Here is a 54,226-nt window from a genome sequence, read left to right as displayed (position 1 = left end):
ATCAAAAATGACGCGGGATTCAAACCGTAGCTGCGTTCGCCAGAACGCGGTCCACCGTTAGGCAACACTCCCGACATCAAAATCAAAAATGACGTGGGATTCAAACCGTAGCTGCGTTCGCCAGAACGCGGTCCACCGTCGGGCGAAACCCCCGACATCAAAATCAAAAATGACGCGGGATTCAAACCGTAGCTGCGTTCGCCAGAACGCGGTCCACCGTCGGGCGACACTCCCGACATCAAAATCAAAAATGACATGGGATTCAAACCGTAGCTGCGTTCGCAAGAACGCGGTCCACCCTCGGCCGAAACCCCCGACATCAAAATCAAAAATGACGCGGGATTCAAACCGTAGCTGCGTTCGCAAGAACGCGGTCCACCGCTAGACGACACTCCCGACATCAAAATCAAAAATGGACATGGGATTCAAACCGTAGCTGCGTTCGCAAGAACGCGGTCCACCGCTAGGCGAAACTCCCGACATCGAAACCAAAAATGACGCGGGATTCAAACCGTAGCTGCGTTCGCCAGAACGCGGTCCACCGCTAGGGCGAAACTCCCGACATCCCCATCAATTTTTAGTACGCGATAAGTGCTCTCATTCGCCGTCTTGCTTGAGCTTGCGATAGATCGTCTTGCGATCCAAACCAAGAATGCGAGCCGCCTGAGTTTGGTTGCCGCCGACCGCATCCATAACATGTTTGATGTAGCGTCGCTGGACCTCTTCCATCGAAACCAATTCCGCGGGATCGAAGCCACCAAAAATCAGCGTACCGCCTTGGAAGTTACGAACTTTTTCGGGTAAGTCTTCCAGGGTGATCTTGTCATAACGTGTCAACGCGATCGCGCGTTCCATCACATTCCGCAGTTCACGCACGTTGCCCGGCCACGAATAGCTAAGCAGTTTTTCCGCAACGCCTTCTGCAAATCCTGCCACCGGCTTGTTCTCACTGGCCGCAAACCGATCCCGAAAATGCTCCGCCAATCGTAGGATGTCGGCGCCACGCGAGCGAAGTGGCGGCAACTCGATCCCAATCACATTGATGCGGTAATACAAATCTTCTCGAAACCGCCCTTCGGTAACCGCGGTTTCGAGATCGCGGTTGGTCGCCGTCAACACCCGCACATCAAAACGCATTTCCTTGTCACTACCGACCGGACGTACTTTCCGCTCCTCGAGCGCGCGTAACAGTTTCACTTGCATCGTCATCGGCATTTCGCCCATCTCGTCCAACAATAGCGTTCCGCCATCGGCTTCCAAGAACAAACCACGTCGCTCTCCGCGTGCGTCCGTGAACGCTCCTTTGACATGACCAAACAATTCGCTTTCCAATAGAGGTTCAGTCAGCGCGGCGCAGTTGACCGCGACAAAAGGTTTCTCCGACCGACGACCGCTGGCGTGAATCGAACGCGCGACCAATTCCTTTCCTGTCCCACTTTCGCCCGTGATCAACACCGCCGCGTCCGAATGGGCCACCTGTTCTAATTGGTCGTACAAGCCCTGCATCGCGGGGCTTTGCCCGAGCACTTCCCCGAACGAAGTCGCTTGCTGCTGTGACGATTCCAATAAACGCACCTGCTCGGTCAACCGTCGATGCTCCATCGCACGCTTCAATGTGATCGACAGCAAGTCCATCTCGATCGGTTTGGTGATGAAGTCATAAGCCCCCGAACGCATCGCTAAGATCGCGGTTTCGAGTGTCCCAAACGCGGTCATCACAATCACCGGAATATCCGGGCGAACTTGTGAAAGTTGTTGGCACAATTGCAGGCCCGTCGTCCCTGGCATCCGCACATCGGTCAACACGACGTCGTAATCTTGGTGGTGAATTGCTTCGATCGCTTCCTGGGCCGATGTGAACCACTCGCTCGGGATACCGCGCAGTCGCAAATCGGTTTCAATCAACTCACACATGTTCCGTTCATCGTCGACGATCAGGACACGCGATTCATGGGGGGCAACAGTCATGATGTACTTTGAATTCGAAGGGCAAAAACGCGAGTGAAATTTGCGGATAACGTGAAAAACGCAGGAGTGCAACGCGAAGCGGAAACCAGGACAAGTTGGCCGATCGGAAATTGCGCCCCCAAACCGCCGCTTGCCGCCGAGAGCATCTCCGCCGCAGGCGAACTACCTGAGCATCGGAAAGCGGATACGAAACGTGGTCCCGCACCCCGGTTCGCTGTCGACCTTGATTTCCCCCGCGTGTTCTCGCACGATCCCATAGGCAATCGACAACCCCAGCCCCGTCCCCTCACCGACATCCTTGGTCGTATAGAACGGTTCAAACACATGGTTTAGCTGTTCCGAAGGGATGCCGACCCCGGTATCGCGGACTTCGATCCAGACCATCTCGGTTGGCTCATCGACATCGATCGAGACGGTAACCGTACCGCCATCAGGCATCGCGCCGATCGCATTGCTGATCAGATTCGTCAACACTTGTTGCACCTGGGCCGCGTCGCCAGCGATTGTGGTGGGGCGGTCGGTCGCGTGTAATGCGATTTCGACGTCCGATTTTCTCGCTAACGGACGCATCAGATCACACGTCCGAGTCAGAATCTCAGTCAGATCGATCGAGTCGTGAGGAGAGGGCGTTTGCCGAGCGAAATCCAACAATTGCCGAATAATCGCTGTCATGCGCTCCGATTCGCTTTTGATGGTTCGGGCACTCGAGGCAATTTCTTGTTCGGAAAGTTTGCCACTCGCGATCAATCCAGCACGACCGGAGACGACATTCAGCGGCGTACCGAGTTCATGAGCAACCCCCGCCGCCAAAGTTCCAATCGTCCCCAACCGATCGGTGTGGCGAATCGTGTCGCGCTGGTCGCTCAAGCGATGACTCATCTGGCTGATCGCCACGGCGAGTCGGCCGAGTTCATCTTTGCCGCTCAACACCGGCGATTGGTCCAATTTGCCCTCCCCGATCAAGTTGACTTGCTCGATTAACTTGCCTAGGGGCTTGCCAACTAATTCAATGCCGCCGTAATAAATCACGACCGCCGACAACCCAGCGACCCCGATTAACGACAAAATCGACGCATACACCGAATCTCGCACGAAGGAATCTTGTTCGGACATCGACTGCGAGACTTCGACCGTCCCTAGGTTTTCGCCATCGACGTTCAGCGGCACGTAGGAGTAGGCGGTGCGAGTACCATGTTCGTCGGTGACCGAAACGCGTGACATCGACCGCGCGATCGCTTTGGGCGGCGGTGAGGCGACTTCACGCCCGTCGATCCAACGGATGCGAGGACCATTGAGCTGCTCGGTTGAAATCTCCACCGCTTGCTGGATCGTCACACGCCCACCGTTGCGATAAGCCGACTGTAACGCCGGTTGCAATGTCTCGACCAATTCATGCGCGTGGGCTTCACGCCGCTGCTGCTCCCATGCATGTTGACGCTGAATCGTCTGCCAAGCAAACAGCGACACGACGGCGAACACCCCCACTAGAAAAATCAGAATCAATTTAGCCGCGAGTCTCATGAAATCACTCCGTCGGAGGACGGCAGAAAAGGTTCAATTGCCAACCATGTTCGCAAAAAAATGCGACCAACGTTGATTGTAAGTCAGACGTTGGCCGCAGTCATTCCCGCCCCGTTGCACGCCGCGGCGAGACTAGTTTGCCACCACGACGAATCGCGATCCCTGTTCGCTGCGGACCAACAACAAAACCGAACCGTCCGAGTCCTCCGCCACCCGTTTCTCAAACTCTGCGGCACTGGAAACGTCTTGACGATTCACTTGGACGATCACCATCCCCGGCTGTAATCCCGCCTCGGCGGCGGGGCTGCCGTCTTGGACGCGGGTCACGACGACGCCCGTTTCGGACTCCATTCCCAATTGTTTCGCGACGTCGGCCGATAACGCATTGATCTCCAACCCGAGCGACTTCAACTTCACGCCTTCGCTCTTGGTAATCGGGGTGCTGCTGATGCCAAAATCGCTCGGCGCCGCCTCCGGTTTGTACGTCAACTCAATCGAGTTGCCATCGCGAATCACCTCCATCGTCAGCGATTGGCCGATCGGGGATCGCTCGACCGCCAATTGTAACTGCTGAGGCGTGGTGACATGAATGCCACCGAAGTGCACAATCACATCTCCCGTCTTCAACCCCGATTTGGCCGCCGGCGTATCGGCAAACACATTCGTCACCGCCACGCCACTTTTCGGAGCCACCCCAAGCTGCGTGCTCAATTCGTAGTTCACCGGTTGAATGCTAACGCCGAGGTACGAGCGGACGACTTGGCCGTGAGTCAGTAATTGATCGCTGACCCAATTCGCCAAATTCGAGGGCACTGCGAAACCGACCCCATTGTTACCACCGCCACGTGACGAAATCGCCGTGTTGATCCCGATCACTTCGCCGCGCAAGTTAACGAGCGGTCCACCGCTATTGCCAGGATTGATCGCAGCATCGGTTTGAATGAAATTCTCGCGATCGGTGATCCCAATCCCGCGGTTCTTCGCACTGACAATGCCCGCGGTCACGGTGCTTTCGAGTCCAAAGGGTTGACCGAGTGCGACGACCCAATCCCCAACTTCCATCGCGTCACTGTCACCCACCGGGGCGGCGACGAGCGAGGAGTCGCCTTCGAATTTGACCACCGCGATGTCGGTTTGCGGGTCAGTCAACACTTCGGTCGCGACAAACTCGCGTCCATCCTGTGTTTTGATGATCACCTTACCGCCTCCCTCGACGACGTGATTATTCGTCATCACGATTCCAGCAGCATCGATAATCACGCCCGATCCGATACCGCTCTGCGTTCGCGGGGCTTGCCGCGGCATCATTTGTCCTGGATTCATGCCGGGAGCCCCTCGAAACATGTCTTCAAATGGCGTTCCCTTAAACGGGTTTTCCTGGCCCATCGATCGGCCCTTACCCGGTATCGGTTGCTTAGCCGATTGCCATGCGGTGTCCGGACGATTTTCAATTGCCACGACCGCGGGCAACACGTGCGTCGCGACGCTGCGAAACGCACCGGACAATGCGTTAGCAACGCCGAGTGATTCATTGCTGATCACGGCCGCCGCGGCCGGCTTCGCTTCGGTTTTCGTCGATGTCGCCGGAGCCGCGGCAATCACCAATCCCGTTGCGGCGACCGTCAACGGAGCCGCCAACAAGGCCGCACGCAATTTAGAGCGTTTTGAGTAAAAACGTTTCATCTTTCAAGTCCTTTTACAGGTGCTGATGTATCAAAGATTCAGGGCGGGAAACGGCCAAGCGATCACGAGGAACCTCGTGACGACTCAAACAGAGGAACGGCAGCCGTGAGCCCCAGCGGAAACGATCGCCTCGCGGCAATCTTCCGGCCTCGCAAAACAAAAGCACGTGCCGTGCCATCGTGCCTTCTGATTCTCTCCGAACGCCGAAACCGCCTAAAACACGCTGTCGCGTTGCATTCGGCGGGAATCAAATGGGGCGTGAACCGGGACACAAAGTCGCGTCGGGGCAGAATGCCCCAGGGCTTACCTGACCACCGATAAGAATCACGCCGCGTGCGAGCTTCGCGGCGGTTGCCTTGGGGTGCGTTCGCGCCATACGCCTCGTCGCCCGTCGGAACTTGCGTAAAAAAACACCCTGATGGGTCCAAAGTAAATTGGCATTCAGCGTCAGACCCCAGAAACATACTGCCCCGATCCGAAGTCGCGATAGCGACGACAGCAGTCAGATCCGACCTTCGCAAAACCTTACCCTAGACTTGGTTGGTCAGCGCCGTTGGCGTCTAGGGAAACGAGCCCAATGGAAACGAAGCAGTTAGGCAGGAATGAATGGGTAAAATTCCATTAGCCGCTTGGCCGTTAGCCACGGTTGAACTGCTAGAACCGTGGCTAACGCCAAAACGGCTAATCTACTGAAAGACGCCTGCCTACCGGCTTAGCCCCATGAAAACGAGCCCGTGCAGTGAAAGCTGGCAAACCGATCCGGCATCAATGCCGATTCTTTAGCAGCCTAGAGCATTTCGATTTTTCGATGTAGCTGTCGGCGCCCGTCGGCGGGCCACGTTCTTGCGAACGCCGCTACGGTACCAAGGCCACATCAATTTCAAGATTGCTCTAGGCTGAACCCAAAAGCAAGGATTGACAAAGCATCGAGACAGAAATCAATCGCAGTCATTGGAGTTAGCGGGGGAGCGGCCCCCGAACCGTTGAGCCAAAAAACATATCCACCCCGACTTAGAACTTGTACAACAGCAATAGTGAGTAGTAGACGTCGTTCTTTTTGGCACCCTGAGGAACACTGTCGTAGCGATCGGTTGCCGACAGTTTCAAGCTGAGGTTCTCGCTGCCGTCGAGCAGCATTTCCCAAGCGATGTCGCTGACCAAGCGAAAATTGCTGAAATCTTCCCAGGCCGGGAAGTAGTCGATTTTCGCAGTGAACTTTTGACGTTTGGTGAGCTGGCGTTCTCCCTCGGCACCGAACACTCCTTCCGGCGTCCATTCATCAACCGGAGCCCCGAACTTTCGCGATGCACCAGCACCGACGCGCGTGACAAAGCTGGCGTCATCTTGACGGATCCAGTGGTACCCGAGACCACCGTTCATGTTGATTCGCAAATCGAATGCTTTGAATTTATCCCATTCCATTCCGTACTTGGCAAACATCGACCAATCCGATTCGCCCAGCAATCGGTCCGCATCGACGTTAAATCGCCCGTTGTCTTCGGTCGTCACATTGCGGCTGCTCGCGACTCGATAGTCAATGTCGATCCCGAGGGTGTAGAGTTTTGATTTGCGTTTCAGTTCGAGCCCGGTTTGCAACGCCAACGTGTCGGCGTTACCGCTGCTGCCGTTGATCCCGAATTCCGCGTTATTGTCCCAGCCCTTCATCCAACGAATGGGGTATTGGTACCAACGCGTGACCTCCTCTTCGAGCGGCGGCTGTTCCAATGTGATCGGCTCGGGATCTTTAGGCTTGAATGCCGAACCCACGACGGGTTCCTGATCGCCAAGGTCCAACACGCTCATCGCATGATCGGTCGCGGGCGGAGTCCAATTGGGCATCTCAGTGCTTTGGAATCCGCTTGGGTTGGCGTTGGAACTCAATTGTCCGGGAGGCGTTAACGACGGCGGTTGCGATACGGGTGCGGCCACGGCGTTTGAGCTCAGCTGGACCGGGATTGGCATCCCCAGGGGTCCCGAGGCAAACGTCGTAGGGATTCCACCGACCGGTGCCGAGTCACGCTTGGGAAACGACGACATTGAGCTCGGGATCGAAGGATCGACCGGCATCGTGTAGGGCGTCGTGTAGGGCGTCGCTGACCCGCGATCGTCTTGAGCTGCGATGGGCTGTTGCGGCGGCGAGGAGGATGCTGGTTTGCCCGTCGCTACGGCTGGATTGGAATTGCTGGATGGCATGCGGTAACCGTCGCCGCTCCAGCTCGAAACGCCTTGTTGCCAGAGTGGGATTTCGGACGATTTTTTTTCCTCCGCACCAACGGGGGCTGCCTGCACACCGAATGAGGTAGTAAAACAGAGGATCCCGGCGACCAGGGGAGCGAAGAGCTTGTGCGAAGCGTTCCCGACGTGGTGGCCCAGCCCCGCACTTCGGTGCGATTGAGCAAGACGCGATTCCACCGAGTTTTGGCCAGAAATTTGGCCAGAAATTTGCCCAGAAATTTGCCCAGAGCGGAGCGACGAGTGGTGCGTGTTGGGGCTCAAATCGTTGTTTTTCTGCATCGAGAGAGTCATGGTTCACACTAACGGAGTGTTTGCGAGTCAGCTTGCGAAGTTCTTGATTGCCAGGGATGGTCCCCCTGTAGCAAAACGGTCCATGAGTGTCAGCATGAGTTTGTCGGAGAACAAGAAAGTCAAAACTTATCAAAAGGCTTTTTCAAAACACTAAAGAGTGGCAGGGCAGAGTCCGATAGGATTGGTATCACCGACCGCGGCAACACGATTGTCGCAGTCAGAGCATCTTGACTATCCGGCAGCAATCTCCTATTTTGCTGGAAATCAACCAAGGCGACGTGGCCAAGTGGCTAAGGCGAAGGATTGCAAATCCTTTATTCGTGGGTTCGAATCCCACCGTCGCCTCTTTTGCAAAACAAGCGTGATTAACGGGTAAAACCGCGACCTGTCGAACGTCGGCAGAGCACACTTTCAGAACTTACCAAACGGGAACATTCCCGTTTGGACTGAAAATGGATGTGCTCCAATGCCCAAACTAACAAACGCTTATCCCAAGTACCGCAAGCACTCTAGCGGTAACGCTCGCGTCACGATCAACCGTCGCGACTATCTTCTTGGACCGCATGGCACCCAAGCCAGCAGGCGGAAGTACGATCAAATCATTGCCGAGTATCTGGCAAGCGGCCGAAGCTCATGCTTTGGGGTTGCAGCAGACGAATACACGGTCGCCATGATGATGGTCGAGTATCTAGCGTACAGCAAAGTCTACTACGGCAACGCTGCAGGATCGGAATGGCACAAGGCGAAGTGTGCCGCAAAGCCACTGAAGAAGCTCTACGCCAACCTTCAGGCGTCCGAATTCGGCCCAGCCCAGTTCAAAGTGGTCCGGGACCAAATGCTAGTTGGTGGGCTATCGAGAACCTACGTCAACTCTCAGATGAAACGAATCCTGAGGATGGTCAAATGGGCGGCAGCAGAAGGAAAGGTGTCAGCTAGCGTATTTGATACGCTGCGACTTATTCCAGGTCTGAAGAAAGGACGGACGACCGCGAGGGAAACCGCCCCCATCATGCCTGTTCCCATTGAGGATGTGGACGCGACGTTGCTTCACCTGCCGTCCGTCGTCGCCGATATGGTCCGATTCCAGTTGCTTGCCGGATGTCGTCCTGGTGAAGTCTGCAAACTGACCCCAGCGATGATTGGTCGAAGCGGTGAAACGTGGGTTGCTGAACTCAATGAACACAAAACCGCCCATCACGGTCATACACGCAAAATCTTTATCGGTCCAAACGCTCAGAAGATCCTGACGCCCTACCTGTTTCGTGATGCCGACGATTGTCTGTTTCGCCCGTTGGACACCGATCGAATGCAGCGTGAGATCAGAACGGCGAATCGCACAACGCCTCCATCGTGTGGCAACAAAGTGGGAACCAATCGCAAACGTAAGCCGAAACAGAAGCCGGGCACCGCCTATACAACGGGAACATATGGGCAGGCAATCAAACGAGCCGCTACGACGGCCGGTGTCAATCATTGGTCGCCCAACCAACTTAGGCATGCAAGAGCAACATACATCCGGAAGCACTTCGGTCTTGAAGCTGCCCAAGTGATTTTGGGTCACCAATCGGCGGATATCACGCAGACCTATGCCGAGCGTGATGAGGAACTTGCCAAGTCGGTTGTCGCGAAGATCGGCTGATGCTTCCCCGATGAGCGTGGGTAAACAGTCGGGGCCACTTGTCGGCGCTCGCTAGCGTCGAATCTGGAAGCCCGCACAATCGCACCCCCAACGAAAACAGGCCGGACAACCCGCAAAGGTCATCCGGCCCGTTACTGATGGCTATTCAGGTGGCTCTGTCTACTCAGCGGCAATAAAGCCTAAAATGCGGACAAGGAAAGAGTCAGCGGCGATGGTGGCAGCATCGCGAACGTCCGACGACACTGCACCCGATGCCGCAAAGGTCACTCGTTTGGCCCGCTCTGGCAATGATCGGAACGCAGCACGGAACACGCTAGCGGTGATGCCTTTGGTTGCTCGCGTGACCGTGCTCCCGATGAGATTGCCCCTTGCATCTTCGGCGACTGCGACAAGGCAATCGGGGCAGGCCAACATCATTGCGGTTGCGATTGCTCGAACGCCGTTGCGTACTGGCTCAGTATCCGGCACATCATCGACGATCGTATTGGCATTGCTTGACCGCTCGCTCATCGGGATCGACGTTGGATCGTCCAGCACGCCAGCATCAAAGTCGCGGTCGACGGCACGCAGTTCCCCATCGGGAAAGCGAACAAAGCGGGAACGAGTCTTGGCTTGGCCGATCCAAAGTCCATCAGTGTCAATGGTTGGTTTGGGTGGTTCGGCGAATAGTCGCGTAGTTGCGATCTTGCGTAAGGTCATCGAGGGTTCCTCAAGTGTGTCGCGACGTGTGATCGCAACGAGGGACGAAAGTTAGTTAACGGCGAAGTGCCGTCGTTCAAGTATTTCATCGACAAAACGCAAGAGTCAAACCGAATCCGTCTGGAAAGATTCAATTGCACCACCCGGCCATTGCCTACGCGGTACACGTCCACGGACATTTTGCGGCGTCAACGTCACTTCGACTACTTTTACGATGATGCAGAAACGCGACTCATCAAAGTCATCGCGTATCGAACCGATCAGTCCAGCCAAACCGGGCTCGCTCTTGCTTTGCCGGGGCTGGCATACTACGTCAATCATCTTCACCGATGAGATTAGAGCCCCAACGCTGGGCAGTCGTTCGGAAGCCCAACGACGAAGGTCAACCGGCAAGTCTGGTGAAGCAGGCACGACAACACGAAGCACGCGACCGCTTTCGTTGAGGTTGGATAGTTGCCTCTGACTTAGTTCGTAACGCATCTACAAGGCCTATGGTTGGGCGGCGGTTGCCACGCTAGGACAAGGGTGAGCAGCGATACGCTGCAACGTGCCTATGATGACTTGTCTATGATCGCCAACGCAACCGCAGACCCGAGTATGGGACCCAATTGCGCCAGCTTTTTTAACCCGGACCCCCGCCCGTTCGTTTGCCCACGTACCTAGTTATCCTCCGACCCTACCTCTCAAAAAAAAACACGAAAAAAATCTCACAACTCATCCAACAACATTCGATGTGTTTCAACCCCTGGCTTTTTCGGTACGAATCGGCCTCGATGCCATCTGCATGGCACCAAGAGGTTTTGATGTGGCTCTACGCTTTGGTAGTCTTTCCCAAATCGCGTCCGTCGTCCCTGAGCCTATGCCTACCGGATGACCTGTGTAGATCCCGGAACAAATCATTCTGATCCAGCGTCCACAATTGGCGTCGATTTCCGATGCCTCGCATTGTCGTATACGAATCAACCATTCAATAAGGTAAACAAGATGGCTTTCGCTCTAAGTTCGTTGTTCGGCGGTGGCGGTTCGTCCGACCTGATGTCGGCACTAGCCGCTCAACTATTCGGTTCACCTGCAAAATTCACCAATAAACGCAGACTTCCAGCGAATCCAACACGTTTGACGCGAGCCAGATCCCGCTATTCAACCAGCAATTGGCGGGTGCCGATCAAGCCTCGCAAAAGTTACGTGATCAGATTTCGCAATTGTCTGCTCAACGAATGGCATCGTTGCAGTCTAATCTGAATCATCAATTCCAAGCTGCTCAGGGTTTTGGCAACCAAGAGTTTTCCGACACCAACCGTCGATACGATTCGCGTCAGGGAAATGTTGGTCAATCGCTTGCTAACCGCGGGCTCTACATTCAACAGTATCGCCGGGGATGTCTGCGCTGGTCGAGCGGGAACGTAACGCAGCTCTCGGTCAAGCCAATGCTTGACAACAACAGTACCTTGGCGGATTGTTTGGTCAACAGACTCAGATGCTTGACGCGGCCAACGCCCAGAGTCAGAACGCACTGAATCAGTTGGGTGGTCAAGATTACCAGTTGCGAACGCTGCTACCGCAGAGCATCGCCCGGTCGACCGTTGGTACTTCAACGTCCAACAAGGCAGACAGGGAAGGTGGTTTTCTATCGAGTCTTTTCGGGTAACGGCCAACTACCAAGGCGCACTCTGCGGCGATGTGTTCACCGTGTTGTTGATCGTTGTCGGTGCTGGTTTCGAAGCATAGGCTGCTGTGACCTGCCCCTGTCGAGCAATCTGAGCCGACCTGACAACCGTTCTCGAATCTACCTCAGACCGCCAGACTTCATACTCTTGTGGTGTGGCAGTGCCAGCCAATACCTTGTCTCGCAGATTGTTCTCAAGGTTGGTTGGTGTTCCTGCGTTCCGAGCAACGGTTTCGGAATATTGTTCCCATTCCGTTGCGGTGCAACCGAGTGACAGGCAAAGGGACGCGACACCCAACACGGCGAGTTTCCAGTTCATGTCCTTGACTCTCATTCACGGCATCTGGATTACGGTTCCCTCTTCTGGGGAACCCTACCTACCCATGTCGTCATTTGCGAGCTGGTTCTTTATGGATATGTGGCTTCCATTTGTTCCGATGAGCTAGCAAATAAGCCTCGCAAGACATCCAATGCCAGCTTGAATAACGCGATTTACGTGACGAAACAGCCTGGATGCCATCGCTCAATTACAAAAACTGTAGACTCGCGACTTGCTCTCCATCTGAAAAAGTGCATTATTTAGCTTCATGTGGCACATCGCCGCAAATACATTTCCCAAGGCAGCAACCCGCTGCTAACTCCAAAGGAATAGCCTCATGGCTCGGTCGAATCTTTACGTATTGGCCGAATCGGGTCACCCAGAACCCGCAACACTTGATGCGTTCAACTCCTGGGAAGACTCAATTCCCGATGAGCAGAAGTGTGCTCTCGGCAAGCGGCTAGCTGTTGATCATGTTGGCGGTGTCACGGTCGTTAGCGTTTTCATTTTGACGGCTATTGGTTGGCACAATCGCAAGCCACAAGTTTTCTTGACTCAAGCTGTCGGCGATGGAGTCTGGACCGAGCGTCGGTACACATCGCTGCGTGCGTGTCTCAACGGGCATAGGGACGAACTGCGAGAGCAACGCAAGTTGCAGTCGAACATCTTGTCGCCGCTCATTTAGCGTCCCCATCAAGTCTCAATTATCGCCCACGCGGTCGCCCTACAGGTTGCCGCGTTTTTCGTTGACGGTCCAGGGTGTTGAATCGAAACGTGACTCTATGTTACATTCTGTTCTCGCACGAATCGCAAGCCACCAACTCAAGAGACTGAGCTGCAATTCATGACGGTGCTAACGATCACGGCAACGATTAGCCGAAGCACGCCTGAAGGAATAGGCCGACACACATAGCAAGCCGCCATAAGTAGGTTACCCAGGCAAACGGGCCTCGCAACATCGCGAAGGGGTAGTCCGCGTATCTTGCATGGGACGTGTCAACCATTCGTTTTCTTACGATAGGGTTGCGCACGTCGAATCTTTCCATCTTAGCGATGGCGTGACCCTGACACTCACTCAGGTTTCAACATGCCTCCCAAGAATCTAATTCCTTTCACTTCGTTGGATCGCGAAGTGAAACAACTCATCGGGCGATCCTGGTCTACGATGACCTATCGACGATGGATCAAAGACGGCGTTCGTGGTCGTGTCTTACCTTCCCGGCTCGTCGCTGGCTCTCGCTACATCCTGGATAGCGATCTTGCGACGTTCCTGCAGGTTGATGATGCTCGCGTACCGAAAGGCAAACGACGTAAAGCAAGGGGGGGGAACCGTGGTTAATTCACCCCAGCAAGTCCGCTCCGATGAGTCGACTAATCTACTGCCACTCGTTGATGCTGTTCGTGAAGCAACTAGCATGAGACCCGCACTGTCAACGGTCCTGCGATGGTCCCAGAAACCGAACCAGCACGGTGTTCGGCTGCAAACGTGGAAGGTGGGAGGACGCCGACTAACGAGTGTCGAGGCAGTTCGTGCCTACATTGATGCGACGACTCAAGCAGCTGATACCGGCCAACTGCCAACAGCAACCAATCGCCAGCGTAATGACGCTCATCAAAAGGCGATGGCGGAATTGGAAAGGCAGGGTATCTGATATGAGACAGCCAACGAAAAAAGGGCTGCCAGCGCAGCAACGCCAACAGCCCGAATCAAGTTCGCACCCTGATTGTACCACCGGCCGATCATCACGGCTATCTATCGCCGCGATGACAATGGCCGAGCAGCAAAAGCTTGTCGACGATCTTCTTGACTCTAAAGGGTGTTTTGGGGAAGTGCCTGCTGTTAATGCATTCTTCTTGAGGTTCGCCCCTGATGAGCTTCGTCAATTCGTGCGGAACCATGTCCCGGATTGCCTCGAGTGTTTTGAGGCGGTGTGGCAATGAATTTCTCCGCAATTAAAGAAGCCGCGGCTGGACGTTGCGCTGAGATCATAGGGGCGTTAACTCCATTGCCTATGGATGTTGTCATCAAGCAGGCTACCGATCACCCCTGCCCGCGATGCAAGGGTAGCTCAGTCATTTGGCCCGATAGTCGTGACGGTGGTGCAAATCAGCACGGAAGAATCGCGTGTCGAAACTGCACTGATAATCGGCCTAAGGGGGATATAATCTCGACGGTCGCTGAGTTTGCCGGCCTGTCGCAGGGCAACTCGGCGAGAGCAATTGCAGATTACTTAGGCCTGCCGATGGACCAGCTTTCCGATGAGCCTGCCAAACGACTCAGTATCACGGAACAAGTTTGCAAAGCAAAGCGGATGCCTGTTGATGCGTTCGAAAAATACGGTGTTAAAGAAGAGGAACGAGCAGGCGAGTCAGTTGCGCGTGTCAACGTGTACGATCATCATGGCGAGATTCATTCACACTTTGACCTATCGCCAAGCGGTAAAGGCCGGTTCAAGAGCGGAGCGGGATCGTCTGGATTGTTCTTACCTGGACGCCTGCCAGTTTCCGGCGAAACTTGGTTGATGGTCGAAGGCGTCAAAGATGCGGCTGCGCTGACCGGACTTGGATACAACGCCGTTGGCCTTCCTGGATCGTCATTGGCTGACAAGTATGCGAACCTGTTCGATGGCGTTTCGGTCGTGGTGGTTCCGGACTTGGATGGGGCCGGGATGAACGGAGCTCAGCAGACTGCTGGTAATCTGTTCGGAATCGCTGCCAGCGTTTCGATTGCGAGGCTTCCCGGCCAAGTGAAAGCCAAGGGCGGTGACGATGTTCGTGATGTGCTTCGTCGCGAACAGGGTGAATGGATTGTGCGTGATTCTATCGAACGGGCCAAGCTCTGGGCTCCCGCGGTCGATAGTTTGCTAGATGTCACAGAGTCCACGGAGAATACAGAAGTTTTATACTCTACGGACTCAGTTCACTCTGTTAGCTCTGTGGACTCAGTTCACTCTGTGACACCTGATCAGTTCGACGCTCTGTCGGCCGCAATCCAGGACACTGCAAGCAGCGGTGCCAGCAAGCAAAACTCCGGTGTGTTTCGTTTTGCTCGAAAGTTTGTAGCGATCGTTGGAACAACCCCAAGTCCTAGTGTGGTCGAGAAATATGGGTTGTTTTGGTTTAATGCCGCCCGAAAGTTCTCGAGCGATCTTGACCCGGGCATTGTCGTCGCCGAATTGCATGCTGCAATCGATAGCGTGCGTTTTCCGGATGACGGTACTGATATGGTGACGCGTGCATGGGCAAGGTCTCAGGAAAATCCGAAGCCAGACTTTGTTGCGAACTATCCCGACGACTCCACTGCGGTTCGATTTGCCAAATTCATTGTCGAACTAGATCGCCTACACGACGGAGCGACGTTTTTTCTTAGTTGCCGCAAAGCCGGAACGCTGACTGGTCTGAACTACCGCCAAGCGAATCGGCTATTGGGCCACTGGGTAAAGAATGGCACGCTCGATCTAGTCGAGAAAGGAAAGCCAGGTCCACCAGGATCTAGGGCAAACAGATTTCGACTAGGCAGTCGGTTTTCAGCCTCGTCGAATCAAAATTCGGGCGATGTGAGATCCGAAGCGGACGATCTCCAATCCATGGGCAAGACCACTGAAGAACCTGCAACGATAATCGATCCAACGAACGTCGAATTGCTCGTTCCATTATCTGGTGAACAAAAAACGTCTCTGCGTGGGTGTGAGGTCGAGCTGTGAGCGCTGCCGGGATCATCGCGGAACTGGCGACAATGGGCGTTACGGTCATATCACCGGGACCAGGACGGGTTTTGCTACGCTCCGATGAGCCTTCAATCCCACAAGGCGCGTTCGAGTTAGCGAGTCCAAACAAGACGAAATTGGCAGACTACCTATCCGCACAATCAACGTGGATCAGATGCCACGCCTGCGGATCAGTGAATCTGTCCGACAACGATGAGGGGATAGGTTGCGATGACTGTCATGAGACAGTTTGGATCGATCAGGGGCTTTCATTGGTCAGATCAGACTGGGCAGCCAACAATTGCTCGTTTATCGACGATTTGCCATAAACACCGATGAATCGATCTAGCACGTGCCTCCTAACAACAGGGAGTAAACACCAAACAGTTGCTTTACATTCTGGCCATATTTCACGTTGATAGGCGTTCCCCGTGGCACGAAGTACGAAAGGAAAGCCAGGTATGATCGAATTTCCAACGCTCGAAGAAACGCGGATAAATGAGGTGGTTGCCGCCATCGAGAAGATGCACTACGGTGCGCCGGTGTCGGCCAAGCGGATCGGCGCGGCTGCTGGGTTGTCTGGGCACCAGACATTAATCTATCTACACATGGTGGACGCCGTGGGGCGGGCCAAGCCGGTTCGGACAAAGAGCAGCGACGTCACTCGCGGTTGGGTTCCCGCTCAGGTCGACGCGTCGATGTCGCTGGCGGACGAACGGGCAACGTTGGCGGCCGATACGTTGGCGGCCGATACGTTGGCCAAGCTGCGCAACGGCGATCCGCTCAGCGAACAGCAGGTCGCCGAAGCAATGGAACAACCGATAGGCACCGTCGGACGCTGGCTCACCGATGCCGAAACAATGGGCTTAAATATTGGGACCGAAACGCATCGCGGATGGATGCCCATTTCCTCTTAGCTGCATAACGGCAGGGAAGCATGAACGAAGACACGGACGTTTATCTTGAGCTTACCGACAACGAACATCCCGACGCCGAGGCTGCGGCCGAAGACACCGCGCGGCTACTTATCGAGGTTCGTGAACAACGGGCAACGCGGCAAAATGACGTTTCCAGCGATACGCAGTAGATGATGGTATTACCCGAAAACAGCCTCATCGAAATCATCTCCTGAAAGTGCATGTCCACGTTCAATTGATAGGAGTAAAAGATCGACCAACAATAGAAAAGAGTGGTCCACCGCTTGTCCAAGTTTTTCATCCGTCAGCTTTTCCCCGTGCACTGCCTTGCTACGTAGTCCGTAAAGCTTCTTCACTTCATGAAACTTTTGCTTGCGATCTTCACCACGTGGAGTAAGCAATGAAGCAGACAGCAATGAAATTCGATAAACCAGTTCAGAGCTTATTCCCAAAACAGCTTCTATCCCGCTCCACAATCGAGCAACTGCAGAACGTGGATCTTTCGCGTAACGCCAGTCAATGCATGATTCGAGAGCAAATCGGAATGACTCGCTTTCGCTCGCGAGTCTATTAAAGCTTTCGAAACGGTCACGAATCCACTGGGCATCTTCCTCAGCGAAACTGGCAACTCTCGAACCCCGATCCACGACCAAATGAAGGTGATAGTCGAGAAGGTTTCCGTGAAATCTCGGCAATGCTCGCTTCGAGTTATTTACCGCCTCTTCAGGTCCGTCTTCAATTATCTGTTTTTGGAAAATGGAAGAGGTTCGCTTTTGATGTCCAGCGATCTCATTCCAAGAGTATGCAGAGCATGCAACAGGAAAATGACGACTGAATCCTCGTAGAACCATAAGTGATGATGCCAACCACGCACGATTTAGTGTGTCGTAGCCGGGAGTAAGGTCAGAGTCCTTTGCTGACTCAATTTCGCAGTTACAGAATGCAGCAATGGGTTCTAAGACCGTCCAACTGCCAAAGCCAACTGATCCCGCAGCGGCTAAGTCAAAAATGGAAAGTTTATCAGCAATCGGCTGCAGAGTGATCCCAGGAGCGAGTGTCATAGGCGAGGAAATCGATGGCATTCCTGCAAGCAGGATGTGCCAATTGCCGTCGTGATGATTCTCGATGATGTTTTTCGATTCCATGTCCGACTCTTTAAACGTTTAATGCAATCTGCGAATTCTTGGCCAGAAGTGTACTACATAGAAATCCAATGCGAAGTGCTGCAAGGTCTTGATTGCGAGTGGAGCCGACAGGGAGTTGCCTCAAAGTAATGTCGAGTAGCAAATCGCAACCGACTTGCACCGCTCTGGCCCACCGTTGGCGGTTCACAACCAGCAAACCCATCCAGTATTGAACGCAACCGCAACCCGAGCCAACCGGCAAAATACTTCCGCCCGTGCACGCACACACCTCCTAGTGCCCCCTGGGTGCGTGCATGAGCCACGCCCCAGGGCTTTGGCTTTGAGTGCGGGCGCAGGGCGAACGAACGAGAACGTAAGCAACCAATTTAAGCGCGACACGGCCGAACGAATGCGATTCAGGACGAAAGTGTGTCAAGGATTGCTCGCAATAAATCGTGCGGTCGATTTTCGTATTGCAAAGGGTCAATTTCGATCGCTATTCGACTCGAGTTTGCACGTACATTACGACGAATCGCCCCCAAATTCTCGATTTCGTTCTGGTCTGCTTTGCCGGGGTTGACTCTATTTCGACATCCAACTCTTTGCATGTACTGAACTTCGTCTTGTGGAATCAACGCAACAACTCGCCATTCGCTCCAAGGAAAATGTTTTGGTGGATATAGCTCCGCTGCACCAACAAAGAGCGGGCCATAGCTATTCCAACTAAATATCTCGCCAACCGCTTTGCACCGAAGGGAGCGGGGAATGTTTTCTAGGTCGACAACGTTCGCTCGAATTACACGTTCGTCAACGAGTGACGTAACGCTCCGAAGCAATGTTGACTTGCCAACAGCTGAGGGGCCGTAGAACAGAATTCTTGGATTGAATGTCACGAAAATCTCCAAGACAGAATGAGATAGGTACTCCGGCGAAAATCGGTTCTCCCGTCACGCCTACGGGAACCGCCGCCCTACTTATTGCAGTTTATTGCAATTTCCCGAACGAACTCCAGCCCACAAAACACATAAAAACTCGTTTCGGCGAGCCCATTCTCCCGCAAGGATGCACCCATGGACATGGAACGAGTCATTTCGGACGCCAGAGACCTCTGCTACCGCGTTGCGCCCGCTGAGCTATCCGGATCGCCGCTTTGGGTGATCCCGCAAACGAGTCTACCTCCGCTGTTCGGGGCCAACACGATTTGTTAAGGCTACACGTCGTCCAGCGTCCATATGCATCAGCACCATACGTTTCCCGATTGGGACGGACGGCGCGGGCCAGTGAATGTTCTGGGCGATCTCAATATCCAGCCAGACTTCCCCGAGCGAACGTACAACAAGCTGCTCGGAACGTCGCTGCGCGAACTGTCCCCCACTGTCTGGAACGCCCGTCGCTCTTTAAACCGCGTCCGTACAACCAGCAACCCATCCGCGCCGAAGCGCCGAGGCCGTTTCGCAAGACGAAGACGGCGACGAACGACGCCACAGTGGACCACGCCCGAAGTCCGGTTCATGCGGATCGCCTACCACCTGTACGCCCGCGCTCGCCGCCTGAGCTACGATGTGCGGTCGGTCGAATTCTACAGCCCCGAACGGTTCGGTATGCCTCCGGCCGCCGACTACGCGGCAACTTTGGCCACGGATGCCGGAACGCTGGTCGCCACATCGTTCCGACAAATTTGTGACCAGTCAACCCCGTTCGATTTCAAGCAGATTTACGAACGTGACCAACGGACCTGGATCAGCGCCCAGCAACCGTCCAAGCGAAACGCATGGCCGGCCGTCGAAAGGCGGCCGGTCTTTCTTATTGCCTTACCACTAATTGACAACAACTGATAGCTAGGGAGACAATCCCCCTTCTGAACGATCAAACGTGTCACAGGGGCAAACTACGCTCACCAAAACATTGGCAACGCCATGCAAGCCAAACACGACGAAGTGCTAACGATCGACGAACTGGCGACCTACTTAAAAGTCTCCAAATCGACGCTCTACAAGCTCGTTCAAGAAGGAAAGGTCCCTGGCCAGAAGGTCGGCAAGCACTGGCGATTCAAACGAGACGTCATTGATCGCTGGCTGGACACGAGCGACGAGACCGAGACGAAACATCCCGCAGGTAAGAAGCCGCGATGAATATTGAGCAACTTGAAGAAATCATTCGTGAACTGACTGACGGATTTGACGCTGAAAATTTCATCTACGACTTGTTGCTCGCCTACGAACTGCCCAAAGCCTCGATTACTCGCTTGCGAAAGGGAACATCGAACCTAGGAAAAGGCGACTGCGATTTGCTCTGGAAGAATCGTGTTTGCTATGCCCATCACGATTCTGCGGACTTGCATGGATTGGTGGATCAACTGAAATCAAATTCTCGTGTGAAGTCTGCGAAGCCACGATTTGTGGTTGTGACGGATGGCGAGACGCTGCTCGCGTCCGACACGAAGACTGATGATTCACTTGAGACTCCGCTAAGTGACCTCGCCAAACACTTTGATTTCTTCTTGCCCTGGGCTGGCATGGAGAAATCGCAACTGCGGAGCGAGAGCGTTGCGGACATTCGAGCGGCCGAGAAGATGGGCCGGCTTTACGATCTGATACTCGAATCCAATCCGCCCAAGACTGATACAGAACGGCATTCACTGAATATCTTTCTTGCACGTTTGCTATTCTGCTTCTTCGCTGAAGACACTCGCATATTCGCGGAAGATCAATTCACGAAAGCGATAGATTCACACACCGCACCCGATGGAAGCGATCTGCAGCAGTACCTTACACGACTCTTTAAAGTGCTGGCAGTTGAAGACCGCAGAGACCTGCCGAAGTACTTGGCTGATTTCCCTTACGTTAATGGAGGGTTGTTCTGCGACGAGCACCCGGTACCAAAGTTCGATGTGCAGTCACGTAAGATCATTCTGGATTGCGGCAGTTTGAATTGGCGAGACATAAATCCAGATATCTTCGGATCGATGATTCAAGCCGTCGTGCACAGCAGCGAACGCGGGAATCTCGGAATCCACTACACGTCGGTTCTAAATATCATGAAAGTGATCGAGCCGTTGTTCTTGGAATCGCTTCGGGCCGAACTCGACAAGGCGGGATCGAACCGCAAGAAACTCGAATCTTTACTTGAAAGGCTTTACCGAATTCGCGTTTTCGATCCGGCTTGCGGCAGCGGTAACTTTCTCATCATCGCGTATAAAGAGCTTTCTAAACTCGAAATCGAGATCTTTCAGAGAATTTACGGCGATCAGCAGTCGTTTCAATTCGAGAGCAAAATTCAACTGACTCAGTTCTACGGCATCGAGATTGACGGCTTCGCGGCTGAGACAGCGAAGCTTTCACTCTGGCTGGCCGAACACCAAATGAATCTGGCGTTTGAATCTGTCTTTGGAAGTGCGAGGCCGACGCTACCGCTTCACGATGGAGGCCATGTCGCGCACGAAAATGCAACACGTATCGATTGGGAAGAGGTGTGCCCATCTGACAGCGAAAATGAAGTCTACATATTGGGGAACCCTCCATACCTTGGGGGCAAGTCACAGTCGGCTGAACAAAAGTCAGACATGGATTTGGTGTTTGAGAATGCCAAAAACTGTGGGCAGCTTGATTACATTGCTTCTTGGTTCATGAAAGCAGCAAGGTATGTGTCCGAGAACGCTAACGCTCGAAGCGCCTTCGTGACGACAAGCTCGATATGCCAGGGGTCGCAGGTTCCGCAACTTTGGCCATTAGTCTTTCGCCTGGGTGTGCAAATCCATTTCGCACACAAGCCTTTCAAATGGTCCAACAACGCAAAGGGCAATGCTCAGATCACGTGCTCGATCATCGGGCTTGCGAATCAACCAGACGCAGTGGTGATCTACGATGACCATGGAAAACGAAACGTACGGTTTATCAACGCATATCTGGCTCCTGGAGTGGATGTAATTGTCGCTCCTACAGCGAAGTCACTTAGTGCCTTGCCAACGATGATAACTGGCAACAACCCTTACGACGGAAAGAATTTGTTGCTGACATCTCCCGAACGTGAAAGTTTGCTTGCCAAGCATCCGGAAATGGAGAAATGGATCAGACCGACCTTTGGATCGTCAAATTTTTTGAGTGGAATTGACCGTTGGTGTATCTGGCTTGAGGACGAAGACGTCGAGGCGGCGATGAAGATTCCGGAAATTGCTAAACGCATCGACAAGACGCGACAGTTTCGCGCTTCTGGAGGTGAAGTCGCTCGGGGGCTCGTAAGCCGTTCGCATCAGTTCCGATATACGCATACAGCAAAGTCCAACTCGATCATTGTTCCGGCTGTATCCTCTGAAAAGCGAGAATACATTCCAATTGGATTTCTCGATAACCGAGCAATTATCCTGCATTCCGCTATGGCCATATACGATCCACCGCCTTGGGTATTCGGGGTTGTCTCTTCTCGACTTCACGTGACCTGGGTTCGAACGGTTGCCGGACGCTTGAAGACAGACCTGCGATACGCTTCTGCTCTTTGCTACAACACTTTCCCATTTCCTGACCTCGCAGAATCACAAAAACAGGAAATTGAATCGTGTGTCTTTGGCGTTATTGATTCGCGTGAAGAACACCCCGAGAAAACACTCTCCGATTTGTATGCGCCCTCAAAAATGCCAGGGTCTCTTCGAGAAATGCACCAGCGGTTGGATGAGACCGTCGAACGTTGCTATCGAAGCAAGCCGTTCAAAGATGACGATGAGAGGATTGAAGTGTTGCTGCAACGATATAGTGAACTAATTATACGTGGGTCCAAAGCTGATGCCTAACCTTGTAAACGTTTCCTACGCACAAACCGGACGCAGCTTGTCCACGAATTCAATGGGCATGAGAGATATGCAAGCACGCGCATTTGAGGCACGCGCTTCGCAATACCTACTCCTGAAAGCGCCTCCAGCGTCTGGGAAATCACGTGCCTTGATGTTTCTTGGATTGGACAAATTGTTCAACCAAGGAATTAAGAAAGTGATCGTCGCCGTTCCCGAACGTTCGATCGGCGGCTCGTTTGATCAGACAGATTTGACGGACCATGGATTCTTCGCTGACTGGCGATTCAATCCGGACTACAACCTTTGCACGCCGGGTGGTGACAAAAGCAAAGTTAAGGCGGTTCAGAAATTCTTGGCCGATCCCAATGAAGCCATTTGCATTTGCACTCACGCGACGCTGAGATTTGCGTTCGATGCTGTGGAAACTACGGACTTCAACGATGTGCTATTGGCGATTGACGAGTTCCATCACGTTTCCGCCGACGCCGACAATCGGCTTGGCGAAGTGTTGCGTTCGATCATGTCGAATACATCGGCGCACATCATTGCGATGACAGGATCGTATTTCCGTGGCGACACCTTGCCCGTTCTCTCACCAGAAGATGAAGCGAAGTTTAGCAAGGTCACCTACAACTACTACGAGCAACTCAACGGCTACACGCATTTGAAGACTCTTGGGATCGGCTACCATTTCTACCAAGGCCGATATCTCAGCGCCATCGATGAAGTGCTCGACACCGACAAGAAAACGATTCTGCACATCCCAAACGTGAACGCGGGCGAATCGACGAAGGACAAGCATAAGGAAGTCGATTCGATTCTGGACATCATCGGCGATGTCGCTCGCGTTGATCCTGACTCCGGAGTGATATTCGTCAAGCGAAAGACCGACGGAAAATTGATCAAGGTCGCTGACTTGGTGAACGACACTCCGAGTGACCGAGATAAGGTCGTCTCGTATCTTCGACAAATGAAGGACGTCGACGACATGGATTTGATCATCGCTCTCGGGATGGCGAAGGAAGGATTCGACTGGCCGTATTGCGAGCACGCTTTGACAGTCGGCTATCGCGGTTCTCTCACCGAAATCATCCAAATCATTGGACGAGCAACACGCGACAGCGACAACAAAACGCATGCTCAATTCACGAATCTGATCGCTCAGCCGGACGCAGCAGACGACCAAGTGAAGCTGTCGGTGAACAATATGCTCAAGGCGATCACAGCCTCGTTGTTGATGGAGCAAGTACTCGCACCGAACTTCAAATTCAAGACAAAGAAATTTGGCGATGAAACCGAGGAAGCCGGCACACTGAAGATTCGAGGATTCAAAGAGCCGAGTACCGCTCGTGTCAAAGAAATCGTCGAATCCGACTTGAACGATTTGAAAGCGACGATCCTTCAGGACAGCAAGATGCTGCAGGTATTGCCTGGTGAGTTCATCGATCCCGAAGTTATTAACAAAGTGATGATTCCCAAGGTCATCATGAAGAAATACCCAGAACTTAGCGACGCCGAGATCGAAGAACTTCGTCAACACGTCGTCGTCGACTCGGTTATTAAGAACGGAGAGATCAAAGAAGTTGGCGGTAAGAAGTTCGTTTTGATGGCAAACAAGTTCGTGAACATCGACGAGTTGAATATCGATTTGATTGATCGTGTGAATCCGTTCCAAAAGGCTTTCGAGATTCTTTCCAAGTCGGTAACAGCCGGTTTGCTAAAGGTGATCCAGCAGTCGATCGATGCTGGGCGAATCGCGATGACAGACGAAGAAGCGGTTCTGCTGTATCGTGATAAAATGAAACCGTTCATCGAAAGCCATGGTCGCCAGCCAGACATTAAGTCTGCCGAACCACTTGAGAAGCGGCTAGCTGAAGCAATTGTCTACCTCACGAACAAGCGCCGACAACTGGCTGCTCAGCAAGCGGCGACTGCAGTTTCAGAAGGTGTCGAATGATGGATTTCGAGAAGGAACTGGCCGACATTCTTGCCAATGATCCTCTTGGGCTGCTCGTTCACCGACCGAAGGTGTCTTTGGCGATCACGGCGGACGAACGCTTGGTGGCATCGTTCGAGGAGATCAACACCTTCATCGATGCAAAGGGAAGCGTTCCAACCAAGGGCCGCGACATTGGCGAGCGGAAGCTTGCCAGCAGGCTTGAGGGTCTTCGTGCCGATCCGGATAAGGCAGCTTCGTTGTTGCAGTATGACCGGCATGATCTGCTGGCGGATGTGGTGTTGAATTCAGAGAATGCGAGATCGTCGATTGAAATCAACTCCGTTGAAGATATTTTGGCGGATGACGTTTTGGGGCTGCTGGATCCGAACAATGTGGAAGCAATCGCCGCCGACATATTCACTTTGAAGAACGTGTCGAAGCAGGCAGCGAAGCAGGACCACGTTGCGAAGCGAAAACCCTGCAACGAGTTTGACCAGTTTGAGCCGCTCTTTAAGCAAGCGAATTCTGACTTGAAGTCTGGCGTCAAGAAAACTGTTCCGTTCAAGAGCGAACGTCAAATACGACCGGAAACTATTTTCATTCTGCAAGGCATGATGGTTTACGTCGCTGGTCGCGGCAAATGGGAAAAGAAAGGGTTCGGGAATTTCAATGCGCGTCTGTATTGTGTATTCGACAACGGCACCGAATCAAACATGCTGCTGCGTTCGCTGGCAGCTGCATTCTGGAAAGACGAAAACAGTCGTCAGATCGTCGCTCACGATCAGCCCGACCTGCTGGACGAAAAACTAAAGGTCAATTCGGAGGACGAACCGACCGGCTACGTGTACGTGCTTCGTTCACTGAGCGAAGACCCGAACATTCAGGAAATCGATAACTTGTTCAAAATTGGTTTCTCGACTCAGCCAGTCAAAACGCGAATTCAGAATGCGGCACAGGAACCGACCTACCTCATGGCGGACGTTCAGGTGGCGATGGAGTGCGAAGTCTACAACGCAAACCCGCAGAAGCTAGAAAAACTGCTTCACCGCTTTTTCGGAAATGCCTGTTTGAACCTCGACGTTTTCGGTATCACAAGCAAACGCTACACGCCTCGCGAATGGTTCGTTATCCCACTTCATACGATCGAGGCGGCAATCGAGATGCTAGTTAACGGCGAAATCGTAAAGTATCGCTACGATGCTGAGAGCGAAGAAATTGTTCCAAGGTAGGCTTTAGTGAATTGGGCCAACATAAATAGGCTGCATCAGAGTACGGTTGAGATCGGAAGGGTTCAGTGAGGGTACGCAAGAAAAGCATTGCTTCATCCACGCTTCAGTATCTATGGACAAGTCCGATTTTGGATCGTGCTGGAGAGTTACGTCGTAACGTCGATTTGGTGATTTCGCCTGAGTTTTTAGCGAGCGATCTTGTCGACAGCCATTTAAGCAATTTGCCATATCAAAACGCTCACAAATTGGAGCACCGAAACCCAGACGATATAACTGGTGTGTGGGGGATTTCGCACTGGCGAAGCGAGCGGATGTTCGGCAATGTCACACGTAGGCTTCACCCCACAGGCACACCTTATGCTCAAGTCTCGGGTACAGTCTGGAAAGAAGCTCGATGGTTCCGATTGCTTTCCTACCACCGCGTTCAATCCCCAACAGAGGCAATCCAGCGAATTCAACGAGGCAGGGAAGTTCGATTTGCCTGCGAGATTAACGAAGATTGGTACGATCCGCCGCAAGGCAATATTCCGATCCTTGGTGACGACCCGCAATTCAAAACGTCTCATGCATTTCCATTACTTGGGTATGACCCGAGTCAGAGTCGGTTTCTGTTTCCGAATTCATGGGGACAAGAATGGGGTGATGATAGTTTCGGAACGTTCCCGATTGAGAACTGGGATAGGTCGATCGTGTCTGCGTGGAATATCACGCCCCATGCATTGTCTGTACCAACGAATGGCGAAACTGGGATTATCTCACGCGGATGGAAACTAGGGGACAGATACGGAGACGGAGTTCATTGCGTTGAGATTTTCGACATCGATAACGACGAGTACTTAGCTTGGGCGTTTTGCATCCGAAGAGACGGGTTTCTCGACGTCGATGAGTTTTTCGTTCGGCCAGAGGAACGAGGCAAAGGGTACGCCAAGGTGCTAACTCGTCTCGTCGCGCGATTGGGTGCCCTGACTAAACTACCAATCCGGCTGGTCGTTGGCTTTGCGGACACGGAGGATTATTCAATTGATGGTGCGCGTGCTGTTGCTGACATGTTCGGTGTCAATCTGGTTGAAGCCGACGAACGTTGGGCAGCGATGTTTGGGATCGCCAACGCCACGCCTCGTCCATCGCGAAACTGGAAGCCTGTTCGTCCCGAGTCGATCTGGGAGAAACTTCGCCCTCGAACGGAGGAGCCCGTCTGCGAACCGAAGCAATACACTGTTTTTTATGGAACAAATCGCGAACCAGTTGATGCGAGCGATCTAAGCAAGGGGTATTCAAATCGTCGTGGCTACGAATTGCGGCGAGGGTCGTGCCTGGTTGAACTTCCTAAGACCCACAAGTTTGGAGGAGTAGGGAAAGCATTTCTTGCGTTGCTCAAATCAGCAAAGAGCGATCAAAGACGTGTCGTCGGAACGCAGGGTATGGGAACTGAAGAGTTCTTCGCGTTTGCTCGATCATGGATGCAGCGTTCCGAGGGGAATCACTGCAATCTCCTGTTTATTCATGGGTTCCAGAATTCGTTTAACGATGCCGCGATTCGCGCCGGACAACTCGGTGTCGATTTGAAGATCCCAGGTTCAACATTTTTCTATAGCTGGCCGTCGGCCGAATCTCCAATGGGGTACTCGGCGGACGAAGCAACGATCGAAACTAGCGTGAGCTATTGCCACGATTTCGTGTTCGAGATTTTGAGCAAGTTTCCAGACGTCCCTTTGCACGTTGTCGCCCACAGCATGGGAAACCGGCTCGCGGTCAATCTCTTTGAGAAGCTCGCAACTGCAGCAGAGCTTCCTGGTGAGCTTGGGCAATTGATTTTCGCTGCAGCAGATATCGATGTGGATCGCTTCAAGCAAGCAACGCCGACATTCCGTGGGATCCCAAAACGAATGACTTCTTACGTTTCGCGAGGTGACTTGGCTGTCCATTTGTCCGAGCGACTACACGATTTCCCTCGGCTTGGCTTGGCTCCACCTGTAACGCGAGTAGAGGGCGTGGACACGATTTTGGTTGAGGGCTTTCCGGTTTCCGAACTTCTCGGACATGGCTATTTCGCCGATTCCGCACCAGTCCTTTACGACATGTTCAATCTCATTCGTCATGGAAGCGATCCGGATAACCGCCCGTTGATAAAGCGGGAGACGGACTCGCACGCAGCGATACCATTCTGGTCGTTACCGTTGTCTTAGCGTTCTTCCCGGCTATTGGGCCGTTCGGCTAACCAACCGACCAATCTTCTCAAAGAGTCCGCGACGTCGCTTTTCCACGGCCTTATCGCGGGCGTTTCTATAGGTCGCCCGCGCACGTTTGCCCAACGTTTTCCCCGGCGAAAAACAATTCTCGAAATAACTCCGGAACATCGTTGGATGTGTTTTCGAGGCAAAGGTGACTGTGTGGTCCCATCCGCCCCTGTGGCCAAAGCGGCACATCGAATCCATAACAACGGGAACACAAACACGGCTACGCTGTGACCACCACCGCTACCAAGACTGCTGCCGCTGAGGAAAAGATCAGCTAGATCGAAACGGCTTTGACTGTATTGAAAAATAGCCGCAAACGGCATCTGTTTTAAGAAATGGCTAAACGATGGCTTAAGCAAGGCTTTCAGAGTGCACTGGGAGGCAATGGGGGCGGAAAGAGATCTATTCCGATGAAACCAGAAATACCCGTAGCACAGCAGAGAGCGATACTGCCGTTGGAGGTAGCAAACGGGCTGAGAAGTTTCTGGTTGGGAAAGCAGTCTGACGTTTGCAACCACTCAGCCTCCCCCCCAACAGGACTGTTCTCGCTGTTGGTGTGTCTGTTCCGACGTCAAATCGATAGTGCAAAACTGGTAGTTCTTCCATTTACCAAACAGCGGTTTCGCCCGGCAATTTGCAGTGTTTCCACCCCGGTAAATGAGGGTAATTAAAATCAATTAACTTCAATTCCCTTTTAATGATGTTTTTAGCCACTAATTAGAACGGTCCGTTTGGTCGGCTCAGTCTGTTAGAGTCCCGGCTTGGCAGCATCGCCAATCATAGACCTCACCGTAATGAGAATACCGGTCCGTCCTTGGTGAGTCCCGCCACCCAAACTAGACACAATCTATCGACGAACCGCACGTCATCTTGGCTTAGATGCAGTGCCGGGATTATTCCCGCTTACGGGTCATGACGATTGTCCTGTTTCCTGATTTACTTGCTTTTAATCAACCGGGATTGCTCACGATTGCAACTTGATTTTGCGAGAACAAAAGGCGATAGCCTTTATAGAAGAAAGTGTGATTTACAAGCGGTTTTCCGAGATTTTGCAAATCCTTTATTCGTGGGTTCGAATCCCACCGTCGCCTCTTTTGCAGTAATGCAATCCTCTCGATAGCCGAAACGCCTCTAAGCGTTACCACCGAATTGGTGTGCGGCCCCGTTAAGTCCCAGGCTTGTACCGAAAAACGGTCTAAGCGGTCGGGTACAGCTCTCAAACGAGAGTTTCCCCCATGGCAAAGCTCAAAGCCAAAACCCCCGTTCGCCGCTACCACCTCAGCGGCCAATCGTGTGGTCACCCTTGCAGGGCGTGACTTTTATCTCGGCCCCCAAGATTCGCCCCGCTTCACCTAGCCGGGCGCGCCCTGCCAGATGAAGCTCGCTTTTTTTCACTGTCGTTGGTACAGAAAAGGGGAGCAGATCAGCCTGACCGCCAACCGTGAGTAAGAACGCTTAGGTAGAATTTCGACGCTAGGCCCCCTTCGCCAGCAGCAAATCGAAGATCACTCGCTGGAATCTGGCGGCTAGTTCTGGGTTGTTGAGGTACTGGGCCATTTGGTTTTGGTGTACCTCGCTACTGCTCATCACCGCGTCGTCGAGTGCTTCGGCGAAGTCACCCAGCAAGGCTTGTTCGGGTGAATTGTTCTCGATCTGATTCATGACCCGCTCATTCTCTCGCACCTTGTCGCGGATTGTGTACGCGTAGTTGATCAGGTCTTGGTCCGTCAGCCCGTCCGTGATGAACAGCTCGTTCAAGCGTGCGATCAACTGGGAGAGGAAAATCTCCTGCTTCGACTTCGGTTTACCGGTGCCGATATCCGTGCCGACGCTTAGGCCCTCGGCTCCTTCCTTGACCAGCTGCAGGTCCTGCTGTTTGATCTTCGAAAGGCGGTAGTGCGTCAGATCGATCGACGACAGGTCTATCGGATCCTCCTTGGGAGCTTCCTCGCGAAGCAACGGTGCGAGATGGAGAGCGAAAAGGTTCAGTTTCTCGAGGTCGGTGCTGTCGTAGTCGACGATCTGCGACATGAACTCGTAGTATCGGCTGAACGAGATCAAATCGGATTTGAAAACGCCGAGTGCGTCCATTTCCTTCTTCGCCTCGTTCATGTCGCCTTCGGAGTTGGCAATGAACGTCGCGTCGCCCAGCTTTTTGGCGTGTTGATACAGCTTTTTGTGGCACTCGAATTTCTCCCTGGCTTCCTTGTATCGAATTTGCCAGCGATCACGTGCCGGTCGGCAAACGTTGCTGAGTGCCGCGTTGCTCTTGCTCTTCGTGTAGAAGACCTCGCTGAACTGGTTCACCTCCGTCCACAGGAAGATGCCGGCTGCACGCAGCTTGTCGAACAGGTCCCAGATCTTATTGGGGTCGGAGACATCGAGCAGCGTTGCCGTCTCGTAGTACTCCTGAAACGCAGCCAGCACGTCCTCGGGATCGTTGAAGAAATCCAGGACGTAGGTCTCCTTCTTTCCAGGGTAGGTTCGATTGAGACGCGAGAGAGTTTGCACGCACTCCAGACCGCCGAGCTTCTTGTCGACGTACATTGCGCAGAGTTTGGGCTGATCGAACCCCGTTTGGAACTTCTTGGCGACGATCATCACGTGGAACTCTTTCGTGTCGAAAGCCTTCCGCATGTCGCGGCCTTTCAAGTCGGGGTTCATGCCGCCTTCGGTGAACTTCTCGCCCAGCAGTGATTCGCAATTGGGATCGTCCTTGCTGAATTCCACTTCTCCCGAAAAAGCAACCATCGCTGCGAGTTGGCCGTACTTCTTCTTTTTCAGGTATTTGTCGAACTCCAGTTTGTAGCGAACCGCCTCCTTGCGTGAGCCCGTCACGACCATCGCCTTGGCGTGCCCATTGAGCAGCCCCATCACGGTTTGACGGTAGTGCTCCACGATCACCTTCACCTTTTGAGCGATGTTGTAATCGTGCAATCGGACCCACTGGCCGACGCGGACCTTGGCCTTCTTGGCGTCCACTTCGTAATCAGGCTTGGCGACCTTCTGAGCGAGGTTGTACGCGACCTTGTAGCTCGTGTAGTTCTGCAGCACATCGAGGATGTAACCCTCTTCGATCGCTTGACGCATGCTGTAGACGTGGAACGCCTTTGGCTTGTTATCGCGTTTATTGGGTGGCTGGTCCGGCTTGGGGAGTCTGCCGAATAGCTCCAGGGTTTTGCTCTTTGGTGTTGCGGTGAAGGCGTAGTAGCTGAGGTTGGTGGATGGTTTGCGAGCCACCACGCTGGCGTTGATTTTGTCTTCGAAGTCACTCTCGTCGTCGCCGTCGTCCTCACCTTCTTTCAGCAAAACCTCTTTCAGCTTGCCCGCGGTACGTCCTGACTGTGAACTGTGGGCTTCGTCGGCGATGATCGCGTAACTGCGTTCCTTCAGGCTGACGTTGTCTTCGATCGCTTTCAGAACATGCGGAAACGTTTGGATGGTCACGATCACGATCGGTTGGCTGCTTTCGAGTGCGGCCGCCAGCTTCTCTGATTTGGAACCTTGGCCTTCATCCCGGTTAATTCGTCCGACCACGCCATCGGCATGCTCGAATTGGTAGATCGTGTCCTGCAGTTGATCGTCGAGCACCGTACGGTCGGTGACGACGATGACGCTGTGGAAAACTTTGTTCCCGTACGAATCGTGGAGAGACGACAGCTGGTGAGCTGTCCAAGCGATGCTGTTGGACTTGCCGCTGCCCGCGCTGTGTTGAGCCAGGTATTTGTGGCCGGGGCCCTCTTCGCGGCTCGTCTGGACCAATTTGCGGACCAGATCCCATTGTTGATAGCGAGGGAAGATCAGCGTCTCCTTTTTCGCCTTGCGACCGTCCCACGCCTCTTCGGTTTTGATCTCCAGATGGATGAAGCGTCCAATGATCTGGAGAAGATTCTCGGGAGCCAGCACTTCATTCCACAGATAGCCGGTCGCGTATTCATGGATATCCTCTGGAACGTCGTTGCCGGCACCACCGCCGTTGGCTCCACGATTGAATGGGAGGAATTTCGTGTCGGCACCGTCCAGACGCGTCGTCATCGCGGCCTCGTATTGACTGACGGCGAAGTGAACCAGGGCACCGCGTTTGAAGGTCAGCAGCGGTTCAGGCTTGTTCGTTTCGGGATCTTTCGGCAGTCGAGTTTTCTTGTACTGACGAATCGCATTCTCGACGATCTGTTTGAACTCGCTCTTCAGTTCCATCGTCGCAACGGGGATGCCGTTGACGAAAAGCACCAGGTCGATCCGCCATGCTTTGGCGCGTTTACCGGTTTCCGCCAGTTCGGCAGCCGTGGCGTAGGGGCTATAAACGAGTTCAGGGACGACTCGCAGGATGTTGCCCTGGTACATCATCTGCGTGTCGGGGTTCAGCCCGTGTTCCGGCTTGAACTGGCACATCTTGAACGAAGCCGACTTGTCACGCAGTTCGTGCCGCAACACGCCCAAAGTGCCGTAGGTACGCAGAGATTTGTCACTGGCCTGTGGATCGGCTTTGGAGAGCTGCGAAGCGAGCTTTTCGATAAACGCTTGCTCGGCATTGGCCGGGTAAAGCGTCACGTACTTTTCCCAGGTCTTGGGCTGAGTCGTTTTGACGTACTCCAGGCAGTCGTCGGTGTAGAGAGCCAGTTTGCGGTCGTACTTTGCCGGATCGCCCAGCTTCCAACCGCCCGCGACCATCTGGTCGATGATGTCCTGCTGGAAAGCGGCTTCTTTGGAGTCAGAGTTCATGTTGATTTCTCGCGTAACTTGTTGCCATCCCCATTCGGCGGCGGGATTTCTGGCCCCCGAATCTCAGGTCTCGCTTGACTTTCTGTGGTTTCTAGTCGATCATTTGAAAAGACCCTGTCGCTCTCGAAGGCTCAAGTTCCACTTGGGGCACGTCGCAAGACATAGTGAGCACGGGGTTTTTTTGTGCACTGACGGTGATCATGGTTTGGTGCGTGTCATGTCACGGTCGTGGTTTCGCGGCACCAACTTCCAGTGTCGATAGGGGTGTCGCCAGCGGTTCGCCAGGTCACCCTGGATTCCGGTCGATTCTCCGATGTTGAAATGCGAATAGATCAGCCGGACCCTCGCTGAGATATGTTTGTAAAGCTTCTCTTTGGCGATGGTGCGTTTGCCTCGCCGACTCTGCCCTTCGGGTTTCACCTGGTGCAAGTTATTCAACCGGAAAGTCATCGCCCCTAGGACAACGTCCAGGCATTGCAGAAGATCGTGATCCTTGGAATTCACCTCTGCGATCTGTTGCCGGTCAAAGTCGACGTTCGCTCGGCGCATTTCAGGGTTACGCGACAGTGCCTCGATGAAGGATTTGAACTTGGCGGTTTCTTCGCGACTGGTGGGCATCTGATCCATGTTCAACCGAACTCGCTTCGGTCCATCGTGCTCCTCATTTGAGAACGCGAGTCCAAAGCCGTGCTTGATGAATTGGTAGTACAGTCGGTGATACTCGGACTGCCGCTGTTCCGACGTCAGCCCCTGCGGAATGTAGGTGTTGTTGGTGAACATGATCCGCACCTTCGCCAAGTCCGCCGCGATCAGATCGAAGAAGGCATCCATCACCGACGCGTACTTATCGAGGTAATTCTCGGTCACCTTGGTCCACTTCAACTCGCCGTGAAGGTTCTGCTCTGCTTTGCATGCGGCGAGTCGGCCGGACACGCTCAACAGATCATGAGACCTGACCAGCACGCCGCCGTAGAAATTGGAGAAGTACGCTCCGTCCTTCACCGATTCATCGGTGTAGATCACAAACTCAGTCGCCATCGTGAGCAGCCACCTTCCGGTCGGGCATAAGGCCCAGCTTCCAACCGCCAGCGACCATTGGGTCAATCATGTCCTGCTGGAAAGCGGCTTCTTTGGAGTCAGCGTTCATCTCGAGTCTCCAAAATCCCCCAGTTACCTACGATCAACGGTTCAATGATGCCCGGTGGAGTGGCGTCTCGATTTACCCTACCAGTCACCGCGTCGGAAAACTTAAAGCGTCTTTTACATGACACAACTGAAGGGAAAATCTCTTCCAATTCGGACGTAACTAAGGGAACGAAACGCTTCAGATTAGGCACTACTTTCTTTCCTTCCCAAAGAACGCCAAAGACCAATTGAAATAGGGAGATGCTTCGTGGGAAATGTTTCATCTCAACGAATTTCTCCTCGATCGTTTCGAGACAACCGTTGACATAGGTCTCCTGTTGATCCGTTTGCCTAGGCCAGGACTTCGAAGATCGAAGTAGAGAGTAGATGTTTTCACTGAAACGTCCCCAGCTAGATGGGATCAGTTCTTCTGGAATTTCCGTTTTGCCTTGCAACTGCAAGAAGCTACTCGAGATCTTTTTGAGAATCTCAATTTCCGGCCAAGCAGACTCAACGATTGGTGATTTTGCCGTCTCAAAAGCAACAATGAGCTGGTCCATCTGTTCTACCGTTGCCTTAATCTGAGCGGAAAGCCGTTTTCTCTTCCAATCAATCTCATCAGTCTTGTAGACAATGCTATGCATTGACACGGACCATGCGTGTTCAAAGGCGGACCGTATTTGGACCTCAAACATCAAGGCAGAGACAATTGGGTGAGCCTCGCTGCTTTCGGTGCGCAGACTGCCAATGTAACGAGTGGCATCAAAGCGGAACGTGTCAGGTGACTTCTTGGTTTGCCCGCGTTTGCGAAGCTCTACGCACGTGAATTTGGAATTCAGGAATTCAATCACAGAGGATTCCTTCTCCAAATGCGGGATGACGATCGAACACCCAAAAATGTCATCGATTTTGTCCCAGCTGTCGTATCTTCCTGACTCGAGTTTTTCAGCCAACGAATCGAGTTCTTTTCTGCGACCCACGTAGGCGTAACCATTTCGTTCGCAGAATCCGAAAACGATATCTCGCACCTTATGCTCGACCTGCTCTACGTATGGAAGATTGAAGTCGTAGGACCTCCTCACGTCACTTGGTACAATCATTCGAGCTCGGGCTCCTGATTGCGAATTTTGGCTGCGATTATTTTGATTCGTTTGTTTCGCGGGCCAACATCATTGGATGCTGATCGTGCAGCATCGAAATACGCTGTCGCAACTGCATCTTGGTCTCGAGTCTCAGCGTTCTCGACCAACGCGATAAATGCGGCCAGACGGTTCGCAATATCGGCAACAGGGATTTCATTCACTGTTGGGTCAGACATTGCGGCAAACAACGAATAAAAGTCCGCCTGGTTTTTTAATCGCGTCTTGTGCAAATCGTATTCGCCGACTGCAACAACTTCCGCAATCTTGGATACGGTAGCCCTGAATCGATCTTCAATATTCGATCTTGAATCCCATGCCTCATCTCGATCACTAAAAGCCTTGTCCAAGTCTGCCTGCGAATAGCTTTTAACGCCTTCCTCAAGGAAAAGCAACATTTGAGCAACTACCTCAACATCCTTCATTTGTCGTCTGGATCGTTCCTGAAGGTTTGGAAAGCCTGGCGGCAGCTTGCCTGGCTCCCGCTGGTCCGACTGCGTCATCCACTTAGATAACTTTTCAGCTGATGAAATAAAATCACCGTCGTATTTCGCGTGACGCAATTCTTGGAAAGACAGCTTCGCGACATTTCGATTGATTCGATCGAAGATGTCGTTTATGACGGTCTCCTCCGTATCTGGCAGGTATTCGACAAGGAATTCATAAGCCCAAAAATTCTTTTTTACTTCGATGTCCAGCTGCTCCCAGTTTTTCCCTCGCAAACTTGAAATCAGTGCTTTATCGCCGACTGGAAACTCACCGTCTAAAAACTCAAAAATTGTCGTAAGTCGCTGCTTCCCATCAACCAACCTGTAGGTGACATCACCTGTTAATGAGAATTCTTCATATAGAAAAATGGCGGCAGTTGGATTACCCAAAAGAACGGTGTCAATGAAGTAGTCTTTGAATTCTTGGTTCCAAACACTTCTTCTCTGGTAGGGCGGATTGAGGTCAAGCCGGTCCCGCTTGTACAGGTCCCAAAACCATGCGATTGTTTGGAAATTATGCCTAGGTCGTCGATTGGACATTAGTGCGCTCCATTTCGTTGGTTCTATGAATTGATACAACCGCGTCCTGCTGGAAAGCGGCTTCTTTGGAGTCAGCGTTCATGCGACCTCCATTTCAGTTTCTTGTTTCGCGCCGGATGAAGGCGGCTTCCAGCCTCGCACGTCGATCTTGCCGGTGACAGCTGCGGAGATGAGGGACACGCGCCTTTCTCGCAGCACTTCCATCATTTCCACTGCGTTTCCAATCAACTCATCAAACTGGGAAGCTTTTGAATCCAAGTGCTGGACGATCTTTTCTTGTTCAGGCGGTGGCGGACAAGTAACTATCAGCTCACGAATGTCTGCAACATTTATACGCTTGAAGGTTGATCCAACCATGTACAGAGCCAGTTGTCCCGCCATTTCTGGGCCATGCAAAATGTAATTCAAGAATCGCCCGTTTTGCGTTCTCGACTTAATCAGCACAACATCCTGTCCAATGCAAATCGGCTCACTCGTTCCAACGTAGGCAGATGTGCCTGTATTCGCGGTGTTGCGGCAGTAGATCACATCGCCTTGCTTAGGTTCACGCCCACCACTCTTGAGTAATTCAAAATTTGCCTTGTCAGTCAACAGCACTCTGGAAAGGTCTAGCTCGAATGTGCGCACCTCCATGACGCTTACGACGGGATAGCCTTCATCGAGAAACGGAACCGTGATGTGTTTGCAATCAACAACTGGCCAGAACCGTTTGAGCGGACCAAGACGCCAATGCTCCGGCACTTCGCCCAACCACTCGATGCCGGAATCTCGCATGGGGGCGTCGGGGTTCAAGCCTTTGGTGACCGCATGACTGATGACGGCCTGACGTTTCTCACCGAGCAAGGCGATCAGCTGCTGCTGCTTCTCAATTAACGCATCAATCTTCGCCGTCTCGTAGTCCAGAAAGGCCGCGATTTGCTTTTGCTCGTCGGAGGGTGGGAGCGGAATGTGTAAATTTGCATATTTTTCGGCGCTCACGTTTTGAATCGTCGCTTGAATTTGCGAGCAGTCGATGTAGTTCCAATACTCCGGGGTTTGGCAGAAGTAATAGAGGAATTTTGGTGTGCATACGGAACGACGCAAGCGAGCGCGAATGAGGTATCCAGCGAAGCACGCTTCACCCCAGTCTGTTGAGTAAATGAAGCTTTTGCCTACAGTGCCTCCGCTTCTCGCCAACAGAATATCGTTGTCATGCAACAAATACGGTTGCGCCAAATGCCGTGGGAGAGAGCGGAATGTTTCATCTCTCAACGCGCCAGATTCGTCGATGTCAGTGATCCTGACAAACCGTGGAAGTGTTCGGTCATCAAGGTCCGCTGCCTCGTTAGCTCCATATTGAAGAGGGGCGGCAAGAAACGTCTTCATTCGCCGTACGTCCCAATGCTTCGGTACTTTCCTCAACCATTCGACTTCTGATGCGCGGTAGTCTGAGTAAGTGTCTATCTTGCGACCGCTCACGAGTGCACCTCCAGCAGCATCTGCATGATCTCGGCACTCAGTTCATCCAATTCGGCGTCGATCTCTTGCAGCGGTCGTGGGGGTTCGTACTCGTAGAAATGTCGGTTGAAGGGTATCTCGTAGCCGACGATGCCGACCCCGCCATCCTTTTCATCGCACTTGCCACCGTCGATCCATGCGTCGGGGACGTGCGGGGCGACTTCATTGAAGAAATACGCTTCGTTAACCACGTCGACATTGGCTCCGCGTGCGGTGTCTTCGGTTAACGGCACGTCTTCGTTGTCTCGCAAGTCGCTGTCGGGCTGGAACTGGACGATCTGGCCTCCATAGTCGAATGTGCCGTAGGGGTAGTTCGGCTCGCCCTTTTTGATGACTTTCTTGATGACCGGCTCGGCTTCTGGGTTGGTCCAACTGACGGCGGCGATGATTTGTTTCTTCTGCCGGGCATCCAGTTCGACTTCCGCGTCTTTGATGGCTGCCTTGAGCGTGTCCTCGAATTCGTTGAAGTCGTCGTGCTGGTCCGTGCCAATGACGGCTTGCAGCTTGGTGGCGATGTCGAGCAGTTCGATTTGGTCGGTCCATGTTCGGGCGGCCAGCAAGTCTTTGATCTGCTTTTCTTTCAGTTCGGTAAAGTCGGCTTTGACGAGGGCACGGATTTCGGGTTCCAGTTCTATTAGCCGTTTGGGCGTTAGCCCCGGTTCTGTTGCGCCAGGGGACTTGGAACCGCGGCTAACGCCGTGCGGCTGATTTAGGAATCGTTCCCATACTGCCTGCATCGCGGCGTTGAGCTTGCCCGATTCAAAGCGGAGCGTTTCGATTCGCTCATCAGAGAATTGAACCGATAGACGCAGCGGTCGCTCGATGGTGATGCGACGATAGCCAAACTCATGGCTGGCAAAGATTTTGCTGCCAAAAGTTTTCTTGGCGGCTTTCTTCTTGGATGAAGATTGGCGTCCGCGATTGGATTTCTCGTCGGGTTCCTTGTCCAGTCGGTAACTTTCAATCGCTGCAAAGTCGCCAAAGGTTCGTGTGATCAACCGGATGTCTTCGTCCCCGATCTCCTGGCGTTTGCTGCCCAGGCTCTTACGCATCTTTTGGTACAGATGCACGCCATTGATCAGCTGGACTTTGCCCTTTCGCTCGGCGTTCTTCTTGTTGGACAGGATCCACACGTAGGTAGCGATGCCGGTGTTGTAGAACATGTCCGTGGGAAGCGCGACGATGGCTTCCAACAGATCGCTTTCCAGGATGTATCGCCGAATTTCGCTTTCACCGCTGCCCGCTCCGCCGGTGAACAAGGGCGATCCGTTCAGGATGATGCCGATGCGACCGCCGTTCTTCCCTGTGTCGTTGGGATCGTAGTCTCGCATCTTGCTGATCAGGTGCATCAGAAACAACAGCGATCCATCGCTGACTCGCGGCAGTCCCGGTCCGAAACGTCCGTCAAAGCCTTTCAGCTTGTGCTCGTCTTTGACGGTGCCTTCGACTTTTTTCCAGTCGACGCCAAAGGGCGGGTTGGAGAGCATGTAGTCGAACCGATCGGCGTGCAGTTGATCTTCGCTGAGCGTGTTGCCGAGTTTGATGCGGCTGACGTCCTGGCCCTTGATCAGCATGTCGCCTTTGCAGATGGCGTAGCTTTCCGGGTTCAGTTCTTGCCCGAAGGCTCGCATCACGGCGTCTGGGTTCAGTTCGTGGACGTATTCCATGCCGCTGGAAAGAAACCCGCCGGTTCCGGCTGTGGGGTCGTAGATGGTGCGGATGATGCCCGGTTCGGTGAGGGCATCATCGTCTTCCATGAACACCAGCGACGTGGTCAGCCGCACGATGTCGCGGGGCGTGAAGTGTTCTCCCGCGGTCTCGTTGCTGGATTCCGCGAATCGCCGAATGAGTTCTTCAAAGACCAGCCCCATGTCGTGGTTGCTGATCACACTCGGGCTGAGGTTGGTCAGGGCGACTTTCTGAACGACTTTGTAGAGCAAGTTGGCATCTTGCAACTGGGCGATGAATTCCGCGAACTTGAAGTGCTCGAAGATCTCACGAGCGTCTTTGGAAAAGCTCTCGATGTAGGTCAGCAGGTTCGTTTTGATGTCCGCACTGCCGAGTTTGGACAAGTCCATCGGCGAGGTGTTGTAGAACGACTGCTTGGCCGCTTTCAAAAGGAACTTTTCGCGGGCCTCTTCCTCGAGAGCCGCCATCGCTTTCAGTTTTTCGACCTGTGCGAGCACCTTCGGCTTGGTGGCCTCGAGGACGCACTCCAGTCGGCGAAGAATCGTGAATGGCAGGATGACTCGGCCATATTGCGACTGTTTAAAATCACCACGAAGTAGGTCGGCGAGCGACCAAATGTAGGCCGCGGTTTGGGAAAAATTAGCGGTCATGAAACATCTTGTTCCAGAGGATTGGCACCGGGAGGGTCCGGTTGGCGAGCAAGCGATGTCGCCCGAATGGCAGCAACGCCCGATTTACGTGACAATTGTGACCTCTGCTAAGGCCCCTGTCACCCGCCCCCTGTACTTTCCGCGCAATCAAGAACCCGTTTCCTGGAATGACGTGCGATTTTGCCGTGTGTGCAGGGACCGCGGCCTCTGAAGACGCGCAAACGACCAATGAAACTCCCCCAGAACCGGCGCACTGTCGTACAGAAACCGGATGCCGCCCTATCAAGCGAGCGACATTGCACGATCGCCCTTCGCTGGATGGCCAGCCCCATGCTTCTGGGTGACAATCCCGCGTCGTGTTTCCTCAAGCGAAAGTCGTAGTAACATCGAAACACTTCAAATAGGCAGTCAATAATCGCATCGGCAAGGATTGGTTACTACAACAGCGATATCGATGAAAGTAGATTTGTGAAGAAACATGGTTCGTCGGCGGTCCGGTTTTGCAACGAAGGAGTATGTCAAACGCTATAATCCCCTCACTGCCGTTGGTACAAAAAATCGAAATGGGTCGAACAAAAAATGCCTTCAACTTTTACGTGGCTTGATTACTCAGAACACGAGCGTCGCAAGATGCTCGACGTGATCGATTTGTTTGGCGAAAAAACGACGCGTGATGAGTTAGGGCTCGGTGGTGTGCGTGATGCATTTGACGTTGCGTGCATGCTGGCCAGCATGGGCGGACTCGGCAATCGTACTAGATGACAGTCCTCGCGACGCCGACTTGGAGCCAGCGATGTACCAGCAACTGCTGCAATCCATCGCCAACTTGGAACAGCTCTCCGGCAGAGACGAGCCGGCTTTCCAATACATCCTCACGACCACAACGCGTCCCAACAAAGACCTCGCCAAAGCCCCCTACCTCCGTCTCACCCTCGACCGCATCACCGACGAAAACATGCTCCTCGGCGTACGGTTTTGAAGCCAAACCGTCGTTTTCTGCGGGGAAATGCAGGAATATGGAAAGCCTAATCGTCGCCAGCCGTCTTCCGACAATCCGCGTAAACCGTTTACCTAGAAGCGTTTACGATTCAATTGCTTTGCGAACTTGACAAGTCATGATTACGTCATAGTATTGTCATAAACAAGCCGATAACTGTAACTGAGGGCTTGGAGTGGCGGTTGCGAATTGGTCGCCCCGCGTTTCAGGACTTCCAACGCCTTTTACCCCGCTATCGCGCTCGTTCGGAACTGAACCGACAGCTTCACAAACTTCGCTGGTGGAATCCTGTTGAGCCTTTGGTCATTGATTTGCAGTGGAATCGGGTGGAGCCAACTGGTTTGGCGGAACTGTTTGTGCAGCTCGATGACGGAGTCGTCGATACCGTACGGGTTCTGTTCTTCGAGTATTCGCCGGATCCGTCCGTTCCCACGCTGTGGATTCTCGGCGGGATGCGGGCTGACGAGGCGCTGGGCAGTTTACAACACGCAATTTATTCAGGTCGCAGCACGATCGTCCAAGCACGTGCAGACTGAGGTGATGAGATGTCGATAACCAACTTAAATGAAATCCCGAGTGACGCTTTCCGTGCCGTGCTGAACATCAGCCCCGAGCAACGAGACTTCATTCACAAGTACATGGAGTGCAGCGATGAGGTTCAATCCGTTGTTCGTTCGATGTTTGCGGTGATTGATAGCGAACACACGATGGATCATGATCGGCATCGCGCGTTTGCAACCATCGCGGATGCATTGCATTTGAAACCCGAGAACGGACATGGCAGCTACGGTCTGGATTTCCGTAAGTCGCAAGCAGAGGTCGCGACAAAGCATCCCGATCCAGCTTGGCGACCGATCATTGCCGATCGGCAGAGACAGATGGAATCGCAAGAAGCTACGTTTGCTGACCGTGTCAAAGCAATTCTGCAACAAAAGAACATCACCCAGGAAGACCTTGCGGAGCGTATCGACTGCACTCAGTCAGCGGTGTCGAAAATGCTATCTCGCAAATCGCGTCCGCAACGAAAGACGATCCTCAAAATGGCGACTGCACTCAACGTAGAACCAACTGAACTGTGGCCGGACCTTGAAGTCACCGCGATCCTCGACTCGACTGCGGAGTTCTTCAACGATCGAGAACTTACCGCCGCTCAAGCCGAAGCGTTGGACGCGGCCATTTCGCGACCACCCGCTCAGGTCAGGACTCGCGAGTTGCCCTCGAGAGCAGGGCGATAGGCGTTGTCGCAACCAGAAGAAAAGCTGCTATTTGCAGATGAATTCACACCAGCGGATTTGCCATTCTTGGCTGGTCTGCACTGTGGCGATGAAGCGTGGTCACGTGCAGCGACTGAGTGGATTAAAGGTTCAGAAGTAATCGACTCGATCGAGAAACGCGAGACCAAGGTCTGGATCTATCGCAACAGCGAAGCGGACGACTCGATCGTCGGCTTTGCTTCTTTATCGGCGACGGGCTGGATGAAATGGCCGCCGCCCAACGGCAGGCGATCTCGACTGCTCTACATCCCGCAACTTGGTCTCGCTTACAAGTACCGCGGCAAGCCGTCCTCGCCAGAGTACCGCTATTCCAACCAAATCATTGAGCACCTGATTGGTCAAGCGAAGAAAGCGGCCGAGCAGATCAGAGAAGACAAGCCGCCGAAGAAACATGTCGAGCTTTTAACTCTGCGAGTTCACCGCGACAACGTAGCAGCACAAAAGTTGTATCAGCGTTACGGCTTCGATTTCTTGCCCGCGTTCGATGAAAACGATCATCTCGCCATGCAGCACAAGTTGGCTCTCGACTCTTGAAGTTGCGTTTTTCAGCTACGGATTCCTTCGCTTGGAATTGGAAGCTAACGGGACTGTCCACTTCTTTGTATTCATCATGAGTCTTCAAAATGACGGCGGGGCTATCTTCTGATCACCAAGAAAAGGTGGTTTATCACTACTGCGACGCATATGCATTGCTTTCCATTCTTACCAATCAAAAGCTGTGGTACACGCACGCGGCTTCGGCCTCACCCCCTACATTGAAGTTCCCTTTAATCCCACGGCTATTAGTGAAGTCGTCTGTGGCCCAAGAACAGCAAAAGAGTTAACCGAATCCTCACTAAAGATGTTGAAGAACAAGCTCGAACTCACATTCACCGTTTCCAGATCCACAGCGACATATCGGTAAGGAGGGCACCTTGGACAAATTTCCGTCGCCAGCCGGATAAGTACATCCACGAGTTGGCGAGCGAGTTGCTGTTGCGGGCCGACAAAGTACTGGCAGCGATTCGACGAAAAATTCGGCAACGTCCAGAGTTGTTTCGGAAGCTTGCAGGACTGGATCGAGCTTCGCTGGATCCAGTCGAGTCTGCACTGGATACAGCAAGATAACGATCGGGGACTTTAAAGGGACAACGTGGAACTGTTTTTTGACTGGCTGACGATTGTGCTGTTGCCCGCCGTCATTGCGATTGCCGAGGTAACGCCAATTGTTCTGTTCGTTGCCCATTGGCGGCGTGAGCAATCGAAGAAGACGAGACATAACCCGCTAACGCGAGCATTGCTGCGAGCTCCCGGCCACTCGTTACGCAAGCGAATTGATGATCTGGAGATTGACGTTGATTCTCTGATGATTGCCTGGGTGCTCTTACTGCCGTTACTTTGCGTGTTCCATCTTTTTGACTCTTACGTTAGAGAAACACCAGGATCGATATCGCGTCTTGTCTTAGAAGGACTGCTGATTGTCGGAGCATCGATCATTATTGGCCGGAATCTGAAAAAGAAGCTTGATGGCTTGCGTCACTACAAGCTGGGGCTGGAAGGCGAACTGGCGATCGGCCAAGAACTTGACCAACTGATGCTGGAGGGGTGCCGTGTGTTCCATGATATCCTGTTTCCGTACGGCAACATCGACCATGTTGTCGTCAGTCGCAGCGGAGTGTTTACCGTCAATACGAAGATGCGGGGCAAGCCCAAGAAGGGCGAGGGTAAGGCCGAGATCGTTGTCGATCATGAAAAAGACGAGATTCGATTCCCTGATTTCAAATGGCGAATCCCAAACAAGCAACTTCAGACCGAATCCCGGTGGCTCTCGCAACACTTGTCCGCAGCGATGGGCGAGACAATTGAAGCCGAACCAATCTTGGCACTGCCGTGATGGTTCATTTCGAACCGAATCGGCCGCGGCAAAGTGTTCGTGATCAACCCGGTTAAGCCAAAATACTTCTTCGTTCAGTCGAGGCAGGTGTACTCGGATACTCGAGTCAGCCAATTGGCCCATCACTTGGAACAGCTATGCCGCGATGTGCAGCCGTCGTTTCGCGAGGATCCAAGTTGGGAAACTTCGTTTTAAGCAACCGCCTTTTAAGCAACGGCGACCAGCTTTTCTGTTACGATTCGTTTCCAATCCATTGCACGAATCAATAACACCGGTCAATTCACATCATGTTCAGCTGGAAGCCCCTATACATTGAAATTGCCGATCGCTTGCCTGAATTTGAATCAAAGCAGGCTGATCTCATTGGGCTCCTGAAGGATTTGGCCAATGAAGGTGTTTTGGTCTCGAAGGTCCTTGATGAGTTTGAGAATGGCCGGAAAGGCGAATTGAGAGAGATTGATCCGTTTACTTTTTTTGCGTCATTCAACCGCAAGACAGGCGATCAGCACCGCATCGCAGCTCTGACGCACATCAAAAAGGAGTGGAGGCTGAACGCCGACGTTCCCAAGGACTTCGAAGGTATCCCCTTTGTCCAACCGTTGTCGAGTTGGTTGATGCCGTTTGCATTCAAGCGAAAGGCTGAGCATGTTTCGACTTTGTGGAAATATTTCAAGCACTTCCTGCCGCTCAAGTCAGTCGAAGACCTTGATACCGAGCAAATGGACAAGTGCCTTGCACTGAACAAAGTCGGACTCGCGACGTTGACGATGGGGATGTTTTGGGCACGACCCGACGTATGGTTTGCGGCGGACGGGAAGAATATCGCGATCGCTGAGTCGTGGGGAATATTGCGACCGGAGAATGGCGAGACTTTTGTGGCCTGGAACCAGGAGTTGCATGCTCGATTCCCCGACGGACCATGCCAGTTCTCGGCTGATGCGCACTTGAATTCACTCCCTCCCAAGCCGACACCAACAGGTTCCGGCAGAAGAGAAAAGAATCGCGTCGACATTCGGTCATCAGATCAGCCACCAAGCGATGCGGGTCGTCGGTATTGGTTGATCGCTCCCGGTGAGTCGGCTTACCAATGGGACGAGTGGGCCGCGGCGAGCTACGCGGCCATCGGCTGGGGCGACGTTGGTGATCTGACAGATTGCCCAACGAAGAATGAGACTGTCGAACGGGTCACGGAAACATGCCCAAACGCTGGCAAGCACGCTGTCGGAAACATGCTTTGGAACTTTTCGCAAAACGTTGCGGTTGGTGATGTCCTATTCGCCAAGGTGGGCAATCACAAGCTATGCGGATGGGGGATCGTAACCGGGGCATATCGCTACGACGACGAATTCAATGTAGGTGAAGATGAAACTTGGGAGAACTACCCACACCTCCTAGAAGTTGATTGGCGAGTCAATCGAGAAGTCGATCTTCCCGATGGTGTGACGCTTCCAATACGCACATTTACCGAACGAACGCATGGATCAGAGCAGCTTCAAGTGTTGCTGGATGCTTACGCAGAGCTGGGGGATCAGACCACACAGTACACCAGCGAAATGGCGTTGTCGGATTTGTTCATGGAGTCAAGTACGCTCGATCGGATCATGGCTCAGCTTCGGCGCAAGAAGAATGTCGTGCTGCAAGGGGCACCAGGAACAGGCAAAACATTCATTGCAATGCGATTAGCCTATTTGCTGATGAAGGAGATCGATGCAAAGCGAGTCCGAATGGTGCAGTTTCATCAGTCGACAAGCTACGAAGACTTTATTCAGGGTTACAAACCGATGGGCAGCGGAGAAAAATTCGCCCTGGTCGATGGAGCGTTCGTGCGATTTTGTAAGGCTGCGATGCAGAATCCAGACCAACCCTACGTCTACATCATTGACGAGATCAATCGCGGCAATCTGTCGAAAGTGTTCGGTGAGTTGATGATGCTCATCGAACCAGACAAGCGAGGTTCAAAGCATGCCCTGTCGCTCGCCTACTCGCGGTCGGCGGATGAGCAATTTTCGGTGCCGCCAAATGTCCATCTTATCGGCACGATGAACACCGCCGACCGATCGCTATCGATTGTTGACTACGCACTCCGTCGGCGATTTGCGTTTATATCAATGACGCCTGGCTTTGGGACTTCCACATTCAAGGAAGCCCTTCAGGGCCAGGGAATTCCGCAGTTTCTCGCTACGAAGGTTTGCTCGGCGATGTCATCGCTGAACCAATCGATTTCCGCAGAGCCGACCCTTGGGAATGGTTACTGCATTGGTCACAGTTTCTTTACTCCCACCGAGCCTGTCGCCGAACCAGAGCAGTGGTACCAGGACATTGTCGATTACGAGATATGTCCGCTTTTGGAAGAATACTTCTACGACGACCCAAGTCGCGCAGCTGCGCTGATGGAGGGTCTCAAGCTGCAATGACAATCCATCCAGCGGCGATTGGAGCGGTAATTGAGGCGAGTCAAATACCGATCCAAAACATCTACTATTTACTTGCCTATGCTCATGAACAAGCGAAGTTCGCTGGTGATGTTCCGGTTGGTGCCGATGAATGTCCAGATGCATTGAATTTGATTGCACTGGTGCTCAGTCAGCGACTGCTACGAGTGCCGCGATACGGAATGGATCGCCGTTACCAAGACGTCGAAGAGGAATCGTCGAGACTTCGCGGGCGAATCGACTTCTTTGCAAGTCGTCGAAGGCTAACGCAACTCCGGGGGTCGATGATTTGCCATTTCGACGAACTGTCGATTGACACACCAGCAAACCAAATCATTCACGCGACATGTCGAATGCTACTTGCCAGCGGAGATGCTTTGACGAAAAAGAACCGTGAATTAGTGAGCCTATCTGAGACTCTGTTTCGCGGTGTCACCCCCATTCAAGTTTCGCCGACAAGCTTTCAGCAAGTTCGATTGACGCGGAACACGAATCATTACCGGATACCGATCGACCTCTGCCGCATGTTGATGAAGCTTTCGTTGCCGACTCAATCTGGAGAGAAGAAAAGATTTCGTGATCTCCTCCGAACCCGCAACACAATGAATCGACTTTTTGAGGACTTCATCAAGGGGTTTGCTCAATTCCATCTTCCACATGCCAAAGTCAGCAAGAAGCAGGTACCATGGAACGCAAAAGGATTTGACGGGGCAGAGTCAGTGCTGCCGAAGATGGAAACGGATGTGACGATCGACCTATTCGACCACAAACTGATCATCGAATGCAAATTCTATAAGGACGGTGCCACGACATCGGGTGCCTCTGTTTACGACGGTGGTGGTTTACGATCAAACCATCTTTACCAGTTGCTCGCCTACCTGAACCATCAGAGCGTGCAGCCAGGATGGAGCAAGGTGAAGGGAATGTTGCTGTACCCGACGGTCAACGAAGCGATCGACTACCACTTTTCCATTCTGGGGCATGACGTTCGGGTTCGCTCGCTGGATCTCAATCAGCCTTGGCAACAAATCGAAAAGCGGTTGCTTCAGATCTTAAAGGCCGGATGGGACGATGCCGCAGAAGCCGCTTCACTCGGACATTAAGTGAACCAAGCGTAAGTAGCGACGACATCATCGGTGACATTCACGGACACGCTCACGAACTGCGGTGTCTGCTCGATGAGCTTTAGTACAGTCGACATGGACGTGGATATCGGCATCCCGAATGATGGTAAGTTGGTCGCGTATTGAGGGGTGGCGAGTCGGAACTGAGTGCCGACAAGTTCCATTGGTTGGAAACGAAATGAAGATCTATCTTGATGACGAACGGGTCACGCCAGAGGGTTGGGCTCGTGTCTATTGGCCAGACGAGGCGATTAAATTATTGCAATCCGGCGACGTGACGGCGATTAGCTTGGATCACGATCTCGGCGACGATGATCGCGGGACTGGCTATGATGTAGTGTTTTTGTCCGACGAGCAGGTGGCGCTACACGACTGTGTGCCGACGGTGATGCAGGTTCACTCGGAAAACGTATCGGCGAGAACGAAGATGCCTACCGCGCTCACCGCCATGGAGAAGGTGCTGGCATGCAATCGATAAAGCTGCCGTTGCTGTTAATCCAAAGTCCACCTGAGGCACTCAATGTTCACGTTCATATTCCGCCTCCGAAAAATAACATGTTCGAGCGGCTGATTCGTGATCCACAGGCACCTGATCGCCCGATGCGAGAGCGGCAATGCGCCGAGATGTTATGCGGCGTCCTGATCGGCTGTCCCGTTTTACGCAACAATGTGTTGCGGTGGATGGCCCAACAGGTTGGCGTTCCGGTGGGTGTCGTTGACGAACTTACGTGGCAGATGGAAACGGAACAGTCGATCGGTTCCAAGCGAGACGACCTTCGCATCGAGGGCTTCCGTACAGACGAAGACGTGGACGAAACGCAGATCGTCCTGTGGACCGTTGAGATCAAGGTCGCTGCACCACTGCATGAAAGCAGTCGTCAGCGCTGGGGCGAGGAAGGCTTGGAGGAGCCATCGAGCGATCCCGAAATGGTGAGTCAACTCGTCAACTACGATGCATGGCTTGCCAAACAATCTGTGGAATACGTCGGTGGGTTTGTGCTTTCGATCCGAAACAGTTCAGGTAAAATTCCTGATGGCCTTACCCAGACCTGGAGCTGCATTACGTGGACGGACTTGGCGATGGTGGTGCAGGACGCATTGGCCGACAACTTACTGCCGCCAACAGAGCATTCTTTCGCGGAACACATGCTGGGCTTCATTCGCAACCGACTATGGGACACGACGGATATGACGACATCACGACTAGAACTCGACGACATCGCACTCTTGAGGGCTCTAGCTGCGATTGGCCCATCCTGTTCGCAAAAGGTGAAGGACTTGGCTCGTCAGTTTGAACAAGTTTCTCGAGACACTGGGATTGAATTCGTAGATATCCGTACTCCGACATCACCTTACTTCGATCGTACGGTGGGGATTGAACACGGCGTTAGTGCCCGATGCGTCAATAACCAACTTGGTGAAGTGTCTGTTTCTGCCAAGGTGGAGGTCGACGATGTATGCGTATCAATTAGTACTTATCCCAAGAACTGCAAAGCGCACTTGATGGTTCGCGACATTTTCAGCATGAGCCGAATGCAGTTGTCCGAGCGCAATCCCGACTGGGTGTTTTTCGATCCAGTTGACTCGGATTACAGTATCGCCAAAATATCCAAACCCCTTGTTTCGGTGCTGGCTCACGAAGACTGGCAGGCTCCACTGATCGATTTTGTCCGCGACGTGCTCGCGGATCTACGGGACATTGGGATTCTGGAATCCCTTGTAAACTTAGGCGCCGAACGAGACAAATCGGGAGCAGGTCAATCGTTTGATTAGCAGTTTGAACACATTGTCCCTAAGCTGCTCTCGAGGGCGATGGAGGACCTGTCGGTTCAGCCGGAGCGTGGAGCAATCTCAACGTCCGCGACTGGCTAGTCAGACGCTGCTTGGCAGCATGACGACGAAGCGTTAGGGCCGCCCCGTTGGGGCTGTTTAGGCGATTGTCGTTGATTCCCCAGGCCGTGGGCCTGGGCTGACATAGGGCTGCCCCGTTGGGGCGGAGGTGTGACGGTCTGGTAGGCCCGACGGGCCGGCGCTGGGTCAGCCCAGGGCAACGCCCTGGGATTTACGTGCCCCCGATCCAACCAAGCCCCAACGGGGCGGTCCTAATCCACGCCGCCGCTTCACGGCTGCGACGACCGAACATCACCGATCGCGATTCGTTTCGACGCCCGCGTCTGACTGGTCAGACGCTGCTTGGCCGCAGGACGACAACGCGTTAGGGCTGCCCCGTTGGGGCGGAGATGTGGCGGTCTGATAGGCCCGACGGGCCGGAGATGGGTCAGGCTTGGCGTTCTGAATCGCCGTTTGCCGCCTGAAGTCGCGTGAGTTCATCGAGCTTCGCGACAATCTGATCGAGACTGACATCCTCATCGTCCTGACGCTCGCCGACGAAGATGGACGTCAATGTGGCGGTGAACACCCCAACTAGCACCATGCCGATCACGACTAAAAAACCCGTCAGAACTTGACCGCTGATGGATTCGGGATTGTGAATATCGCCAAACCCTCCGGTCAAGACGGTTGTAAAACTCCACCACGCTGATTGTCCGAACGTGGACACCGCGTTTTCAGAGTTGGCTGCCGATCCGCCTTCAATCTTGTAAATCAGAATCGCGCCGGCGAACGTCGCGAAGACTGCCCACCGAATCGTCTTCTTCATCACCTTGACGTCCATCACGTCTTGTAGCTTGTCCAAACCTCGCCACAAAAAGAAGAACAAACGAGCGAATCGAAGCAGACGCAGCAGACGCGCGAAACGCGCCAGCCGGGCAAAGCGACCAAACCTTGCCAATTGCGCTTCGCCGGGCACGGGGATCGAGGTGACGAAATCAACCCAATGATGCTTCCAGACGTATCGCTTGGAATCGGCACTCCGCAGACGAAGCACGAACTCGCCCATGAAGATCGCGCAACAAAAAGCGTCCACTGCGAAAATCGAACTGCTCGACAAAAAAGCGGGCCGCGACGAATCGGGTCCGGCCGCTAGATCGTACATCAGCAACCCCAGAACAAGCACGATCAGAACCAAGATCAATGCTTCAAACAGCATCAGCATGCGGCGGCCGCCCATGCGCTCGGCCATGCCATTTTCCATGTACCGACGCTGATAAAAGTTGCTCAGGCTTTCATCCAGCGAAACAAGGTATTCCGCACGAACCTGATGCTTCGCCGCCAAACGCTTCGCGGCCTGGAAGGCGAACACGTCGCCATCGGCAATCAAACGACTTATCGACTGAACATCTGCATCGACTTGTTCGGTCATTTGGTCCATCGCCGAGCGCACCCGGGTGCGAACGGCAACGATTTCGTCCAAAGACAACTTGGCGATCCCGACAGATCCCAGACGGGTCAGTGCTTCCTGCAACCTTTGATCACTCACCTAACGCTCACCAGTTCTACGCATTTATTTGCAATGAATTGAAAGAGATTCCACGATAATGGATTTTGACGCGACCGTGTCCGTCATCGCGGCGCCCAAGATATCCCGAAATCGCTTTCAGTGCGATCCGTCCATATTCATTGAATGAAGCAAGGATCCCACTCAACCGCGTTGTTGTTTAGCTTCCGAATATCTAACTGCCGAATATCGGCCGAACGCTTCGGACCCGATAGGTTGGACGCCCTCGCCCACCGATGCGATACGGAGACTGGTGAACCGAAACGAGCGGGCGTGGTGGTTGAGATAGTGGTGGTTGAGATAGTGATGGCTGAAGCGAAGCGGCTTTTCGAGCATCGCGTTTCAGTAAGCCGCACAGACGCTGTTGGCAACCGAGATCGCTCAGTCTCGGCTGAACGAACGGTTCTCACCGCGGCCGGAGCGATTCGCGTCGATGGATCGATCGCGGCGCCACGAAGTCCGCTTCGAGTAACACCGCTTCAAGTATCACCGCTTCGCTCTCGCGACGGCGAACTTTGGCTCGGACGTCCCGCTGACGGAATTCGCCCTGCCCAAACGCTTCGGGATATCACGGGATATCCTCCGCTTCTGCGACGACAACGACCTCGTTGCCCACCGGGGCCGCAGACTCCCAGACAAACTCCGCCTGAACTCGCGTCCAACGGCGCTTCTGATGCCCAATCACTCGCTTGCCAGCGACCAAACCAGGCGGCACTGGACGACGGTACATCGTTTGCCAAACAACAAATTTGGTTCCTTTTGCCTCTCTCCCTGCTGCGATTGTGTACGAAATGGGATGCATCCCCAGACAAACCCCGCTCTAATGGGGGTCCGGAACACCTATTTCAACGGAAACCGTAAACACCTCTGGGAGAACATCATGCTCAGCTTCGCTTCCACCAGTCTGTTCCCATTTCCAGCGCGAAACAAAACCGTCGCGGGACGGCACAGGAAATCCAACGCGGCGGGAAAACGCTCACACATTCGTCGTCTGCTGGGTGAACAACTCGAAGCCCGCCGAGTGCTGGCAAGTTACACCGTGGACACCGCCAACGATATCGTCGCTGAAGACGGGATGCTGAGTTTACGTGAGGCGATTCAGGCAGCGAATATGAATGCGGTCATTAACGCCGACACCGTTGCGGGTGGGGCTGGCCCCGGAACCATCGACACCATCACGTTCGCAGCAGGATTGTCGACCCTCACGCTCGGAAGCGAGTTGTCGATCACGGATTCGCTGCGGATTTCACTGGGTGACGCGAGCGAGATCACGATCCGCGGCAACAACGCCGCTCGCATCTTCTCAATCGACGCGAACCCTGACGCCACAATTGCCAACACGGTTTCCATTGAAGGGTTGATGCTGAAAGACGGTGTCGCAGCCGTGGGGGGAGCAATCTATGTTGCGACGGGCCAATCACTTTCGCTCGATTCGGTGACGCTCTCGGGCAACACCGCGACGGGTGACGCAGCAACCCAGGGTGGCGGCGCAATCTATAACGATGGCGGAACGTTGAGTCTTGTCGACTCTACCCTTAGCGGCAACGCGGCATCGGGCACCGCCGGTAGCGGCGGGGCAATCTTTAACGCAACGGGCGGTACGCTTCAGATCGCTACTTCGATGATCACCGGGAACACGGCCAACCGTGCCGGCGGTGGGATTGAGACAACGGCAGGATCGAACGCTTCGCTGACGAACGTCAATGTCAATGGAAACAGTCTGGTCAATGCGACCGCCTCGCCTGGAAACGGCGGTGGAGTTCACGTCGGCGGCAACGCGGTCGTGGCGATCGTCGGCGGTACGGTCAATGATAACCAAGCGGTCGAAGGGGGCGGCGTTTGGACTTCGGCAAGTGGTTCTTTGACGATCGATGGAACCATGATCGATGGGAACACGGCCGCAGCGGGCGGCGGAATCTATAACGACGTTGCCGCTGTTTCAACCAATGAAGTCTTCGGGCTGACGTTCACGGAACTCAATGGATCGGGTGTCACCGGGACTGGCTCCGTCACGGTCACCTCCCCCACCGCGACCACACGGACCGTTCGTGTCGTGATTGACGCTGAAGGGCTGGAGGATGTCAGTGCGTTTGGCGGCATTCATGCCGCCCATATTCACGGCCAGTTTGCCGGGAATGCAGCCCGGCCTATCCTTGAGCAAGGCGATGGACCTTTCTTCGACGGCGCGGGTGGCTTGGCCAACGGTTTCGCGCCCATCGACTCGGTGCTGCCGAGCATTGCCGATGACGGGGTCACGATCGAAGACGGTTTCTTGGACTTTCTAGAGGGACAACCGAAGTACGGCCCGGTCCTCTTGAACCTGACGTCGACGCAGCTACGCGACGCTTCGGCCTTCAGTTCCAATCCTCCCGCAGGGGTCCCACCGCTCGCTCACTTCTTGGCTCTGGCCGATAATGGTGCCATCGATCCGTCCGCATTATTCCCGAGCGGTACGGAGTTCAATCTCGATACGACCTACACGTTCGATTTGACGAATCCTGATGAGGCGCGTCAATTCAACAACCTCGCCCCCTTGGACTTCCGCGAAGTCGTCTTGCATGGGCAAACGATCGACAAGTCGATCTCCGATGCGATCGATGCCGCAGCGATGGGCACGGCACCGGGCGGAATTGACCTAGGCAATGGAACGGCGTTTCGCGTCACCGCGCCGGTCGCGGCCGCGGAGATTGTTCCGATGGGGAGCAGCGTGCCAACGACCAACGCAGCGATCAACAATGCCACGATCCGCAACGCAACGATTCGCAATAATGCGGCCACGGGGAACGCAGCCGTTGAGGGGGGCGGCGGGATCCACAATGAAAACGGATCGCTGACGATCACGAATTCAACGATCACTGGCAACGTGGCTACGGGCGCTGCCGGCAGCGGTGGAGGGATCATCAACGTCGGTGGCACGGTGTCGGTAACCAACAGCGAAATCAGCGGCAACACGGCCAACCGGGCTGGCGGTGGGATCGAAACCACCAGCGGTTCGACCGTCACGCTCAACGGCGTGACGCTCGATACCAACAGTGCGGGCGTGGACATTGGTGCCGGCGCAACCCCCGCGCCGGGTAACGGTGGCGGATTACATGTTTCGGGCGACGGCACGGTCAACGTCACAGGCGGTACCGTTTCAGGGAACCGTGCCGCTCTGGAGGGCGGAGGCCTTTGGAACGACAGCGGCACGATGACCATCGACGGCACGACGATCAGCGGCAATACGGCCAGTGGCGACGCCGCAGATGATGGCGGTGGTGGGATTTTCAATAACGGCGGCACGTTGATCATCAACGGTGGAGCGGTTTCGATGAACGTCGCC

The 54,226-nt window shown here is 53.6% G+C and carries 41 protein-coding genes and 1 tRNA gene (1 of these 42 cut by a window edge); 26 read left to right on the top strand and 16 right to left on the bottom strand.

From position 1 onward, the window contains the following. The 5 genes from Pla52o_RS18190 to Pla52o_RS18170 all read right to left on the bottom strand — a co-directional run. A partial coding sequence (locus Pla52o_RS18190) for a hypothetical protein (RefSeq protein WP_146596023.1) occupies window positions 1–257 on the bottom strand: 257 nt, incomplete at its 3' end. 340 nt (window positions 258–597) lie between these two features. Continuing rightward, window positions 598–1,968: a sigma-54-dependent transcriptional regulator gene (locus Pla52o_RS18185; protein WP_146596022.1), complete on the bottom strand. Its 1,371-nt coding sequence runs from the start codon at window positions 1,966–1,968 to the stop codon at window positions 598–600. Between the two features lie 162 nt (window positions 1,969–2,130). Further along, window positions 2,131–3,489: a sensor histidine kinase gene (locus Pla52o_RS18180; protein ID WP_146596021.1), complete on the bottom strand. Its 1,359-nt coding sequence runs from the start codon at window positions 3,487–3,489 to the stop codon at window positions 2,131–2,133. Window positions 3,490–3,621: 132 nt separating this feature from the next. After that, complete coding sequence (locus Pla52o_RS18175; RefSeq protein ID WP_146596020.1) at window positions 3,622–5,172, bottom strand: Do family serine endopeptidase; 1,551 nt, start codon at window positions 5,170–5,172, stop codon at window positions 3,622–3,624. Between the two features lie 1,011 nt (window positions 5,173–6,183). Beyond that, the gene (locus Pla52o_RS18170) at window positions 6,184–7,365 is read right to left on the bottom strand and encodes a DUF481 domain-containing protein (RefSeq protein ID WP_231612460.1); all 1,182 of its coding nucleotides are present in this window, start codon (window positions 7,363–7,365) and stop codon (window positions 6,184–6,186) included. Window positions 7,366–7,970: 605 nt separating this feature from the next. Here Pla52o_RS18170 and Pla52o_RS18165 point away from each other — a divergent pair. Continuing rightward, window positions 7,971–8,043, top strand: a tRNA-Cys gene (locus Pla52o_RS18165). 121 nt (window positions 8,044–8,164) lie between these two features. Then, window positions 8,165–9,337, top strand: coding sequence for a tyrosine-type recombinase/integrase (locus tag Pla52o_RS18160; protein WP_146596019.1), 1,173 nt, complete (start codon window positions 8,165–8,167; stop codon window positions 9,335–9,337). Between the two features lie 159 nt (window positions 9,338–9,496). On the opposite strand, the gene Pla52o_RS18155 is transcribed toward Pla52o_RS18160, so the two are convergent. Further along, window positions 9,497–10,036 (bottom strand): hypothetical protein, encoded by a 540-nt coding sequence (locus Pla52o_RS18155; RefSeq protein ID WP_146596018.1) that lies wholly within the window; start codon window positions 10,034–10,036, stop codon window positions 9,497–9,499. 1,655 nt (window positions 10,037–11,691) lie between these two features. Further along, window positions 11,692–12,021 (bottom strand): hypothetical protein, encoded by a 330-nt coding sequence (locus tag Pla52o_RS18150; protein WP_146596017.1) that lies wholly within the window; start codon window positions 12,019–12,021, stop codon window positions 11,692–11,694. 337 nt (window positions 12,022–12,358) lie between these two features. On the opposite strand from Pla52o_RS18150, the gene Pla52o_RS18145 reads away from it, so the two are divergent. From Pla52o_RS18145 to Pla52o_RS27020, 6 genes are all read left to right on the top strand, one after another. Continuing rightward, window positions 12,359–12,706, top strand: coding sequence for a hypothetical protein (locus tag Pla52o_RS18145; protein ID WP_146596016.1), 348 nt, complete (start codon window positions 12,359–12,361; stop codon window positions 12,704–12,706). Between the two features lie 402 nt (window positions 12,707–13,108). Further along, window positions 13,109–13,360: a hypothetical protein gene (locus Pla52o_RS27500; protein ID WP_231612459.1), complete on the top strand. Its 252-nt coding sequence runs from the start codon at window positions 13,109–13,111 to the stop codon at window positions 13,358–13,360. After that, window positions 13,302–13,673, top strand: a complete 372-nt coding sequence (locus tag Pla52o_RS27945; protein WP_390620893.1) for a DUF1580 domain-containing protein — start codon at window positions 13,302–13,304, stop codon at window positions 13,671–13,673. Before Pla52o_RS27500 ends, Pla52o_RS27945 begins: the two co-directional genes overlap by 59 nt. 285 nt (window positions 13,674–13,958) lie before the next feature. Then, complete coding sequence (locus Pla52o_RS18135) at window positions 13,959–15,725, top strand: hypothetical protein (protein WP_146596014.1); 1,767 nt, start codon at window positions 13,959–13,961, stop codon at window positions 15,723–15,725. A gap of 464 nt (window positions 15,726–16,189) precedes the next feature. Next, a complete protein-coding gene (locus Pla52o_RS18130) occupies window positions 16,190–16,645 on the top strand; it encodes a hypothetical protein (RefSeq protein ID WP_146596013.1) in 456 nt (151 codons plus the stop codon). Window positions 16,646–16,665: 20 nt separating this feature from the next. After that, window positions 16,666–16,815: a hypothetical protein gene (locus tag Pla52o_RS27020; RefSeq protein ID WP_197169335.1), complete on the top strand. Its 150-nt coding sequence runs from the start codon at window positions 16,666–16,668 to the stop codon at window positions 16,813–16,815. Between the two features lie 9 nt (window positions 16,816–16,824). On the opposite strand, the gene Pla52o_RS18125 is transcribed toward Pla52o_RS27020, so the two are convergent. Beyond that, a complete protein-coding gene (locus tag Pla52o_RS18125; RefSeq protein ID WP_146596012.1) occupies window positions 16,825–17,790 on the bottom strand; it encodes a HEPN domain-containing protein in 966 nt (321 codons plus the stop codon). 1,049 nt (window positions 17,791–18,839) lie between these two features. On the opposite strand from Pla52o_RS18125, the gene Pla52o_RS27015 reads away from it, so the two are divergent. The 7 genes from Pla52o_RS27015 (at window position 18,840) to Pla52o_RS27010 (ending at window position 27,906) form a co-directional block, all read left to right on the top strand. Next, a complete protein-coding gene (locus Pla52o_RS27015) occupies window positions 18,840–18,977 on the top strand; it encodes a hypothetical protein (protein ID WP_197169334.1) in 138 nt (45 codons plus the stop codon). A gap of 72 nt (window positions 18,978–19,049) precedes the next feature. Beyond that, window positions 19,050–19,604, top strand: coding sequence for a hypothetical protein (locus tag Pla52o_RS18120; protein ID WP_146596011.1), 555 nt, complete (start codon window positions 19,050–19,052; stop codon window positions 19,602–19,604). A gap of 81 nt (window positions 19,605–19,685) precedes the next feature. Further along, a complete protein-coding gene (locus Pla52o_RS18115; RefSeq protein WP_146596010.1) occupies window positions 19,686–19,901 on the top strand; it encodes a helix-turn-helix domain-containing protein in 216 nt (71 codons plus the stop codon). Beyond that, window positions 19,898–22,552 (top strand): class I SAM-dependent DNA methyltransferase, encoded by a 2,655-nt coding sequence (locus Pla52o_RS18110; RefSeq protein WP_146596009.1) that lies wholly within the window; start codon window positions 19,898–19,900, stop codon window positions 22,550–22,552. The genes Pla52o_RS18115 and Pla52o_RS18110 overlap by 4 nt, the downstream gene beginning before the upstream one ends. A 58-nt stretch (window positions 22,553–22,610) precedes the next feature. Further along, window positions 22,611–24,509, top strand: a complete 1,899-nt coding sequence (locus Pla52o_RS18105; RefSeq protein WP_197169333.1) for a DEAD/DEAH box helicase — start codon at window positions 22,611–22,613, stop codon at window positions 24,507–24,509. Continuing rightward, window positions 24,506–25,720 carry a GIY-YIG nuclease family protein gene (locus Pla52o_RS18100; protein ID WP_146596007.1) on the top strand — a complete coding sequence of 405 codons (1,215 nt, stop codon included), beginning with the start codon at window positions 24,506–24,508 and terminating at the stop codon, window positions 25,718–25,720. The genes Pla52o_RS18105 and Pla52o_RS18100 overlap by 4 nt, the downstream gene beginning before the upstream one ends. 1,421 nt (window positions 25,721–27,141) lie before the next feature. Continuing rightward, window positions 27,142–27,906 carry an alpha/beta hydrolase gene (locus Pla52o_RS27010; RefSeq protein WP_197169332.1) on the top strand — a complete coding sequence of 255 codons (765 nt, stop codon included), beginning with the start codon at window positions 27,142–27,144 and terminating at the stop codon, window positions 27,904–27,906. A gap of 1,524 nt (window positions 27,907–29,430) precedes the next feature. Here Pla52o_RS27010 and Pla52o_RS18090 read toward each other — a convergent pair. From Pla52o_RS18090 to Pla52o_RS18065, 6 genes are all read right to left on the bottom strand, one after another. Beyond that, the gene (locus tag Pla52o_RS18090; protein ID WP_146596005.1) at window positions 29,431–32,679 is read right to left on the bottom strand and encodes a type I restriction endonuclease subunit R; all 3,249 of its coding nucleotides are present in this window, start codon (window positions 32,677–32,679) and stop codon (window positions 29,431–29,433) included. A gap of 198 nt (window positions 32,680–32,877) precedes the next feature. Next, on the bottom strand, window positions 32,878–33,717 hold the full coding sequence (locus Pla52o_RS18085) for a DUF3800 domain-containing protein (protein ID WP_146596004.1): 840 nt from the start codon (window positions 33,715–33,717) through the stop codon (window positions 32,878–32,880). A 98-nt stretch (window positions 33,718–33,815) separates the two neighbouring features. Continuing rightward, window positions 33,816–34,904, bottom strand: coding sequence for a hypothetical protein (locus Pla52o_RS18080; RefSeq protein WP_146596003.1), 1,089 nt, complete (start codon window positions 34,902–34,904; stop codon window positions 33,816–33,818). Then, window positions 34,901–35,971, bottom strand: a complete 1,071-nt coding sequence (locus Pla52o_RS18075) for a DUF262 domain-containing protein (protein ID WP_146596002.1) — start codon at window positions 35,969–35,971, stop codon at window positions 34,901–34,903. Before Pla52o_RS18075 ends, Pla52o_RS18080 begins: the two co-directional genes overlap by 4 nt. A gap of 78 nt (window positions 35,972–36,049) precedes the next feature. Next, window positions 36,050–37,336, bottom strand: coding sequence for a restriction endonuclease subunit S (locus tag Pla52o_RS18070; RefSeq protein ID WP_146596001.1), 1,287 nt, complete (start codon window positions 37,334–37,336; stop codon window positions 36,050–36,052). 89 nt (window positions 37,337–37,425) lie between these two features. After that, a complete protein-coding gene (locus tag Pla52o_RS18065; protein ID WP_146596000.1) occupies window positions 37,426–39,807 on the bottom strand; it encodes a type I restriction-modification system subunit M in 2,382 nt (793 codons plus the stop codon). Between the two features lie 579 nt (window positions 39,808–40,386). Between Pla52o_RS18065 and Pla52o_RS18060 the strand changes: the two genes are divergently transcribed. The 10 genes from Pla52o_RS18060 (at window position 40,387) to Pla52o_RS18015 (ending at window position 49,280) form a co-directional block, all read left to right on the top strand. Beyond that, complete coding sequence (locus Pla52o_RS18060; protein ID WP_146595999.1) at window positions 40,387–40,569, top strand: DUF6361 family protein; 183 nt, start codon at window positions 40,387–40,389, stop codon at window positions 40,567–40,569. Between the two features lie 31 nt (window positions 40,570–40,600). Beyond that, window positions 40,601–40,786, top strand: a complete 186-nt coding sequence (locus tag Pla52o_RS18055; RefSeq protein ID WP_146595998.1) for a hypothetical protein — start codon at window positions 40,601–40,603, stop codon at window positions 40,784–40,786. 200 nt (window positions 40,787–40,986) lie between these two features. After that, window positions 40,987–41,340, top strand: a complete 354-nt coding sequence (locus tag Pla52o_RS18050) for a hypothetical protein (protein WP_146595997.1) — start codon at window positions 40,987–40,989, stop codon at window positions 41,338–41,340. A gap of 9 nt (window positions 41,341–41,349) precedes the next feature. Then, window positions 41,350–42,039, top strand: coding sequence for a helix-turn-helix domain-containing protein (locus tag Pla52o_RS18045; protein WP_146595996.1), 690 nt, complete (start codon window positions 41,350–41,352; stop codon window positions 42,037–42,039). A gap of 3 nt (window positions 42,040–42,042) precedes the next feature. Further along, the gene (locus Pla52o_RS18040) at window positions 42,043–42,612 is read left to right on the top strand and encodes a GNAT family N-acetyltransferase (protein ID WP_146595995.1); all 570 of its coding nucleotides are present in this window, start codon (window positions 42,043–42,045) and stop codon (window positions 42,610–42,612) included. 598 nt (window positions 42,613–43,210) lie between these two features. After that, on the top strand, window positions 43,211–43,951 hold the full coding sequence (locus Pla52o_RS18035; RefSeq protein WP_146595994.1) for a nuclease-related domain-containing protein: 741 nt from the start codon (window positions 43,211–43,213) through the stop codon (window positions 43,949–43,951). A gap of 287 nt (window positions 43,952–44,238) precedes the next feature. Then, complete coding sequence (locus Pla52o_RS18030; protein WP_146595993.1) at window positions 44,239–46,365, top strand: AAA family ATPase; 2,127 nt, start codon at window positions 44,239–44,241, stop codon at window positions 46,363–46,365. Continuing rightward, window positions 46,362–47,486, top strand: coding sequence for a 5-methylcytosine restriction system specificity protein McrC (locus tag Pla52o_RS18025; protein ID WP_197169331.1), 1,125 nt, complete (start codon window positions 46,362–46,364; stop codon window positions 47,484–47,486). The genes Pla52o_RS18030 and Pla52o_RS18025 overlap by 4 nt, the downstream gene beginning before the upstream one ends. 199 nt (window positions 47,487–47,685) lie before the next feature. Then, the gene (locus tag Pla52o_RS18020) at window positions 47,686–47,985 is read left to right on the top strand and encodes a cyclic-phosphate processing receiver domain-containing protein (protein WP_146595991.1); all 300 of its coding nucleotides are present in this window, start codon (window positions 47,686–47,688) and stop codon (window positions 47,983–47,985) included. Between the two features lie 257 nt (window positions 47,986–48,242). Further along, entirely contained in the window at window positions 48,243–49,280 is a 1,038-nt protein-coding gene (locus Pla52o_RS18015; RefSeq protein ID WP_146595990.1) for a hypothetical protein, read from the top strand. Between the two features lie 505 nt (window positions 49,281–49,785). Here the strand turns inward: Pla52o_RS18015 and Pla52o_RS18010 are convergent. Together Pla52o_RS18010 and Pla52o_RS27005 are read right to left on the bottom strand one after the other, a co-directional pair. After that, window positions 49,786–50,826: a potassium channel family protein gene (locus Pla52o_RS18010; RefSeq protein ID WP_146595989.1), complete on the bottom strand. Its 1,041-nt coding sequence runs from the start codon at window positions 50,824–50,826 to the stop codon at window positions 49,786–49,788. 646 nt (window positions 50,827–51,472) lie between these two features. Beyond that, entirely contained in the window at window positions 51,473–51,634 is a 162-nt protein-coding gene (locus Pla52o_RS27005) for a hypothetical protein (RefSeq protein WP_197169330.1), read from the bottom strand. A 150-nt stretch (window positions 51,635–51,784) separates the two neighbouring features. Here Pla52o_RS27005 and Pla52o_RS18005 point away from each other — a divergent pair, with 150 nt between their 5' ends. Beyond that, window positions 51,785–54,226: the 5' portion of a beta strand repeat-containing protein gene (locus Pla52o_RS18005; protein ID WP_231612458.1), read on the top strand. It continues 2,517 nt past the right edge of the window; 2,442 of the gene's 4,959 nt are visible here — the first part of the coding sequence; it begins with the start codon at window positions 51,785–51,787; the stop codon falls past the right edge of the window.

The sequence above is a fragment of the Novipirellula galeiformis genome (assembly GCF_007860095.1).
GTDB lineage: Bacteria > Planctomycetota > Planctomycetia > Pirellulales > Pirellulaceae > Novipirellula > Novipirellula galeiformis.
The sequence above is the reverse complement of the archived record's forward strand: the minus strand, read 5'-3'. Positions and strand labels throughout refer to the sequence as shown.

What these genes read in the sequence shown, in the direction of transcription:
- Pla52o_RS18180 (WP_146596021.1), bottom strand. Translation starts at nt 3,489, where the DNA reads ATGAGACTCGCGGCTAAATTGATTCTGATTTTTCTAGTGGGGGTGTTC.
- Pla52o_RS27015 (WP_197169334.1), top strand. Translation starts at nt 18,840, where the DNA reads ATGGACATGGAACGAGTCATTTCGGACGCCAGAGACCTCTGCTACCGC.
- Pla52o_RS18160 (WP_146596019.1), top strand. Translation starts at nt 8,165, where the DNA reads ATGCCCAAACTAACAAACGCTTATCCCAAGTACCGCAAGCACTCTAGC.
- Pla52o_RS27010 (WP_197169332.1), top strand. Translation starts at nt 27,142, where the DNA reads ATGGGAACTGAAGAGTTCTTCGCGTTTGCTCGATCATGGATGCAGCGT.
- Pla52o_RS18030 (WP_146595993.1), top strand. Translation starts at nt 44,239, where the DNA reads ATGTTCAGCTGGAAGCCCCTATACATTGAAATTGCCGATCGCTTGCCT.
- Pla52o_RS18170 (WP_231612460.1), bottom strand. Translation starts at nt 7,365, where the DNA reads ATGCCATCCAGCAATTCCAATCCAGCCGTAGCGACGGGCAAACCAGCA.
- Pla52o_RS18185 (WP_146596022.1), bottom strand. Translation starts at nt 1,968, where the DNA reads ATGACTGTTGCCCCCCATGAATCGCGTGTCCTGATCGTCGACGATGAA.
- Pla52o_RS27500 (WP_231612459.1), top strand. Translation starts at nt 13,109, where the DNA reads ATGCCTCCCAAGAATCTAATTCCTTTCACTTCGTTGGATCGCGAAGTG.
- Pla52o_RS18065 (WP_146596000.1), bottom strand. Translation starts at nt 39,807, where the DNA reads ATGACCGCTAATTTTTCCCAAACCGCGGCCTACATTTGGTCGCTCGCC.
- Pla52o_RS18100 (WP_146596007.1), top strand. Translation starts at nt 24,506, where the DNA reads ATGATGGATTTCGAGAAGGAACTGGCCGACATTCTTGCCAATGATCCT.
- Pla52o_RS27945 (WP_390620893.1), top strand. Translation starts at nt 13,302, where the DNA reads ATGATGCTCGCGTACCGAAAGGCAAACGACGTAAAGCAAGGGGGGGGA.
- Pla52o_RS18015 (WP_146595990.1), top strand. Translation starts at nt 48,243, where the DNA reads ATGGAAACGGAACAGTCGATCGGTTCCAAGCGAGACGACCTTCGCATC.
- Pla52o_RS18115 (WP_146596010.1), top strand. Translation starts at nt 19,686, where the DNA reads ATGCAAGCCAAACACGACGAAGTGCTAACGATCGACGAACTGGCGACC.
- Pla52o_RS18020 (WP_146595991.1), top strand. Translation starts at nt 47,686, where the DNA reads ATGAAGATCTATCTTGATGACGAACGGGTCACGCCAGAGGGTTGGGCT.
- Pla52o_RS18150 (WP_146596017.1), bottom strand. Translation starts at nt 12,021, where the DNA reads ATGAACTGGAAACTCGCCGTGTTGGGTGTCGCGTCCCTTTGCCTGTCA.
- Pla52o_RS18075 (WP_146596002.1), bottom strand. Translation starts at nt 35,971, where the DNA reads ATGTCCAATCGACGACCTAGGCATAATTTCCAAACAATCGCATGGTTT.
- Pla52o_RS18070 (WP_146596001.1), bottom strand. Translation starts at nt 37,336, where the DNA reads ATGAAGACGTTTCTTGCCGCCCCTCTTCAATATGGAGCTAACGAGGCA.
- Pla52o_RS18125 (WP_146596012.1), bottom strand. Translation starts at nt 17,790, where the DNA reads ATGGAATCGAAAAACATCATCGAGAATCATCACGACGGCAATTGGCAC.
- Pla52o_RS18105 (WP_197169333.1), top strand. Translation starts at nt 22,611, where the DNA reads ATGAGAGATATGCAAGCACGCGCATTTGAGGCACGCGCTTCGCAATAC.
- Pla52o_RS18025 (WP_197169331.1), top strand. Translation starts at nt 46,362, where the DNA reads ATGACAATCCATCCAGCGGCGATTGGAGCGGTAATTGAGGCGAGTCAA.
- Pla52o_RS18085 (WP_146596004.1), bottom strand. Translation starts at nt 33,717, where the DNA reads ATGGCGACTGAGTTTGTGATCTACACCGATGAATCGGTGAAGGACGGA.
- Pla52o_RS18175 (WP_146596020.1), bottom strand. Translation starts at nt 5,172, where the DNA reads ATGAAACGTTTTTACTCAAAACGCTCTAAATTGCGTGCGGCCTTGTTG.
- Pla52o_RS18135 (WP_146596014.1), top strand. Translation starts at nt 13,959, where the DNA reads ATGAATTTCTCCGCAATTAAAGAAGCCGCGGCTGGACGTTGCGCTGAG.
- Pla52o_RS27005 (WP_197169330.1), bottom strand. Translation starts at nt 51,634, where the DNA reads ATGTACCGTCGTCCAGTGCCGCCTGGTTTGGTCGCTGGCAAGCGAGTG.
- Pla52o_RS18155 (WP_146596018.1), bottom strand. Translation starts at nt 10,036, where the DNA reads ATGACCTTACGCAAGATCGCAACTACGCGACTATTCGCCGAACCACCC.
- Pla52o_RS27020 (WP_197169335.1), top strand. Translation starts at nt 16,666, where the DNA reads ATGAACGAAGACACGGACGTTTATCTTGAGCTTACCGACAACGAACAT.
- Pla52o_RS18145 (WP_146596016.1), top strand. Translation starts at nt 12,359, where the DNA reads ATGGCTCGGTCGAATCTTTACGTATTGGCCGAATCGGGTCACCCAGAA.
- Pla52o_RS18090 (WP_146596005.1), bottom strand. Translation starts at nt 32,679, where the DNA reads ATGAACTCTGACTCCAAAGAAGCCGCTTTCCAGCAGGACATCATCGAC.
- Pla52o_RS18060 (WP_146595999.1), top strand. Translation starts at nt 40,387, where the DNA reads ATGCCTTCAACTTTTACGTGGCTTGATTACTCAGAACACGAGCGTCGC.
- Pla52o_RS18080 (WP_146596003.1), bottom strand. Translation starts at nt 34,904, where the DNA reads ATGATTGTACCAAGTGACGTGAGGAGGTCCTACGACTTCAATCTTCCA.
- Pla52o_RS18130 (WP_146596013.1), top strand. Translation starts at nt 16,190, where the DNA reads ATGATCGAATTTCCAACGCTCGAAGAAACGCGGATAAATGAGGTGGTT.
- Pla52o_RS18045 (WP_146595996.1), top strand. Translation starts at nt 41,350, where the DNA reads ATGTCGATAACCAACTTAAATGAAATCCCGAGTGACGCTTTCCGTGCC.
- Pla52o_RS18055 (WP_146595998.1), top strand. Translation starts at nt 40,601, where the DNA reads ATGTACCAGCAACTGCTGCAATCCATCGCCAACTTGGAACAGCTCTCC.
- Pla52o_RS18110 (WP_146596009.1), top strand. Translation starts at nt 19,898, where the DNA reads ATGAATATTGAGCAACTTGAAGAAATCATTCGTGAACTGACTGACGGA.